This is a genomic window from Sphingobacterium humi (assembly GCF_009768885.1).
In the GTDB taxonomy this organism is placed as follows: domain Bacteria; phylum Bacteroidota; class Bacteroidia; order Sphingobacteriales; family Sphingobacteriaceae; genus Sphingobacterium; species Sphingobacterium humi.
In genome coordinates this window covers 1-57,671 of sequence record NZ_WSQA01000016.1, presented here as the reverse complement: position 1 = coordinate 57,671, position 57,671 = coordinate 1, and the positions used below count along the sequence as shown (strand labels likewise).

General features: G+C 37.1%; 48 protein-coding genes and 1 pseudogene. 21 read left to right on the top strand and 28 right to left on the bottom strand.

What is annotated here, in order from left to right:
* Positions 1 to 259: 259 nt before the first annotated feature.
* The 3 genes from GQF63_RS17585 to GQF63_RS17580 form a co-directional block, all read right to left on the bottom strand.
* Positions 260 to 1,993 carry an alkaline phosphatase family protein gene (locus GQF63_RS17585; RefSeq protein WP_212592641.1) on the bottom strand — a complete coding sequence of 578 codons (1,734 nt, stop codon included), beginning with the start codon at positions 1,991 to 1,993 and terminating at the stop codon, positions 260 to 262.
* Between the two features lie 36 nt (positions 1,994 to 2,029).
* Positions 2,030 to 2,728, bottom strand: coding sequence for an alkaline phosphatase family protein (locus tag GQF63_RS19735; protein ID WP_212592640.1), 699 nt, complete (start codon positions 2,726 to 2,728; stop codon positions 2,030 to 2,032).
* Positions 2,729 to 3,039: 311 nt separating this feature from the next.
* A complete protein-coding gene (locus GQF63_RS17580; RefSeq protein ID WP_160370558.1) occupies positions 3,040 to 4,614 on the bottom strand; it encodes an ADP-ribosylglycohydrolase family protein in 1,575 nt (524 codons plus the stop codon).
* Positions 4,615 to 5,180: 566 nt separating this feature from the next.
* On the opposite strand from GQF63_RS17580, the gene GQF63_RS17575 reads away from it, so the two are divergent.
* The gene (locus tag GQF63_RS17575) at positions 5,181 to 5,600 is read left to right on the top strand and encodes a nucleoside-diphosphate kinase (RefSeq protein ID WP_160370557.1); all 420 of its coding nucleotides are present in this window, start codon (positions 5,181 to 5,183) and stop codon (positions 5,598 to 5,600) included.
* Between the two features lie 348 nt (positions 5,601 to 5,948).
* Here GQF63_RS17575 and GQF63_RS17570 read toward each other — a convergent pair whose 3' ends face one another.
* A complete protein-coding gene (locus GQF63_RS17570) occupies positions 5,949 to 7,127 on the bottom strand; it encodes an IS110 family RNA-guided transposase (protein WP_160370556.1) in 1,179 nt (392 codons plus the stop codon).
* Positions 7,128 to 7,366: 239 nt separating this feature from the next.
* Between GQF63_RS17570 and GQF63_RS17565 the strand changes: the two genes are divergently transcribed.
* Together GQF63_RS17565 and GQF63_RS19995 are read left to right on the top strand one after the other, a co-directional pair.
* Positions 7,367 to 8,347, top strand: a complete 981-nt coding sequence (locus GQF63_RS17565) for a hypothetical protein (RefSeq protein ID WP_160370555.1) — start codon at positions 7,367 to 7,369, stop codon at positions 8,345 to 8,347.
* 474 nt (positions 8,348 to 8,821) lie between these two features.
* The gene (locus GQF63_RS19995; RefSeq protein WP_212592639.1) at positions 8,822 to 9,202 is read left to right on the top strand and encodes a transposase; all 381 of its coding nucleotides are present in this window, start codon (positions 8,822 to 8,824) and stop codon (positions 9,200 to 9,202) included.
* A 590-nt stretch (positions 9,203 to 9,792) separates the two neighbouring features.
* On the opposite strand, the gene GQF63_RS17555 is transcribed toward GQF63_RS19995, so the two are convergent.
* The 4 genes from GQF63_RS17555 to GQF63_RS17540 are packed head-to-tail and all read right to left on the bottom strand — an operon-like array spanning position 9,793 to position 17,211.
* Positions 9,793 to 10,881, bottom strand: a complete 1,089-nt coding sequence (locus GQF63_RS17555; RefSeq protein ID WP_160370553.1) for a DUF4998 domain-containing protein — start codon at positions 10,879 to 10,881, stop codon at positions 9,793 to 9,795.
* Positions 10,882 to 10,901: 20 nt separating this feature from the next.
* Positions 10,902 to 12,080: a DUF5000 domain-containing lipoprotein gene (locus tag GQF63_RS17550; RefSeq protein ID WP_160370552.1), complete on the bottom strand. Its 1,179-nt coding sequence runs from the start codon at positions 12,078 to 12,080 to the stop codon at positions 10,902 to 10,904.
* Between the two features lie 23 nt (positions 12,081 to 12,103).
* Entirely contained in the window at positions 12,104 to 13,999 is a 1,896-nt protein-coding gene (locus tag GQF63_RS17545) for a RagB/SusD family nutrient uptake outer membrane protein (RefSeq protein ID WP_212592638.1), read from the bottom strand.
* Between the two features lie 11 nt (positions 14,000 to 14,010).
* The gene (locus tag GQF63_RS17540) at positions 14,011 to 17,211 is read right to left on the bottom strand and encodes a SusC/RagA family TonB-linked outer membrane protein (protein ID WP_160370551.1); all 3,201 of its coding nucleotides are present in this window, start codon (positions 17,209 to 17,211) and stop codon (positions 14,011 to 14,013) included.
* 1,251 nt (positions 17,212 to 18,462) lie between these two features.
* On the opposite strand from GQF63_RS17540, the gene GQF63_RS17535 reads away from it, so the two are divergent.
* Together GQF63_RS17535 and GQF63_RS19990 are read left to right on the top strand one after the other, a co-directional pair.
* Complete coding sequence (locus GQF63_RS17535; protein WP_160370550.1) at positions 18,463 to 19,557, top strand: sulfatase-like hydrolase/transferase; 1,095 nt, start codon at positions 18,463 to 18,465, stop codon at positions 19,555 to 19,557.
* A gap of 119 nt (positions 19,558 to 19,676) precedes the next feature.
* Positions 19,677 to 19,796 (top strand): annotated as a pseudogene (locus tag GQF63_RS19990) (helix-turn-helix domain-containing protein); the annotation flags it as partial.
* 248 nt (positions 19,797 to 20,044) lie between these two features.
* Here the strand turns inward: GQF63_RS19990 and GQF63_RS19985 are convergent.
* Complete coding sequence (locus tag GQF63_RS19985) at positions 20,045 to 20,281, bottom strand: acyltransferase family protein (RefSeq protein WP_160370549.1); 237 nt, start codon at positions 20,279 to 20,281, stop codon at positions 20,045 to 20,047.
* Between the two features lie 159 nt (positions 20,282 to 20,440).
* Here GQF63_RS19985 and GQF63_RS17520 point away from each other — a divergent pair, with 159 nt between their 5' ends.
* From GQF63_RS17520 to tnpC, 4 genes are read left to right on the top strand one after another with little or no spacing between them, the layout of a single operon-like run.
* Entirely contained in the window at positions 20,441 to 20,821 is a 381-nt protein-coding gene (locus GQF63_RS17520) for a DUF4372 domain-containing protein (protein WP_160370548.1), read from the top strand.
* 31 nt (positions 20,822 to 20,852) lie between these two features.
* Positions 20,853 to 21,137 carry an IS66 family insertion sequence element accessory protein TnpA gene (tnpA, locus tag GQF63_RS19980; protein ID WP_425500402.1) on the top strand — a complete coding sequence of 95 codons (285 nt, stop codon included), beginning with the start codon at positions 20,853 to 20,855 and terminating at the stop codon, positions 21,135 to 21,137.
* A gap of 1 nt (position 21,138) precedes the next feature.
* Positions 21,139 to 21,477 carry an IS66 family insertion sequence element accessory protein TnpB gene (gene tnpB / locus GQF63_RS17510; RefSeq protein WP_343031050.1) on the top strand — a complete coding sequence of 113 codons (339 nt, stop codon included), beginning with the start codon at positions 21,139 to 21,141 and terminating at the stop codon, positions 21,475 to 21,477.
* Positions 21,478 to 21,526: 49 nt separating this feature from the next.
* Positions 21,527 to 23,041 carry an IS66 family transposase gene (gene tnpC / locus GQF63_RS17505; protein WP_160370545.1) on the top strand — a complete coding sequence of 505 codons (1,515 nt, stop codon included), beginning with the start codon at positions 21,527 to 21,529 and terminating at the stop codon, positions 23,039 to 23,041.
* Positions 23,042 to 23,407: 366 nt separating this feature from the next.
* Here the strand turns inward: tnpC and GQF63_RS17500 are convergent, their stop codons facing one another.
* A complete protein-coding gene (locus GQF63_RS17500) occupies positions 23,408 to 25,090 on the bottom strand; it encodes a hypothetical protein (RefSeq protein WP_212592637.1) in 1,683 nt (560 codons plus the stop codon).
* 457 nt (positions 25,091 to 25,547) lie between these two features.
* Between GQF63_RS17500 and GQF63_RS17495 the strand changes: the two genes are divergently transcribed.
* From GQF63_RS17495 to mobC, 5 genes are all read left to right on the top strand, one after another.
* Positions 25,548 to 26,054 carry an RNA polymerase sigma factor gene (locus GQF63_RS17495; protein WP_160370543.1) on the top strand — a complete coding sequence of 169 codons (507 nt, stop codon included), beginning with the start codon at positions 25,548 to 25,550 and terminating at the stop codon, positions 26,052 to 26,054.
* Positions 26,055 to 26,744: 690 nt separating this feature from the next.
* On the top strand, positions 26,745 to 27,647 hold the full coding sequence (locus tag GQF63_RS17490; RefSeq protein ID WP_160370542.1) for a toprim domain-containing protein: 903 nt from the start codon (positions 26,745 to 26,747) through the stop codon (positions 27,645 to 27,647).
* 13 nt (positions 27,648 to 27,660) lie between these two features.
* A complete protein-coding gene (locus GQF63_RS17485) occupies positions 27,661 to 28,020 on the top strand; it encodes a plasmid mobilization protein (protein ID WP_160370541.1) in 360 nt (119 codons plus the stop codon).
* Positions 27,996 to 29,117, top strand: coding sequence for a relaxase/mobilization nuclease domain-containing protein (locus GQF63_RS17480; RefSeq protein ID WP_212592636.1), 1,122 nt, complete (start codon positions 27,996 to 27,998; stop codon positions 29,115 to 29,117). The genes GQF63_RS17485 and GQF63_RS17480 overlap by 25 nt, the downstream gene beginning before the upstream one ends.
* A gap of 2 nt (positions 29,118 to 29,119) precedes the next feature.
* Positions 29,120 to 31,105, top strand: a complete 1,986-nt coding sequence (mobC, locus tag GQF63_RS17475) for a conjugal transfer protein MobC (protein ID WP_160370539.1) — start codon at positions 29,120 to 29,122, stop codon at positions 31,103 to 31,105.
* Positions 31,106 to 31,635: 530 nt separating this feature from the next.
* On the opposite strand, the gene GQF63_RS17470 is transcribed toward mobC, so the two are convergent.
* The 4 genes from GQF63_RS17470 to GQF63_RS17455 all read right to left on the bottom strand — a co-directional run bounded on the left by GQF63_RS17470 (position 31,636) and on the right by GQF63_RS17455 (position 34,596).
* Positions 31,636 to 32,895, bottom strand: coding sequence for a type II toxin-antitoxin system HipA family toxin (locus GQF63_RS17470; protein WP_160370538.1), 1,260 nt, complete (start codon positions 32,893 to 32,895; stop codon positions 31,636 to 31,638).
* A 1-nt stretch (position 32,896) separates the two neighbouring features.
* Positions 32,897 to 33,178, bottom strand: a complete 282-nt coding sequence (locus GQF63_RS17465; protein ID WP_160370537.1) for a helix-turn-helix domain-containing protein — start codon at positions 33,176 to 33,178, stop codon at positions 32,897 to 32,899.
* A gap of 435 nt (positions 33,179 to 33,613) precedes the next feature.
* Positions 33,614 to 33,766 carry a helix-turn-helix domain-containing protein gene (locus tag GQF63_RS19975; RefSeq protein WP_160370536.1) on the bottom strand — a complete coding sequence of 51 codons (153 nt, stop codon included), beginning with the start codon at positions 33,764 to 33,766 and terminating at the stop codon, positions 33,614 to 33,616.
* Between the two features lie 467 nt (positions 33,767 to 34,233).
* Positions 34,234 to 34,596 carry a hypothetical protein gene (locus GQF63_RS17455; RefSeq protein WP_160370535.1) on the bottom strand — a complete coding sequence of 121 codons (363 nt, stop codon included), beginning with the start codon at positions 34,594 to 34,596 and terminating at the stop codon, positions 34,234 to 34,236.
* A gap of 390 nt (positions 34,597 to 34,986) precedes the next feature.
* Here GQF63_RS17455 and GQF63_RS19730 point away from each other — a divergent pair, with 390 nt between their 5' ends.
* Positions 34,987 to 35,346 (top strand): hypothetical protein, encoded by a 360-nt coding sequence (locus tag GQF63_RS19730; protein WP_212592635.1) that lies wholly within the window; start codon positions 34,987 to 34,989, stop codon positions 35,344 to 35,346.
* Between the two features lie 345 nt (positions 35,347 to 35,691).
* Positions 35,692 to 35,814 carry a hypothetical protein gene (locus tag GQF63_RS19900; protein ID WP_281346850.1) on the top strand — a complete coding sequence of 41 codons (123 nt, stop codon included), beginning with the start codon at positions 35,692 to 35,694 and terminating at the stop codon, positions 35,812 to 35,814.
* A 659-nt stretch (positions 35,815 to 36,473) separates the two neighbouring features.
* Here the strand turns inward: GQF63_RS19900 and GQF63_RS17450 are convergent.
* Positions 36,474 to 36,794 (bottom strand): hypothetical protein, encoded by a 321-nt coding sequence (locus GQF63_RS17450; RefSeq protein WP_160370534.1) that lies wholly within the window; start codon positions 36,792 to 36,794, stop codon positions 36,474 to 36,476.
* A 118-nt stretch (positions 36,795 to 36,912) separates the two neighbouring features.
* Positions 36,913 to 37,101 (bottom strand): hypothetical protein, encoded by a 189-nt coding sequence (locus GQF63_RS17445; RefSeq protein ID WP_160370533.1) that lies wholly within the window; start codon positions 37,099 to 37,101, stop codon positions 36,913 to 36,915.
* 186 nt (positions 37,102 to 37,287) lie between these two features.
* Between GQF63_RS17445 and GQF63_RS17440 the strand changes: the two genes are divergently transcribed.
* The gene (locus tag GQF63_RS17440; protein ID WP_160370532.1) at positions 37,288 to 37,545 is read left to right on the top strand and encodes a hypothetical protein; all 258 of its coding nucleotides are present in this window, start codon (positions 37,288 to 37,290) and stop codon (positions 37,543 to 37,545) included.
* Positions 37,546 to 37,847: 302 nt separating this feature from the next.
* Here GQF63_RS17440 and GQF63_RS17435 read toward each other — a convergent pair whose 3' ends face one another.
* The 7 genes from GQF63_RS17435 to GQF63_RS17405 form a co-directional block, all read right to left on the bottom strand.
* Positions 37,848 to 38,039, bottom strand: a complete 192-nt coding sequence (locus GQF63_RS17435; protein WP_160370531.1) for a hypothetical protein — start codon at positions 38,037 to 38,039, stop codon at positions 37,848 to 37,850.
* 29 nt (positions 38,040 to 38,068) lie between these two features.
* Complete coding sequence (locus GQF63_RS17430; protein ID WP_160370530.1) at positions 38,069 to 38,311, bottom strand: hypothetical protein; 243 nt, start codon at positions 38,309 to 38,311, stop codon at positions 38,069 to 38,071.
* A 712-nt stretch (positions 38,312 to 39,023) separates the two neighbouring features.
* A complete protein-coding gene (locus GQF63_RS17425; protein ID WP_160370529.1) occupies positions 39,024 to 40,193 on the bottom strand; it encodes an IS4 family transposase in 1,170 nt (389 codons plus the stop codon).
* Between the two features lie 636 nt (positions 40,194 to 40,829).
* Positions 40,830 to 41,996, bottom strand: a complete 1,167-nt coding sequence (locus GQF63_RS17420) for a hypothetical protein (RefSeq protein WP_160370528.1) — start codon at positions 41,994 to 41,996, stop codon at positions 40,830 to 40,832.
* A gap of 81 nt (positions 41,997 to 42,077) precedes the next feature.
* A complete protein-coding gene (locus GQF63_RS17415; protein ID WP_160370527.1) occupies positions 42,078 to 42,824 on the bottom strand; it encodes a LytR/AlgR family response regulator transcription factor in 747 nt (248 codons plus the stop codon).
* A 19-nt stretch (positions 42,825 to 42,843) separates the two neighbouring features.
* Positions 42,844 to 43,878, bottom strand: a complete 1,035-nt coding sequence (locus tag GQF63_RS17410; RefSeq protein WP_160370526.1) for a sensor histidine kinase — start codon at positions 43,876 to 43,878, stop codon at positions 42,844 to 42,846.
* An 81-nt stretch (positions 43,879 to 43,959) separates the two neighbouring features.
* Entirely contained in the window at positions 43,960 to 45,033 is a 1,074-nt protein-coding gene (locus GQF63_RS17405; protein WP_212592634.1) for a hypothetical protein, read from the bottom strand.
* Between the two features lie 370 nt (positions 45,034 to 45,403).
* Here GQF63_RS17405 and GQF63_RS17400 point away from each other — a divergent pair, with 370 nt between their 5' ends.
* Together GQF63_RS17400 and GQF63_RS17395 are read left to right on the top strand one after the other, a co-directional pair.
* Positions 45,404 to 46,012, top strand: a complete 609-nt coding sequence (locus tag GQF63_RS17400; RefSeq protein WP_160370524.1) for a Crp/Fnr family transcriptional regulator — start codon at positions 45,404 to 45,406, stop codon at positions 46,010 to 46,012.
* Between the two features lie 304 nt (positions 46,013 to 46,316).
* Positions 46,317 to 46,679: a hypothetical protein gene (locus GQF63_RS17395; protein WP_160370523.1), complete on the top strand. Its 363-nt coding sequence runs from the start codon at positions 46,317 to 46,319 to the stop codon at positions 46,677 to 46,679.
* A gap of 73 nt (positions 46,680 to 46,752) precedes the next feature.
* On the opposite strand, the gene GQF63_RS17390 is transcribed toward GQF63_RS17395, so the two are convergent.
* From GQF63_RS17390 to GQF63_RS17380, 3 genes are read right to left on the bottom strand one after another with little or no spacing between them, the layout of a single operon-like run.
* Entirely contained in the window at positions 46,753 to 48,102 is a 1,350-nt protein-coding gene (locus GQF63_RS17390) for a RagB/SusD family nutrient uptake outer membrane protein (protein ID WP_160370522.1), read from the bottom strand.
* Positions 48,103 to 48,109: 7 nt separating this feature from the next.
* Positions 48,110 to 51,268: a SusC/RagA family TonB-linked outer membrane protein gene (locus tag GQF63_RS17385; RefSeq protein ID WP_160370521.1), complete on the bottom strand. Its 3,159-nt coding sequence runs from the start codon at positions 51,266 to 51,268 to the stop codon at positions 48,110 to 48,112.
* The gene (locus tag GQF63_RS17380) at positions 51,255 to 52,346 is read right to left on the bottom strand and encodes a TlpA family protein disulfide reductase (protein ID WP_160370520.1); all 1,092 of its coding nucleotides are present in this window, start codon (positions 52,344 to 52,346) and stop codon (positions 51,255 to 51,257) included. Before GQF63_RS17380 ends, GQF63_RS17385 begins: the two co-directional genes overlap by 14 nt.
* 400 nt (positions 52,347 to 52,746) lie before the next feature.
* Here GQF63_RS17380 and GQF63_RS17375 point away from each other — a divergent pair, with 400 nt between their 5' ends.
* A complete protein-coding gene (locus GQF63_RS17375; protein ID WP_160370519.1) occupies positions 52,747 to 53,025 on the top strand; it encodes a helix-turn-helix domain-containing protein in 279 nt (92 codons plus the stop codon).
* Here GQF63_RS17375 and GQF63_RS17370 read toward each other — a convergent pair.
* Positions 53,022 to 53,885 (bottom strand): HEPN domain-containing protein, encoded by an 864-nt coding sequence (locus GQF63_RS17370; protein ID WP_160370518.1) that lies wholly within the window; start codon positions 53,883 to 53,885, stop codon positions 53,022 to 53,024. The two genes, GQF63_RS17375 and GQF63_RS17370, sit on opposite strands and share 4 nt — an antisense overlap.
* 536 nt (positions 53,886 to 54,421) lie before the next feature.
* On the opposite strand from GQF63_RS17370, the gene GQF63_RS17365 reads away from it, so the two are divergent.
* Positions 54,422 to 55,591 carry an IS4 family transposase gene (locus tag GQF63_RS17365; RefSeq protein WP_160370517.1) on the top strand — a complete coding sequence of 390 codons (1,170 nt, stop codon included), beginning with the start codon at positions 54,422 to 54,424 and terminating at the stop codon, positions 55,589 to 55,591.
* Between the two features lie 801 nt (positions 55,592 to 56,392).
* On the opposite strand, the gene GQF63_RS17360 is transcribed toward GQF63_RS17365, so the two are convergent.
* Positions 56,393 to 56,851, bottom strand: a complete 459-nt coding sequence (locus tag GQF63_RS17360) for a JAB domain-containing protein (protein ID WP_160370516.1) — start codon at positions 56,849 to 56,851, stop codon at positions 56,393 to 56,395.
* Positions 56,852 to 57,671 lie beyond the last annotated feature (820 nt).

The following is a 57,671-nucleotide window of genomic DNA, read 5'->3' as shown; positions in this document are numbered from 1 at the left end:
CATATTGTCCACTATGTTTGTTCCGGTAACTCTTCTTTAATCTTCATCCGGAAAGCCATTATTTTTCTTATTATCTTATTCTATTCTTTCACAATTATAGCCTTGACCAACCAGGCAATTTATGATTTCATCAACATCAATATTTATGTGATTGGCCTCAACTCTAAGGACATTGTCTTCATCCTCGAGGTCAAAATTGATCTTATACAAAGGGTAAAGCTTAATAAGAAAAGTAATCGTGTTATTAGCTTCTGTAATGCTATCCCTGAATCAGACCACCCATTAATGGATCGGAAATGCTGGACTGCCCATTCTCCTGATGACCGGCATATTTAAATAAGATATGATGATCTTGAAGATCATATATTTCAAGATCATACCAATTACTTGATTTTTTAATATCCCAAGTTAGTGAGCGTCCTTTTTTAGTTTTTAAACGTGTTCCGAGTTCTTGATAAATATCCTTAACACGGTAATCATTGGCTTCCTTTGTAAGTTTAAATTCCACCATCTGATATAAACTTCGGGCGTTAAAACGCACAACCGGAATAACACTATTTTTCGCCGCTTGGAACAGACGGTAGAATCCATTTGGACCATGAACCTCTAGGGAAAACAACTCGCCAACAAAGTCTTTAATTGGCCAATTGTAGATAATCTTTTCCTTCGGTCTCACTGCAAAATTCCAAATCCGGTCGATCTCCTTACTATCACCATAACCAATTGGACATTTCACTATAAATGGTACTCCAATATCCTTCGTTGAGGCCAAATCTCCAGCAATTTCAAATATTAACTGAATGCGTGCTTTTTCTGGATCTAGCTTTAAGTTCACATCAATATCATATGGGATTGCACAGGCTGGTTTCGTGCCCTTTTCAACAAGTTCAAAACCTAAGCTCGATAAAGGAGCTTTTCTGAATCGATTGAGGGTATCATCAGAGGCTTCCTGAAACCCAGATGGTAATGCTTGTTCACGTGCCTTATAGATTCGCTTCACATGTTGATCGCGCGATACAAAATCAATTGCAGGGTGATTATTATCCTCTGCTTTGCGGAATATTGAAGTCATATTTCCACAAACCAAACGACGCCAATCACTAATATTTGTTTCTTTTACATCTTTCCCTAACTTTTTGGCAACAAAATACTCGACAAACTGAATGCTGGAGGTCAAATCAAACACCTCTGAATTGACAAAACCACCTTTACTCCATGGAGAGGCAACTACCATGGGTACTCGAAAGCCCAAGCCAATAGGAGAATCAATATTACTATCGGGTTTTGCACTACGAATCTGCTCCTGTTGTTGTGTGACAAACTCGTTGTCGGTACGCATTCCCGAAGGGACAGCACCTGTCTCGGGGCGTGTATGCAATGCGGGCACAAATGGTGGAATATGATCATAGTAACCATCATTCTCATCATAGGTTAATACAAAAATGGTTTTCTTCCATACCTCTGGGTTCTTCGTCAGAATATCGAGCGTCTCGGAAACATACCATGCACCAAACCATGGGGCACCGGGATGATCGGAAAATCGACTGGGTGCGACCAACCAAGAAACCATTGGCAGTTTATTATTATTTACGTCATTTCTAAATTGATAGAATAGATCTCCTTTTGGCACATGTACTTTATGTTCCACGCCATTCTCCAAAAATTCAATAACCTTCAATTGATGATAATGGGGATCATTGACATTAGTAGTAAAGGCTCGTCTATGTATTTCTTGCTCCTGATGACTTAAATCATTGAATTTATCTTCTGAAAAATCAACCAGATCGGCCTTTAATTCCTGCAGATATGCCAATAGCTTAGCATCTGTTTCTTTTGCTTGTTCTTTATTCTTGGCAACGATTTTTTCTAATTCTGCCACTTTATCTTTTGCATAACGCTGATAATTGGGATGGCACTTGATATGATACTGCTTATGGAATTCTAAATTATTATCTCTAAAATTTCCCAACCAATCAACTTCCTGTTGTGTCATACCTACATTTAAACCGATCTCATTCTGATAAACTTTTCATGGTATACCTGCAGCCTGCAAGCGTTCTGGAAAAGTCGTCCAACCCAATCCCTTATGTACCATATGGTGATTTTCTAAGTGCGCTGTGGAGTTTCCATCTTTTGGGTTTTCACGGACGGTTCCTGTCCAGAAATAGGATCTATTCGGGCTTGTTCCAGTAAGCGAGGAGCAAAAATGTTGGTCACATACGGTAAAGGCATCTGCAAAGGCATAATAGAACGGCAAGTCCTGTCTACCATAGTAGCCTAAAGTCAATGGCATATGTTTATAGTTTACATTTCCAGCCTTCTTTGCCTCCAGCCAACAGTTCATTTTCCCATTATTTCTTGCTCCCACCATATCCTTCCATCCATGTGGCAAGGATCCCATCCAGGTCGCCTTCGTCTTTTCTATATCTAGATGAAAGGGTGTAAAATATCGGCCCTCCTTATTTTTTTGATACCAGATTGGAATACCTTCCGATTTGAGAATACGCGGATCATTAAACCCACGAACACCTTTTAGCGCACCGAGGCTATGATCGAAAGAGCGATTTTCTTGCATTAGAAAAACAATATGCTCAGCGTCTAAGAAAGTTGTACCGGGTGCCGCCTGAATTGCTAATGCCCGTTGAATTGATTCCGGAATAAATGGAGATGCTGCCGTTGCACCAGCTAACATCCCTGCTTTCTTCAAAAATTCTCTTCTAGTATCCATATAGTTTAATAATTTAAAATCAGTATTAATACGTAGCCTATCAACAATTATGACCTTGATGATAAGAGATCTTTAGTTTAACTTATTTTTTCAGTAATTGATAAGTCCACATACCAAGAAGACATTGATCCATATTACCGGCTTTTTATGTCAACTCTTTAATCCTTTTTAGAACGTCTAACCTGCTATGCCGAAAAAAGGCTTTCGAAGGTCATCGAAATGACCTTGAAAGCATAGGGGGTTTTGGATTGATTACTAATAAAATAAAGTTGTTCTTTTAACAATCGCATAGGTCCATTTTCTCGATTTGATTAATCATGTTTATGTTCGTGGAAATTAATGCCGTCGACTGGCTGATCAGAATAAATAATCGCGTCGCTCATCCGGATATAGTATCCTTTTTTAGGATTGGTAACCACAACTTTCACATTATGCTTTCCTTTGGGCAATTGGTATTTCCAGAAGATATCGTGTTTTCTAGAGTGATAATCTGTCGGCATTTTTGTGCGTTCTACTTCTTTTCCATCGATATAAACCGCGAGTTCGAAGGTATAGTCTTCTTTGATATTAGCATTTTTCACGGCATTTCCTTTAATCACTATGCCTGTTCCTGTAAAATCAAAGGCATGCTCTGAAACCAATGATTTATTTCCAAAGAGTAGGCGTTCAATGGGATAAGTTCCTTCAAAGGCTTTTTCGTATCGAACTGCTTTCGGTTGTTGCACATTGATGACGATTTCTTTAGTGCTCACTTTACCTCCGTTTTTCTTGATCATTTGTAAGGCATGCTTGTAACCGATTTCATAAACTTTATTTAATGAAATATCCGTGTACTTAAAGTTTATATCTTCAGCTTCTTTCAAACCCATTTTCCAATATGCTGGAATTTTATCATAACCTAAGATAGTTCCTAATACCCCACCCGCATTGGAAGGATTACAGTCTGAATCTTGTCCGGCACGTGTAGAAATCTCTAAGGTTTTTGTGAAATCTCCATTTCCATACAATAATCCTAAGACGATATAGGCAGCATTGATTTTCGCATCGATATTGAACGGACCAAATGCTCCATCTGGACAGCCATGCGCTTCAGACCATTTCTTCTGAATTTCAAACCATGTTTGTTTCCAGTCATTTGGATATTGTGCATGCCATTTAATAACATCGGCAATACATTTGTAGAAATCACTCTGCTCGGGAACGGTCTTTAAAGCTTCTTTCACTACGAAGTTTACATCATCAGAGATATAAGCAATCGTATATAGTGCGCCGACATAAACACCACCATACCATCCATCGCCATAGTTCATGATATGTCCTACCTTATCCGAAATATCAGATGCTGAATTTGGCATCCCTGGATTCATTAACCCAGCGAAATCGGCTTCAATTTGATAATCAATATCATCCGCATGTGGATTATTTAACCAGTGTCCCGATTCTGGCGGCATCATACCATTTAAAATATTATAGCGTGCTGCTTGATTCGCATGCCATAAAGTGTAACCTGCATTGGCAAAGGCATTGGCAAAATCAGAAGCTGGTGCATCAATTCCATGCTTCTCGATAACATCAACAAATGTCAAGTCCATATAAACGTCATCGTAAAGCCCTGGAATTTCGATCATTGTTTTCTTAATGTAGCCATCGAACCAGGGAATTACTTTATTATCCGGCAAATACGTTCCATTATATTTAAACTCTGTGGGACCACCAAAGGTCACACCGATTACTTGGCCTGCCCAACCTCCTTTGAGTTTATCTTTTAACACATCTGGTTTAATTTTCGCTTGCTTAGGTAAACTGTTTTGCGCATATGATGATGCTGATAAACAAACAGCAAGCATGCCAAGGATGATTTTTGGAATAATAAAGTACTTCTTCATAGATTTGTTTTTGGTTACATTGCGCCACACGCCTTACAGATGGCCAGGTTAATAACATAAAATTAGTGTTTATCGAATTCAAAAAAAGACACAAAAAACATCATTAATACAATTCTACACTGCATCTTATAACAAAAAAATAAGGCTACAATCCTGACTATTAGAATATTAAAAAATAAATAATTTCAATATCCAACAACTACACGCTAAAAGGGCAAGGTTATTCTTTTACCAGTATTTTGAGATTTCAATCATTTACTCCTGGAAAGGAGGAATATTTTAGGCTAACACTATCAAATCGGGTACTCCAAATTTATCTTTTAGATGAACTTTACGATTGATAAATTTAAAGTTGTAGATGATGTGTAATGTAAAGTATTTTAAAAATACTAAAGAAAACGGAACAGCAATTATATAGCACGCAAAGTAACGTTCTTTAGGACTACCAACCTATGACCAATATCTTGACTATTTAAGATAATAAATAACCAGATATTTTCAGGTTTTATTAATATTCTTAGTGTATATTCTTAGGAAAGATTAACTTTGCGAAAAAATCAAGTACAATGTCTACAAACAAAACTTTTACAATGATAAAACCGGATGCAGTAGCAAATGGATATATCGGGGCAATTTTAAACGACATAATTAAAGACGGCTTCCAGATTAAGGCGATGAAATACATCCACTTAACAGAATCTGAAGCGGGAAGTTTTTATGCTATTCACAAGGACCGTCCTTTTTATTCTGAACTAGTTGCTTTTATGACATCAGGTCCAATCGTAGCTGCAATTCTAGAAAAGGATAATGCTGTTGAGAGTTTTAGAACTTTAATCGGGGCTACAGATCCTACTAAAGCTGCTGAAGGTACTATCCGTAGTAAGTATGCAAACTCCATTGAAGCTAATGCAGTACATGGATCAGATTCTGATGCAAATGCAGAAATTGAAGGGAATTTCTTTTTTTCGCAATTCGAGAGATTTTAATTGCTTATCATAAGACTTAAGGAAGGGCGCTCTGCCCTTTTTTTTCTGAAAGTTATTATTGTTTTTTAAATGCAATCCAATAAAATATTAGACCAGTGATTATTCAAGGGTCTATTTTTTTGTCGGGACTATTTTGTTTTTGTTTCTTATGAATGATTATTTATCGTGAAAAGAACTTGATTAATAAAAACAAGAGTATAATTTTTTCTACGAGCTCTAAAGGCATCAACTGTTGGTTCTTAACGTCTGATATCAGTTTTATTTCCGGGGAGTCTAACCACCAAAAAAAGGTCGATCTTCTATTTGTAAGACGTGTTCTTAAGGGTACTCAATTGTTTCTGTAATCTGTCAATTTTTTTTAAGTCGTCTATTTTCAAGTATTTTCTTATCCTGTGGATGCAATTGATAGGGTTCATTGTCCCTCAGGACATGATATGCTGCAATCAAGATTTTATGTGCGATGGCTATTGTTGCCTTCTTCTGACCTCTTCGTGCAGCGATTTGATGATGTTTGACCGCAAGCAATGGATTTACCTTGGATCTAGCGGCTACCCATGCTGCCTCTACGAGCGTTGTCTTGAGATACTTGTTTCCACGTATTATTTTCGAGGAGTACTTCTTTCCTGCACTTTCATTGTTACCCGGGCAAACCCCAGCCCATGAAGAAAGGTTCTGATGTGTTGCAAATTGATCCATGTCCGTACCGATTTCTGAAACGATACCCAATGCCACTCTGGAAGATACTCCTGGGATAGATTCCAGTAGTTTCAGCTCCTGGTGCATGATCCTTGCGTACTGTTCCATCTGAGCCTCTGATTGTGCTATTTGAAGATTGATATGATCGATGGATTGCAGTATTAGGTTCAACATGAAGCGGTGGTGATCTGTAATCTTACCCGTGAGAGCCTTAAGTAGCTCTGCGTGTTTCTTGACCAATGAACCCTTGGCCATACTTGCCAATAGCAAGGGATCGACCTGACCATTAGCCATGGCTCGAACCATTTCCATGGCGCTTACCCCAAATACGTCACTGACCACGCTCCGCAGTTTGATGTTGGCGGATTCAAGGATGTTCTGTAACCGATTTTTTTCTGCGGTTCGCATAGCGATGAGCTTACGTCTATGTCGGAAAAGCTCTCTGAGCTCACGGATATGTTGTGGTGGGATGAAGCTTCCCTTCAGTAGACCGGAAAGAAGCAGTTTGGTGATCCATTCGCTATCCTTCTTGTCGGTCTTCTGTCCCGGAACATTTTTGATATGCCGGGCATTGACCAGTAGGATGTGAAAATAGTCTTCCAAAACTGCGTAAACTGGTCGCCAGTAAACTCCAGTGCTCTCCATGGCAACCTGTGTAATGGAATGGGCTTGAAGCCATTCCACTAAATTGTACAGGTCATCCGTAAAAGTTAAGAAGGTTTTTGTCTCTGTGTCAAAATCACTACCTTTAATGGTAGCAACTAATGTGTCTTTGTGGACATCCAGTCCACAACCACGATCAAGAATAAAGGGTAATCCGCTGACAGCCATAGGTCTTATATTTATTGGTACTAAGATACCGTTTTGGCTAAATGCCTATTGGGACTATGAGCCCGTGACTTTCATGGCTGTTGGTGATACCCGATGTATCATGTATGTTTTTTATGTGTTTTTTTTTGTTATTGCGAATCATCGAGCCGAATGCTTTATGGATTGATAATTTCTTCATTAAAAAAACAATTTTCCGTGTATATTAGTGCTCAGGGAGGTTAAAATCAAATGTTAAAACCATGAATAAAAACCAATATTTATTAACAACTGTAATACTTCTGTTGACCATGACATGGTCATCAGTTTCGTACGCACAATTTGGCAACCTTTTGGAAAAGGCCTCAAAGGCAACTACTGCTAAAGGCGTTAAGCTGTTAGGGATTGATAAAATATTAAAGGAACCTGAGCCCATTAGCACTAATTTTTCTGATGTAGACAGAGCTAATGAAAAAATGCCAGATTTTCAATCAGAGGTTTCATTCACTTCACTAAAAACTTTATCAAAAAACAAGGATGGTAACTTCTTGCTTCAAGCGGGTAATTTTGAAATAGTTAATAAAAGCTACTGTCTAAAGGCTGGCACCTACGCTCCTTCCTCGGGGGATGGCTATATGTATGCTCCTACGCTGGGAAAGAAAAAGGATATTGTTATAGCAATTCTAAAAAATGCTGAAAACCATCCCGAGGTAAAACAAGAAGATATTCAAATGTTATTATGGACTATTATTGCACGCACAAAATTTAGCAATTATGCGGGCTCTGTCAAGGTAACGGCCTTAAAACTCCTTTCACCAAAGCAGCTTTTACAACTCGAAGGTGGAGCTTTAGGTATTTTGCCTTTGGATGTGATGCAGGAGGCAAAAAACAAACTACCCAAGGAAATACAGGCAGTTTTTGAGGCAGAAAATCAAATCAGGGAGCTTGTTTCTTCAGGAAATTACACGTTAGCAGAATTTGAGCAATATGCTATTTTAGCAGGTATGGCGCCGGTTCGACAAGATACACCAAGTGGAATATGGAGCTATCATCCTGATGGATATTATATTCGTTATTTCCCTAGTGGTTATTCTAGAACAAGAACACAGATTCATGTTCCACAAGAAACTATTGATAAATTAGCGGGAAAAGTATTATTATATGATGCTACTGATGATATTGCCTGCCCTGCCAATGTAGGGTCACAGCGGTTGGCACAAACGAATGAAGCTATCGAAAATTAACTTCAACCAAAAAGCCTTTGCGATAGGATTATCAAAGGTTCTGAAGACTACCCATTTTTTATTTCTAAGCGGGACAAACATTACTTATGACAATTTCAATATGTCAAAATATTCAAACAGGGTTTATGAAGATCATAATTCATAAGCCCCATTTTTTTGTCGCTTATTGAACCTTCAAACTATTTATTCATCCATGGTCATTCCTAATGACTTTAATCAATAACATTATTTAGTGCTGTCCAGCCCATCTAAACCGACCTATTAATATTTTATCATTCTTACTTGTAGGTCACCACTAAAAAAGCAATTTTCATGATGCTCCCAAACATAGGACATTTTTTAATGAGTAGCCTGAACAGTCGAGTCCAAACCTAGATGAAGCTAGCCTCCAGCTTCTAAGGATATAAAGCGAAATAGATATCCAATTGCTACTATGTGCTGTAGTTATGTTTGAAGCCTACAATTTTCGCAGGTGTGTACAATCAAGATCATATTCTTTCATATTACACCTTAGCGTTACTGACATTCTCCTGGAAACCAGCCACCGTAGCAGCGCTCTATAAAGAACGTTGGGAGATTGAAACCTTCTTCAAGCACCTCAAACAACGGCTTAAGGTAACCAGTTTTGTGGGAACATCTGAAAATGCAGTGTACATTCAAAAATGGACTGCACTTATCGGGATCCTGCTCTTTAAGTACATTCAGAAGAAAGCAAAGTACGACTGGAACCTCTCGAATCTGGTCAACTTTATCAGGCTGAACATATTCGTGAAAATTGATCTGTGGAAATGGGCGGATGATCCGTTCATTTCAGGAAAACCTCCCGATAAAAAAGGACAATATGTGCTCTTTTAGTAACACACATAGGATACCTTTCCAGTAATTAACCAAATTCTTCAATTGAACACAAATGGAGAAGGATTTTTTATGACAAAAAATTCATTTAGGACAGTACTGAAAAAATATAGTTCTTAATTGATATTTTTAGGGATTTTATGGGATTTGCAACCAAAATGCATAAATCTTGATTATTGAAAACCATATAACATCTAATAGTTTAACTTTAAGCTTGACCACCATGAAAAGTATAGAAGAAAAAGCCTCAAAATTAGGATTAGACAAGGGATCTTACCTGCTATTATTAGCTATTTTAGAAATAGAAGACGAAACGGAGCAAAATGCCGCATAATGACATGCGCATCCATAGAAAAACAATGCGCAGGATACGAAACTTACATCTCAAAGCTCCGTATTCTGCGCATCTACAGCCTACACTCTTTCTTTACATTTACATTCAGCCCTATTTTCTGAATAATTGACATAAAATCTGAGATTCAGCAGAATTGTTTCCTTAATTGCTCTCAGGTCACGATGTATAAATGACGTATTTGTGATAACAGGAAAGAGCGTATACTTTTATGGTAGAACGCACCTTCCTTATCTCGTTAAAATTTTGCCGTTACATCGAATTCTCCCATTACAACATAAGCTTTGGGCCCATTAATTTGTCTAACCTTAAGGTATCGAAAAGTTTTTGGTTCCGCCAATTGGTAAATTTGTTCTGCGCTACTTTGCCGATTAAAGGGATAATTTCCTAAATCCACAAAATTGATATTGTCATCGCTTCCTAAAAATTGCACTTCATTCGGACCTTCTTCATTACTTGGAGTTTGTCTCCAAAGACTAAAAGAACTTAAAGTTCGTTGGACACCAAAATCTACGGTAAAAAAATGGGGGTATACATGGGGTGAGAGTGTTCCCCATCGCGTTGCAGGATTCCCGTCTATCATTTTAGCGGGTGTATCCGTATTGTAAAAACTCGAATATCCTGCTATTTTCCATTCTTGCTTATTTAGCTTGGTTATCGTATAGGTTTCATCCGAACTAACGATTGACTCAAAGGCCGTTTCCGGCATAAAATAAGTTCTCATTTTATAGGTGCTCCCTAATTTATAATCATCTATTAAAATGGAATTAACATTTGAATCGATGGTAACTGTTTTTACTTGATCGTTCACCGATGTATATTCAATTTCAGACTTCACAAGGTCGCTAGTACTATTTACTGGAGTAAACGTAATGGAAACAGAATTATCGATGTTGACCTTTGGTGCTGCTGTCCGATTTGATAAAGAAGATTTAAACCGTTCCCCTAATACGCCGCCAGAAACCTCTACTGGCACTGAAATATGACCATCATCGTCTAAGGTTTTAATAATAAAGGTATAGAAATTTTCTTCTAAATCTTTTATGGTGCATGATACATTACTTTGGTCAATTGGCATAGGAACGTCAATAGAATCTTTATAATAGTTCCAATACACCCTAGCTTTCGTTACTTTAGGATCTGAACCTCTATTCCAATTTAGTTGTGCTTCATTTAACCCAGACTTGAAATTTGCCTCTACTACCTTTCCTGGATATACAATGCCGCTTGGAACTACGTATTCCTTGTAGGTACTATCCATTTTTTTACAAGATGTCATGGAGATAATCCACAAACAACTCCAAATTAAATATTTAATATTATTCATAATTTTCTAGTATTTAATCCTTAGAATTCTCCCCAAAATGACAGCTCCGAAATTGTAACTTGATTGGCACCGAGCATCCAAGTTTCTGTGGTTTTAAACCTTACATACCGATATGCCGGTGGTGTATCAGGCATTTCAAAATCTTCCCCATCCCGGTATCCGTAGGCTATATCTTCAGCTGTTAGCGTTCCTAAGGGCGTTCCTGAAGGTTTAAAGGAGTTAAATTTCCCTATCAAAGACCAACCTTCCCAGCTACCATCAGAAGCGGGATTATTACTCCCCCATAATTCGAAAGCTTTGACGCAGGAGTAGTTGTAGGTAAAGTTCTGTACACGCTGGTGTGCTTTCATACGACTTAATACCACAGGAATTTTTAAATCTACTGTAAACCATTGCGGCATCGGTGTATTATTCCTAGAGGCATAAATAGCAGCACTTGCGACCCCATCCCACATATTTGTTAAGGCATAGGAACCAGATAATGCGGGCTGATCTGTTGGCAATTGATACATTGCAAATGGTTTGGGAACAGATTTCTCAAACAGGGGCGTAAGGTTCTTCACCACTGCGAGTGATTTATTACCCCACCGATCACGGAGGTAAACGGAGAATTGCATATCCTTACTGGACAGTCCCCGCACGGTAAATGTTCCTGAATCTACAGCGGTATAAAAAGTTTGAAGAGGCCTTAGCACCCCTTTTCCTGCTGTATCGGCATCAATTACGATGGCTAGATTTGCTTTGAGTTGGTTTTTTATTCTTACCCGAACACCACCAAATGCCGTTTCAATGCTCAGGTCATCATAAGCCAAGGTTACCGGCGGAATTAAAGGCTTTACCTTGACGATAACGGGTTGGGAAACCTTTTCATTTCTACCTACGCTATACACCTTTACTTCATGCTCCTGGGTATTTCCAAAACCTTCAAGCTTTAAGGTATCTGAGTATATGGAAGACTTACTTTCTTTCAATACTCCGGGGGTAATTTCATAAACGGCTTTTACATAGGCTAAATTGACATCCTTATTCAATTTATATTTCAGGATTGCCCCTCCAGGGGTATTTTCCACGACGATATTTGACACTTGGGCAGGTGCTTCACCGTTAGTATCTATATAATCCATTCGAGGCTCTTCTTCACAGCTCTGAACAACTAAATAGATAAATATGCATGCAATTAATTTAACTAAATTTCTCATAACACGATTATTATACGGTACAATTACCAACCTAGGTTTTGCACCAGGTTTTTATTACTTAACAGGTTTGCGTCTCTGATTGGGAAGAAGTAATCCTTCATAGAGAATTTTTGAGCGTAAATAAGTTGTTTTTTATAGTACTCAGGCACAGTTTGCCCAAAAACATTCCACCCTTCGATAGGTCTTGATAGTTCATCAGGGGCGGTCTTCCAACGTTTTAAATCCCAGAAGCGAACGCCCTCAAAAGCCGTTTCTACTAAGGTCTCACGTCGTATGATATCCCGCATTCCGGATTGTGTAGTATATTTTTTATTTATCCCAAAATTGTCCCAAGCATCTCTTATTGTTGGTAATCCAGCGCGTTCACGAACGATATTTACAAATTGATGAACCTCTTCTGTTGGGCCCGATTGTTCATTTAAGGCCTCAGCATACATGAGGTACAGGTGTGGCAATCGAATTAATGGCCAAGGGTAATTAACTGTTGAATACCCTCCATTATTTGCTTGTGTGCTTTGATAGTGAACAAATTTTTTCACATAATAGCCGGTAATAGATCCAAAGCTTCCTTTTTTACCGTTCTTTTGTCCAAGTTTACCTTCTACATGATAAATTCCTGATGGCACTTGGTCGTTATAGTAGCCATGACCATACCATACTCCACCATCAAATCCCAGATAGGCATAAAACCGAGGTTCACGATCAAAGTTACTTTCGGCTGTTTCATAGTTCAGCTTAATTAGTAATTGGTCATCTATCCCGCCAATACGCGTGGTTGAGTTGGCTTGCCATGTTTTATCTTCATTTATCGGTAGTCCATTTTTTGTGTAAAAAATATCAACAATTTTTAAAGGCACTGCCAATTCAAATGTCACATTGGGATTATCTAAATAGGTAGTTAGGTTAGGTGTTGCCCATAGCTGTAGAGAGGATGCAACACTTTGTGTATTTGCCCAGATTATTTCTGAATTCCAACGTTCCGTGAAGGCGTTTCTCAACTTCATTTGAAGCTTCAATTGATCTGATATATTGGTAGTCGCTCCTCCTGGCATAAATTCAAAAAGCTTAATTCCTGCTTCATGGCATTGATCGATCGCCTCCTTACATGCCTGTGCCGCCAATTTCCATTTTTGGGGATCATATGTTTGATTAAACAGCTGAAGTCCATCGCGATTCTGAAGTGCTGCTTGGTCTTTATTCCCATTAAACAGGGGGCTTGCGGCCGTTAACAACACTTTAGCCTTTAGGGAGTACACAATGGGTTTCGTGATTCGGCCCATCATCCGAATTGGATCGGTTATAGTCGGTTGCAAATCATCTTTTACCTCATCCAGCAATGATATGATATAGTTAAAGCATTCATCGACAGGTTCGCGAGCTATCTGAACATCTGCAACATTGATATCCACTGGTAAATTCTCTTTGACCAAAGGTATCGGTCCATACATGCGCAGCAGGTAAAAATGGTAATATGCTTTAAGGAATTTCACCTCGGCAATCCATTCTTTCATTTCCTCTTCTGAGATGTCTTTAACCTTTCCGATGTTTTCAAGGAAAATATTACAATCCCGTAAACCTCTATATAGGCTGACCCATATTGCTTCACCAGCAGGATTTATTGTTGTTTGTCTACCGTTAGCTATATTAAACATGATATGGCTAAAGCGATAACTTCCTGATAGGTCGTTGGTCCAAATTTCATCCCCTGCTAGCATGGCTGGATCTGAGGCCATGCCTCCATCTGTAGGCATATATGAATAGCAGGTATATAGGTATTTTTCGGCCTCTGAACGCATGGCGAAAGCATGGTCAAGGGTTGGGACATTATCTGGAATAATATCCAGGTAGCGATTACATGAAGTGAGAAAGATTGTTAGCAGGGCTAACATGGCTACTCGCTTGGTATTATAAAGTTTCATTTTCAATCGATTTAAAAGGTTAAATTAAGGCCGACATTAAACACGCGTTGTAAAGGGTATCCTAATCCATTCCCGGCCATTTCGACATCCCAAAGCTTAAACTTGCTAAACAATAGCAGGTTAGATCCATTTACATAGAGGCGTAAATTTGAGGCCTTAATACGATCAATTGTTTTTTTAGGGAAGGTGTAACCGAGTTCGACCTGTTTCAATCTCAAGAAATTACCGTTTCGCATATACCAGGTACTTGTCTGACTATTATTGACATTTAAAGTATTGCTTAAGCGGGGTAATGTTGCATAGATATCTCTATTATCTTCCGACCAATAGCTATCAGCGTAAGCTTTCAAGAGCTGATTCATGAATAGTCTTCCTGATGATGACTCGGTTGAATTATAATAGTAGGATACAAAAGGCGCTGTCGCTGCGGGGTCAATCCAAAAGGACTCATTTGCAGATCCTTGAAAAAATGCAGATACGTCAACCTTTTTATAGCTGAGGGAGAATCCGAATCCATAGATAATTTCTGGGACTGTAGGATTTCCAATTGGCACCCTATCGGCTTCATTAATCTTGCCATCTCTATTGACATCTGTATATTTAATATCTCCGCCACCATAAATACCAAATTCTTGTCTTGGAGCATTTTGGGCTTCTTCGTCATCAATAAATAATCGCTCAGCGATATAACCGTAGGTTTGGTTTAACGAAGTTCCAACTCGGGATCTCCAGGCCTCAGGATATACGGGTTCTTCATACACGGAGTACTGACTTGTCGCGTAGGTGAAATTTGCCCTAACGGATGCCCATAAATCTTTTGACCAGGCCTGCTGGTAATCCAGGGACATGTCAAGTCCGCGGCCAAGTGCTTCACCAACATTAGACTTTGTTGAACTAGAGAGTCCCATTGTATTTGGGATGCTCGCTCTATTCATTAATATATTATCTCTTTTTTCGTTGAAGTATTCAACAATTAAATTGGCTTTATTAAACATGTTGAGTTCCATGGCCACATTTTGCTTTGTTGCTCGCTCCCAGGTGATATTTGGATTCGCGTACCTAGTCACCACTACGCCATTTTTTACTTCGTTAAGATCCTGTCCAAACCTTGCTGCGCGGGTTGCATCATTCATGGAGACATTGGATAAATAGAAAAACCGATCGCTGACATCGCCAATTTGATCATTTCCTACCAGCCCATAGGTATATCTGAATCTTAGCTTACTAATAATATTCCGGTAGGGTTCAAAGAACTTTTCATTGGAAACACTCCATGCTATACCTGCTGAGGGGAAAAATCCAAAGCGGTTTCTGGCATCAAAACGCTCCGAACCATTATACCCAAAATTAAACTCCGCGAAATAGCGTCTATCATAAGCATAGGTCGCTCTACCTGAAAGTCCCATATTTCGAGATGGCAAGGACTGGAGTAGGTCTCCGGCATTAGCATTCAGGCTTTCTCTAGCGGTAGCAACAAGTAGTCCGCCGACATTATGTTTTTCCTTAAATGTTCGATTATAGTTCAATGCTGACTCAAAATAAAACATAGAATTCAGGGTTTTGGGCCCTTCAGTAAACCCTAAATATTCTGTTCCATTTTGGTTCATACGATCAATTTTATAGGTGTTGGCAATAAAATCGTAGGATCCTACTTCATAATAAAAAGGATTATATGCTCTTGTATAATAAAAGTTTGACAGTCGGGTCAAATTTAGTAGTCCTCTCACCGAGAGGCCTTCAGTAATGGAGCTCAGGTCTTGCTTGAGTTCCAATTGGGCCAACATTTGCGATCTGCTTTGGTCTTTGTATCCTCTAACCAAATCAGCATATGGGTTGACATATCTATTATTAAGATCATAATTCCCGAACATAATATGTTCAACATATTGATGGTCTTCATCTACAGGATAATACGCCGGAAACAATACGGGATTAGACCGCATCACTTTGCGATATAGGTCCTGGCCACCTTCAATAGGACCTTTATAGTCATCAAAGTTTCCGCTCAAGCGTACAATTAGCTCTGTACTTTTGGTTAAATTGATATTCACATTTGCACGCAGTGAATAACTTTTTAAATCGATGTTACTATTAAAATTATTGCGTTCATCTACATTTAATATCCCATTATCCTGTGTAAAGGCACCAGCAACATAGTACCTTGCCACTCCTCCACCGCCACTTACATTCAAATTATACCTTTGGTTATTGGTATACTCTTTAAACAGCATCTTTCTCCAATCATTTGCAGGGTATACTAATGGATTCACATTGTTTTTTGTGTTTTCAATTTTCTCTTCAAGATATGGTAGGGTGGCTAGTGGATTTCTTGTGAGAGTTGCCTCGTTAGCCATTTTCATATAGGTAATTGGATCTGCAAGTTCAACATTGCTTGTAGGTGCTGACATGGAGTTCTCCGCACGCATTGATATTTTAGCTTTACCTTCTTTACCTTGTTTTGTAATTACCAGAATCACTCCATTTGCACCTCGAGCACCGTAAAGTGCCGTAGCTGTAGCGTCTTTCATTACGGAAAAAGATTCAATATCATCTGGCTGCAGCCTAGCGAGATCCGTTGTAGTGAGTTCAATACCATCGATTAGAATCAGGGGGCGGGTATTATTTCCGAATGTTGTAATCCCGCGAACAAAAAAGTCAGCATTATCCGCGCCAGGCTCTCCACTTCTTTGGTATGCGATTACTCCAGCAACGCGACCAGCTAGAGACTGTGTTAAATTGCTGGAGGGAATTTTGAGGTCTTTGGGGCTAACTGTAGTAATCGATCCAATGACACTTTCCTTTTTCTGCGTACCGAAGGCTACCACTGCAACCTCTTCCAAGGCATTTTGGGCGTCTTCAATTAGTTTGACCTGCAGAATGCTATCTGTTCCAACAATGATTTCTTTTGTAACATAACCGACAGAAGAAAAAACCAGCACTTCACTGTCGTCATTAATTTGTATTTCAAATTTACCGTCTTTATCCGATACTGCACCTCTCGTAGAGCCTTTAACTCGTATACTTACTCCTGCTACGATTTTTCCAGACTCATCATAAATAGTTCCTGTTACTATGCGTTGAATTGAATTGGCAGTCAGGGTCTTTTTAGTTTCGTTGATATTAAATACGACTCGATTTTGACCATCATCTGCATAAATTAAGGTACCCTTATACAGCAATATGTATGCGAGAAGCATAATTTTTTTTTTCATAATATAGGTAGGTTTAATAGTGTTACTTTTTATCCAATGATTTTAAAAACGGATAACACCAGCAACATCAATGCTTAATTGTTAATTTAAATAACTACGGGGAAATTAATTAAACAGCTCGGTTCGGCATTTATAACAGTCATCAAGGAAATGATATAGTCATGCACTTTCTTATTGATTACGAAAATATTTTTCTTAGGTTTAATTTAATTTAGGCGTAAACAATTGATCTTGTTTATTTCATAATTCTCCTTTCTTTTTTTTTATTAAAAATAATATTGGTTATTTCGCATTAACCAGGAAGTACGCCGACTTTCAACAATGCGTTTATATATACTAAAATAAGATTGTTACAAGTAAAAAAAAGCACTAAATTTTAACTAATCAATAATTTAAAACATCAAAAAAACTTTAAAAAAAATTATATTTCATTACATATCAACTACATATGTTTTATTTTTTTTCCAAAACCAATAAGTGCTTTTAGAAAAAAATCACATGGGGTTTCAACCTACCTCACTTCCTGGGGCACATATTACATCAATTAAAAATGATAGTTTGATTAAGATAGAGATATTCTTAATTGGGTTATTTAGAAATGTTTGCGATAAAAGTCAGTGAATTGCTTTCCTTCCAATATCAAGCTTGAAGAGAAGCATTACCATTAGAGGCAATTAGTAATTGTAAAATTTCCATGTAGGTAATCTTGGTAATGCAGAACCAAACTTAATGTAATAAGGAGGTTTCTCTAGGCTATTTATACCCACTGATGGTATATAGTTTAAGGAGATTTATGTTTTATGTATATATGTATGTATTGAAATATTTTATCAGGGAGGTACATCTTTAGTCAGAGGTAAATCTCAGGAAATATTCTGAAGTGTGTGCGGCCAATTCCGCAATAATCTAAGGAATTAACTGATTTTCAAATAATATACATAAGATGTGGGTATTCTTCTAGAAAATTTGCCCATGCTAAACAGGTTCAAGCTGATTAGTAATCCGACCAAAGTATTACCATATAATCCACAGTAATTTACTGGACAAGCAGGTAATTTCCGCATAATGAAATACATTTTTGTTTACTAAATCACTTATTGATCATATCAAATTTGCCACCCATAATACGCATAAAAAGATAACAGTTATTTTTTCAGAGGCTTGGAGAATTCAATTTAGCTGAATCCTTTTAATAAATACAGTTTCATTTCAGTACTGTCCTAAATAAATATTTTGTTCTGCTTTTTGACTATGTCTGCCCAGAGCAAGAAACCAAACATTCTGATCATTTGGGGTGATGACGTAGGGATGTGGAATATTAGTGCCTACCATCGCGGGATGATGGGTGGTAGCACACCGGATATCGACAAATTGGCGAAGAAGGGAATGATCTTTATGGATCACTACGCTCAAGCTTCCTGTACCGCTGGACGTGCGGCTTTCATTACGGGACAGTATCCCATTCGTGTAGGACTCTCCACCGTTGGCTTACCTGGCTCACCGATAGGGCTTCAGAAAGAAGATCCAACCTTAGCGAATATGCTAAAAGCTAGGGGTTATGCAACAGGACAATTTGGAAAAAACCATCTTGGTGACCTTGATAAACACTTGCCTACAGCCCATTGTTTTGATGAGTTCTTCGGTATCCTTTACCATTTAAATGCTGGAGAACACGACGAAGAGTATGACTTTCAAAAAGATTCAGAAGTTGCGAAAAACTTTGCTCAACGTGGAGTTATTCACTCATGGGCGAACGACAATGGATCTCAAAAAATTGAGGACAAAGGTTCTTTTGGAAGTGAGCGTCAAAAAAACCTGGAGTGGGAAATTCTAGCCGAATCCAAGCGTTTTATAAAGGATGCAGTTAAAGAAAATAAGCCATTCTTTGTGTGGCACAACACTACTAGAACGCACTATAGATCTAATTTGAGTGAAAAATATATGGGGAAAACTGGATATGGTATTTATGCAGATGCCATGGCTGAAATGGACGATGTTGTCGGAGAACTCATTAGTCTTGTTGAAGAATTGGGGATTGCAGATAACACCATGATTATGTTTGCGACTGATAACGGTGCTGCTTCAAACAGTTGGCCTGACGGAGGAAACCAGCCATTCAGGGGAGAGAAAGGTGTCGGAGGTTTTGAAGGAGGGTTCCGTGTTCCTGTCTTAGTTTCTTGGCCAGGTGTTATCCCTGAAGGAACAACTACAGGAGAATTTATGACCATGGAAGACTGGATGCCAACAATTATGGCACAACTTGGGGATGTGGATCTAAAGGACAAATTATTGAAAGGGTATAAAATTGGAGATTTCGGCAATATTGACCACCTGATTTCGGATTAAGCTGACCACCTGTTCCGGTGGAAATTGACCAGGTCATTTCGGATTAAACTGACCACCCCTGGAGCTAGTTACGAGCTGTATCGTTCGCCGTATTTTTGGAGTAAAAAGATCCAACAAATATGGCCAACAGCACGATCAGCATGAACAAGATAAGACAGATATTACGACTTTTTGATCAAGGGCGGAGCAAGCAGTCCATAGCGGTACAGACCGGCGTATCGCGTAACACGGCCAAGAAATACCTTTCGGCCTTTATCAGCAGCGGCTTCAGTTATGAAGAGGTGAATTTGCTGGGAGACCGGGAACTGGAAGACCTTTTCGGCAAGAGCAACGAACCTCAGCCCGATAGCCGCCTACAGGCACTTCAAAAGCGTTTTCCGCAGATGGATAAGGAACTGAAGCGGACGGGTGTTACGCGCAAAATACTGTGGGAGAGCCATTTGAAAGACCACCCCGATGGCCTGCAATACACTCAGTTCTGTTTTTATTACAACCAATGGAAAGCCCGGGTCAATCCGGTGATGCACATAGACCACAAAGCCGGCGATAAGCCACCTTGCTCAATAGATTTAGTGAAAATACTTGTAACGAAGCATCCCGATATTACAAAGAAAAAATCCACACAAATAAAACCTGCAGGCAGAAAATTGGAATATAAATGAAATATTAACACGAAAAGAATTGCAATGGCTCGCAATCCATCAATTTCAGGTTTGTATTTCATAGTAAAATATGAAGTACTAAGGTTTATTTTTAACTATTATGATATTTAACAAAAAAAATAGGAGTTAATATCAGTAGCGTCCTAAACGAGGGGAAAAATGGCGGTGGATTTATACAGCAGGGAATGCTATATTTAATTCGCCAAAATTGATCCATCGCCATGGTAAATATAAACGTATTCTCTCAGATTTTGGGACTCGTAGATCGGAACATTTTCAAAAAATTGGTTCACGAACATCAATCTGATAAACATCACAAGGGCATCAACAGTTGGACGCATTTTGTGAGCATGCTATTCTGCCATCTCTCTTCGGCAGATTCGGTTCGTGACATTTCTAATGGACTCCGCAGCACTACTGGCAACATGAACCATATGGGTATCTCCAGAACGCCGAGCAAGTCCAACCTTTCCTATATGAATGCTCATCGCGATCACGGTCTTTTCAGGGATCTGTATTATAAGCTTTTGGATCACCTATGGCAACAGCATACTCATAAAAGGCCGGAATTGCGGTATCCGGCCTATCAAGTACATATTTAAATAACGTTTTTTAGGTTCTACATTTGCTTGCATGAATTTATCAATAAGTAAACGCGAGCGGATGCTTTCCTTAGTGGATCAGTGGCGCAGAAGTGGTCAGACACGGAAGGACTTTTGTTTATCTCATGGGCTCAAGGTATGCACTTTGGGTTATTGGATCAAACGTAATGATGAACAGAATAGCGACCCTGGGTTCAAGGAAGTTCTACTGGCTCCACAGCCTTCAGGGCGTATTGAAATTGTATATCCGAATGGAGTTAAAATCAATGCCGGTGGAGATCTTAATATGATTTCCAGACTTATCCATCTTTACTAAGGTGTTTTCACTAGGATCTTCTCATCGTTTCTATCTCTATGATGGTTTCTGCGACATGCGGAAATCATTTGATGGCCTCTGTGGACTGGTCAGCTCTGCTATGAAACGGCAAGCTACCAGCGGAGAAGTGTTCGTGTTTTTGAACCGTAGCCGTACGCATATGAAGCTACTGCACTGGGAAAAAGGGGGCTTTGTGTTATACTATAAACGTTTGGAAAGCGGAACTTTTGTAGCACCCCATGTAAAAAACGGAGAGTTGTCCTGGAGTGATCTGGTACTCATGGTTGAAGGGATACAGGTTGTAAAAAGCATCCGGAAAAAGCGTTTTTCTCTGCTTTAAAAACAGCTTTTAAATAGGAATAAAGCAGCCTTTTTCGTATATTTACACTATGGAAACAGCGCTGGAAAATCTCTCAAAGGAAGACCTTATCAAGGTTATTTCCGGTCGTGATGAAATGATCCGGTCACTATCAAAAGACTCCTCATCTAAAGATGAAAAGATAGATTATCTGGAATCACAGCTTGCCATGTACAAACGCATGCAGTTCGGCCAGAAGCGCGAGCGCTTTGAAGGAGATCCCAACCAGACGATGCTTCCATTCCAGGCAGAGCCTGCAGAAGTGGAGCTGCAGCAGGAAATAATCAAGGAGAAAATCGAATATACCCGTAAACGTCCGAATCATAAAGGACGTGCAAAATTGCCCGCCCACCTACCTGTAGAGGAAATTGAGATCTACCCGGAAGGGGATCTGTCTGAAATGGTATGCATCGGTAAAGAAATTACTGATGAACTGGAGTGTGAGCCTGCCAAGTTCTACATCAAACGTTATATCCGTTATAAATACGCAGCAAAGGATGGCTCCAATGTATCCATCGCCGAACTTCCAGAACGAGTAATCGACAAAGGAATCCCGGGACCAAGCCTACTAGCCATGATCCTAGCCGATAAGTATCTCGATCATCTCCCATTATATCGTCAAAAACAACGCTTCGCCAGGGAAAAAATACAAATTCCCTCATCAACCATCGAAGGATGGACGAAACAGGCACTGGAAAAACTGGAGCCGTTATATGAACAGCTCATCTTCGACACCAAATCCAAAGGCTACCTGCAGGTTGACGAAACACCGATAAAAGTACTGGATAGCGACAAAAAAGGCGCTACCCATCAAGGCTATTATTGGGTCTACCATGCTCCGTTGGACGGAACCGTGCTGTTTGATTATAGTCCTACGCGCGGCGGTATAGCTGCTGTACCTATGTTGGGGAACTTCAAAGGATATCTGCAGACGGACGGCTATGCCGTGTACGAAAAGTATGGTAAAAAGAAAGAAGTCATACACTTGGCCTGCTGGGCACATGCGCGGCGTGAGTTTGAAAAAGCACTGGACAACGATAAAGAAAGAGCGGAAAAAGCGTTGTTAATGATCCAACAACTTTATGCATTGGAACGCAATGCAAAAGATGACGCACTTTCCGCTGAACGAATCAAGGAACTACGGCTAGAAGTATCCTTACCTATTATCAATGAAATGGGAAAATGGATCTTTGAAGAGATAAAAAATATACTACCCAAAAGTCAGATCGGTAAAGCGATGGGCTATGCTTACGCAAGATGGGATTCACTATCTGCATATTTATATGATGGAAGTCTACAGATCGATAACAATCTCATCGAAAACGCCATACGCCCTATTGCACTAGGCCGCAAGACCTACCTCTTTGCCGGAAGTCATGAGGCAGCCCAGCGTGCAGCAATGATATACTCTTTCTTTGCTATATGTAAAAAGCATGAGGTTAATCCTTTTCAGTGGCTGAAAAACACAGTGCGAAGCATATCACCCATAAACCACAAGAACCTGAAGGACCTGTACCCACAAAACTATAAACGAATTATCGCTTAATCAAACATGTAGTTTATAGGGCGGATACCCCTGCTGTATAAATCCACCGCCATTTTTTCCCTCGTTTAGGACGCTACTGATTTAATAAAAAATAATGTAAAGAAGTCGGTTAAGATGTACTAAAGCTTGATCCGAACTTTATTGAGACGTATCCCACATATATCTAAGGGTAAGGGTTCAATGATGCTTAGTCTATAGGAAGATTTGCAGTTACTTTAATTCGACTAATCAGTTAATATTAGTTACTGCTCACAAAATTATATGGTTAATAATTCCCGATATATCCAATTATTTCTATTCCTGTATGGGTGCAAAGCTATATAGTCTTTACCGATAATATATAAGTAACTATAGAACCTTTTCCCATTAATCAGGCAGTAGTTTAGGATTGGTTCCCGTACATTGAATTATGCCTTCCAGAAGGCTTTTCCATATAACTTTAAAAAATGGGTGATTTGGATTTCGATTATAGTCCACTTTGCCAATATGATATTTACCGTTGGCATCGGGGTTACTGTCATTAATAAAGAAAGTATTTGCAATAAATGAAAGTATCTTTTTCTTACCAGAGCCGGCATTGGGGGATTTTAGCATTTCAATTTTTAGATGGTTATAATCAAATGTGAATTTTCCCCAATTCTTCAAATCTGTTCCGTGCATATCAAATAATATCTTTTCAACCTTTCCGTTAATTAGGCGAAAATTAAGAAGTGGTTCTAAAATTCTGTTGAATTCCTTTACATTCATAGCAGAAAGGGACCCTTTATATGAATAAATACCCGCGGGGTTAAGCATATCGAAAGTAAATAGTGCATTCAATTTTCCTTTTCCATAAACGTCCCCCGTCAAATTTGCCGTCATATTTTTATTAGAATTCAAAACCGTCGAATCATTAGAAACATTATTGATTGTACCCTTAATATTTTTGAAATCGATTTTTCCCTCCCTAAAATATTTTTCGCTAAATTGTGCATAACTTAAATCTATTGCTTTAACTTTAGTATTTCTAATTGAAAATTTGAACGGAATTTTCATCAGCTGTTGAGCAGGCGATTGGCCAATTTTATTTACATTATCTTTTTGATAACGTTTATCTTTTGCCAGATCAAATTTTCCTCCTATCACTTGGGCACTATCGGCCTGGAATAGTCGAGTTTTGAACAGCTTATTGAAATTAACCCCTGTGATACTTGTGGAATCTATGGACAACTTTATCATAGGTTTATTTTTCATATCTTTTTTCGCAAAGGTTTGCAGACTTAGAGTTGGATCCATTTTTAAATTTGAGAGGGTCAACTTTTTGTCTTCAGAACTCAACTTCAAATTTTTTAAACTAATCAGGTAAGGAGAGTCTGCCAAATTGGTTTCAAATTCTGGAATATATAATGAAATATTTTTTGAATATAATACCCGCGTACTATCATCCCCGGAATTCTCATCTAGCAAGAATTTTTCAACTTTTATATCAAAATTTTCAACAGTTTGCATATTGGAGTTTTTATTGTTCACCTCGACAAACTTCACTCTAATTCCCTTAGCATTTAATACTCCTAATTCAATAGAGTTGAATTGTGCTTTAATCAAATTATAAGGATTGCTATCGGCCTTCCTACCATCATTATAAGGACGAGTTCTATGGGTTATTTCAGTACTTAAGGAATCAACATCAATAGCACCAATATTAATTTTTCTATAAAGTAGAATCCTCCAAAAACTGATTCCACTTATTGTAAGAGCATCCGCTTTGGCATCATATATAATATTTGGTGCTTTTTTAGCGTAATCCAACTGCCTATATATAGAACTATCATTTCGCAGATGTAATTCTTTAATTTTAATAATACCGGCGGGAATGTTTAAAGATAAATCGCTATAAGTAATGTGATATAATCCCTTTGAAGATCTTGCAATACCCTCCTTTAGTTTTTTATCTATTATTGGATTTAACAAATTGGATAAAAAAAACGAACAAATAATGACCAAAAGAATCAACGCGACAAAAATGCCACCTAAAATTTTCAAACTTTTTCGTTGATTGATTTTATCCATATTTAGGTAACAGATTTTCAAATGAATTTGTTTCATTTCAAAGGATAGGATTAATTTAAATGAATTAATCATCACTTTTTTTATAGTTAACTCTCCTTACCGTATATTTTGAATAAATTTTCCTATCGTTTATTTATTGACAAATAATTCAATTTTTCTTTTGTTCACTTTGCATCCTTTTTTTGATTATCAAAACTTTATGTTGTATTCGGTTTTTCTTTAAAGTACTTAATTACTATTATTCGTTGAATATTTTGTCTCATTTTATAATCAATGTAGCAAGTCCTTTAGATTCCCATCTTTTGGCATGCCGCTTGCTTATAATCATGTAATTACAACCATATAACTAGTAGACGAGCTTTAAGCGCGAGGCATATTGTTAGTCTAATCAATTAAATCAGTCTTTGGCCAGAGACATTTTCGAATTAATTATAGCAACAACTTAAACTTTTACAAAATGAGTAATGATTTTTTCAAAAATGAGGTGCTGGTTCATTCCACCGCCCTGATGCAGTATGCCTATAAATTTACCAAGAATGAGGAAGATGCCGAAGATTTAGTACAAAACACTTTAGTAAAGGTTTTTCGAAATCGTACTAAATTTCAAAATGGCACCAATATCTTGGGCTGGGTATATACTATTATGCGTAATACCTTTATCAATGAATGTCGCAGAAATAGTCTGCTTCAAAAATTTGCAACTCACAACAAATCCACTCAAGAGCTTGGCACCTATTCTGTTTCAAATAATGGCGAGAGAATTTTTGTAAAATCTGAGATTGAAGTAGCTCTTAACAGTTTACCTGAAAAGTATTACCAAGCGTTTATGATGTACTTTGAAGGTTATAAATATCATGAGATTGCTGAATATTTGAATATACCTGAAGGCACTGTAAAAACTAGAATTCACATGGCTAGAAAAACTTTACAAAAGAAGCTTAAAGGATATAAATACTTTAATTAAGTCTTACTTACCGTGTTATTCGGTAAAATCGTTATTGATTTTACTTAACAAACAAATCTACAGTGGGTCTAAAGCAATCTTTGGGCGTAAACTTTAAATAGATATAGGTCCCTTTCGGTCCTATATCTATTTAAGAATAACCGGTTTATTATACTTCTTTCTAAAGATTATTCTTAAGATATTTTTGAAGAAAGTTATACATAAATCAATAGCCTATTTATTTTATAATTGTGTTATTAACCTCACCCTCGGTATTGCTAAACAGTGATATCTTTACATGCCTACACGGAAAAAAGAAGAAAAAGCTCTATTCTTATTAGTTGTAGATTTACGCACATATTTAGCATTAATGTTATATTCAAAAACAGATTTTCAATCCCTATATCTAAATATCTCTTCCTCTCATCTTATTATATATAATTATTAATCCTTTGGCCTAACACTACGGATTATTGCATTTCACAAGGAATTTTCTCTTCATTTTTTTATTTGATAACTGGGTTCAATAATCAAGCAGATAAAAATTGAGAGGCAGGATACCTTAAAGGTTTAATTATTATTTATTGGTAGGACAGGTCATTCCTTTAAAATGTCCACCTCTACCCTTTTTTGACGAGGTATTCTTTGGGTGAATGTGATTATCTAATTTAGGTGGGGTCAGAAATAGCTTAAAGGTTAAAATTTGCAGGTATGGCATTTAGAAAACTTAAACTAGAACTGAACCAAGTCAAAGAAATAGACATGGTGAGTTATCTTTCTAGTATTGGCCATGAGCCAAAGATAATCCGTGGTGTGAACTTTTGGTATTTGTCACCTTTACGAAAAGAAACTAAGGCTTCATTTAAAGTTAACAGAACTTTGAACAGATGGTATGATTTTGGTTTAGGTGAAGGTGGGTCCATCATTGATTTTGCGATGCGATATAATCAATTCACTATTGGGCAGTTTTTACATTCACTTCAAGAGTCCCCTCATTATCCGCGCGCAGCTGAGCCAAAGTTGACCAGAGATTTAGAGAACCCAATTAAAATTTTAGAAAGCCGACCTCTTGGTCATGATGCGCTACTGAATTACCTTCAAGAAAGGCGTATATCGCTAAATATTGCGGATCAATATCTGAAGGAATTGCATTTTGAAATTAACAAAAAAACATATTTTGGCTTAGGATTTCCAAATAAATCAGGTGGATATGAAATTCGGAACAGCTTCATGAAATTAGGCACCTCACCTAAGGACATATCTATTTTAATTCACAATAATCAAAAAGCAGCAATTTTCGAGGGATTTATGGATTTCCTAACCTTTCGAACTCTCAACCCTGACTTAGATGAAAGCAAGCTCGATTACATCATACTCAACTCTGTTTCTTTATTTCACCGTACCCAATCCTTAGTGGATTTCCATCAAAATGTAGCCCTTTATTTTGATAACGACCAAGCGGGAAGAAGTTTGACCCAAACTGTTCTCTCTAGTGGAGAAAAGTATACAGACGAAAGCTCCCTGTACAATAATTATAAGGATCTAAATGAATGGGCCTGTTCTATTGGCCAATCTAAAAAAATATCGCAGGGGTCACTAAGAATCAAATTTTAAAAACATAAAAGTCATGAAAAAGGCTAGAAAAAAGGAAATCCGCTCTGTGAGCATCCGCATTCGGCTGACAGAAGAAGAATATTCTTCCCTGGCTGAGAAGCAGCGCTTAACTACTTGCCCGTCCTTGTCTTATTATATCCGGCAAATGATTTTCCGACGGCGCATCATAAAAACTGTCAGAAACCTATCTCAGGACTCCGTTTTGGAGGAACTTTCAAAAATCCAGCGTGAATTAGAAAGAATAGGACTTTATCGCCAAGAATTTTGGGACTTTAAAGGTCCAGAAACTGAGGTTCTAAAAAACTTATTAATAAAACTGAATGACCTTATAAAGCAATCATTGAAGCCATGTACGCACGAATTGAACAAGTAAGGCAGATGAGCTCACTCCTCCACTACAATGAAAGAAAAGTCTTGTTGGAGAAAGCAGAACTTATAGACTGCTGTAATTTTCCACTGACCTTGAGAGACCTCCATCCTTCACTTTACAAAAACTATATAAAGAGTAGAGATGCTCTTAACTTGAGTTCGCAAGTAAAAAGCCTCCATGTGATGCTATCGTTCTCTTCTAACGAAGAACTTGGTTCCTTCGAGCGCCAAAGGGCAATATCTCGTGAATATATGCACCTCATAGGTTTTGGGAAACAGCCATATCTGACCTACCGACATTTTGATACTGCTATCCCCCATCTACATATTGTTTCTACGACTATAAAAGCTAACGGCCAAAGGATAGACACTAGTAATCTATTAATTCTCCATTCTCTTCCAGCTGTAGACCTTTTGGTAAAGAAGTATCAGTTGGGCCAGTCCTCATCACGGAATGATTTGACCAAATTTGATCGAAATAGACCAAAAAAACTGCAATACGGCAGCTCATCTACAAAGCAGGGAATGGAACATGTTGTCCGATTTGCCAAGCAACAATATTGTTTTACCACTTTTGAGGAATGGAATGCTATTCTTTCATCGTATGGTCTTCGAGCCTTTCGTTTAGAGAATAAGGGTACGAACTTGCCCGGCTTACTTTATTTTCTAATTGATATACAAAAGAAAAATATAGGTACAGGCATACTGGCAAGTAGGCTTAAAACGAAACCTACATTTAAAAATCTTGAATTACTCTATAAAATGAATTCTTTCAGGGTAGTAAAGAAAAGCAGCTCCATGCGAGCTCAATTGAAACTTATATTACTCAATTCCAATTTTTCGGGAAATAAAATGAAGCAGGAGTTATGGAGAAATGGGATAAGCATCCATCCAGGAAGTGATAGTTCAAGTGATAATAATGTTATTTTCTTAGATCATGTGAATAATTGTGCAATTAGTGCATTTTCTTTGGGCCTTGAGAAAACCCATTACCACGACATTGCTCTTGCAATGCGTCAGTTAATATCGGTAGAAAGCAGAAAAGGTTCCTTTGCATTACCTGATATCAAGAAACAAAACAGCTATAGAAAACAATTTTAACTATGAACACTGGAGAAAATATCGAGGCTCTTAGGAAAATCAGTGATTTGTGCCGTGTATTAGCTTTTACTCTTTTGATTCTTCATATTCTTTTTTTACTTGAAGGGGCCTTACAATTCCGCGTTTTTGATTCTCCTTTTGTTAATAGACTTCTGCAAACCTTATTACACACTACTGTATTCCGCACCTATCACTTATCCAAGTTGATGGCTCTTGTGTTTTTGTTATTATCTTTAATAGGTACAAAAGGAAAAAAAGAGAAAAAGTTTAAAACTACTCCAGCCCTTATTTGCGGCCTTGTGGGCTTATTTCTATACTTTCTCAACTCTATAATATGGGTAATAGCTATTCCACATTTAGTACAATTCGTCACATACGCGTCAACCTGTTTTTTAGGATTTCTCCTGATCATTAGAGGCTTTGCCCATATTAGCCGTGTAATAGGCCAGAATCTTTTAGAAAAGGACATTTTTAACAGAAAGAATCAAACCTTTCCTCAACAGGAAGAGCTCCTTTCTAATGAGTACTCTATAAATTTGCCCTGCATTTATCAATTAAAAGGGAAGTACCGAAAAAGTTGGATTAATATCATTAATCCATTTCGGGCATTATTGGTATTAGGAAGTCCGGGATCCGGTAAATCCTATTTTGTAATACGGCATGTTATATCTCAGCATATAAAGAAAGGGTTCAGTATGTTTGTTTATGATTTCAAATATGACGATCTAACCCGGATCGCTTATCATCATTGGAGGATTTCTAAGCAGCAGGGAAATTCAAATAGTCGATTTTTTTGCATCAATTTCGATGACCTACGACGAACAAATCGCTGCAATCCTTTAGAACCTTCTGCAATGAGTGACATATCTGATGCCGCAGAGTCAGCAAGAACAATCCTTTTAGGATTAAATAGAGATTGGATAAAAAGGCAGGGGGACTTCTTCATCGAATCTTCGATCAATTTACTGACCGCTGTTATTTGGTATCTACGCAAATACCAGGACGGTGAGTTCTGTACGTTACCACATGTTATTGAATTGATGCAGCAAGACTATGATAAGTTATTTTCGCTCCTGCGGTCAAACAAAGAGATTGAAGTGCTTATTAATCCGTTCGTAAATGCTTACATGAACAATGTAATGGAACAACTCGAAGGGCAGGTGGCGTCAGCAAAAATTGCGCTCGCAAGGATTTCTTCGCCTCAATTATACTTTGTATTGTCTGGAAATGATTTTGACCTGGACATAAACAATCCTGAGGACCCCAAAATCGTTTGTATGGGTAATAATCCTCAAAAGATACAAATTTATGGGGCGGTTCTTTCTTTATTCGTTAATCGTCTGATCAAGCAAGTGAATCGTAAGGGTATGCAAAAATGCAGCTTAGTGTTCGACGAATTCCCTACCATTTACCTAAATAATATCGACAGTTTAATTGCCACCGCTAGGAGTAACAAGGTAGCTACTTGTTTGGGAGTCCAGGACATCAGTCAATTAAGAAAAGATTACGGCCGAGACCTAGCGGATGTTATTATGAACATCGTTGGAAACATCATTAGTGGTCAAGTTTCCGGAGAAACAGCAAGGCAATTATCGGAAAGAATTGGTAAAATCATGCAAGATAGGGAAAGCCTATCTGTTAACGATTCAGGAACTTCAGTAAGTTATTCACAGCAATTAGAAATGGCCATTCCCGCCTCAACAATTTCTGGACTTTCCTCAGGAGAATTTGTCGGAGTAGTAGCTGATGATCCGTTGACGCCTATCGAATTAAAATGTTTCAATGCTAAGATTCTCAATGATCATAGTGCCCTTCAATCAGAGGAATCCTCTTATAAACCTTTACAGATAATCAACAATATTGACGAATCCTTCATAATAGAAAACTATCTACAGATAAAAAAAGAAGTATTGGAGATCACCTTCGCTGAAATCGACCGCCTTCTCTCGGATCCTGAATTACAACACCTGGTTCTTAGGAAAGACTAATAAATAAAAATTTTCTCATATTTAATTAGTACCGGAATCGTGCCATAAATATTTTATTGAAAATTCTGTTGTTATTATTATCATAAAAGAATACCAAAAGATAAAGACAAAAGTTATCTATTTCAGAACATTCGGGAGCAGCTCATAACCATAACATGCCACTTGAGAGAAAAAGAATGGCAGTTGATTAAAGATTTTTTTTCAGGATTTCATGGACTACAACTAATGGATTATCGTACGTATGAAAAGAATAGCGAAATCTTCAAACGGCGAACTCTTTGATATTCCGAAATGATTCTTGAGAAATATACAGGAATTTCAAAAGATGGCAAGGAATTTTCTATTTCCCAAATACAGTTTACAAAGATAGTTTGAAGAAAATACCAACAGAAAAAATAGGGGTAGCTGTAATCACACATTGCGTTAAAGAAAATAAAGTTTTACTTTCTTCATTTCACTGACTATAAAAGGCGTTTGGTAGTCAGTAAACCCGAAAAAACCACTAGTTTAGCTGATAATTTCTATAAAACCTAACCTATTTCTGCTCGAAATGCAGACCTCATTAACTCTTGTTCAGCTCTTGAAATACCTATTTCTTTCGCTAAAAATTCCCAATCTTTTACAACGGTCAATACTTCAGCTATAATACTGTCCATTTGACGATCATTCAACCGAAAATATTCACCTACACTTTTTGCTAGCTCAAAATCCAAAGCATTATTGTGCATATCGATATTCAGTGCTAATCCATCCTTGTCAATAGAGGGATTGAGGTCGTAGGCTGGTGACAGCTGCCAACCTTCATCATTCAAAATAAATCCATGATTACGAAGATGGTCATCTGTATTAGATACAGCTATATAGAACGCAATCCTACGCCACAATTGAGCCAAATTTTCATCAACACGACAACCATTATCTTGAATAAATTCAACGATATCCAAGTAACTTGCTGGATTATCTTTGATTGTATATTCGTTGTTTTTTGTCATAGTCATAGCCGATGAAAAATGAATTCGATCTGTTCCGACCCTATCAAATCGTTTAGTAAAGAAAGTATGATATTGACCATTAACTTTTTCCATGCGACATTCCGCCATTTCCACACCAGCATTGATAGCTAGCTTATAGGTTAAAAACTCCCATGCAGCTTTATCTATTGTATCATTTTTTGAAGGGAACTTTGCTATCCATAATTCATTGTTTTCATCCAGAATATTAGCTTTTGGTCTAGCACCTCCTAAAGATGAACCTGGAGCAATGAGCAATTTTAACCATTTATTAATAGCTTCATTTTCATCATCGTTTTCATAATGAACGACGGCTTGCTGGAACTCACGAACCGTTGACCATGGCGGTGTTGATTTCTCCGTGTCATTATCCAAAAAATCACCATCAGGATCAAGCTTCAAACGAAAGGCCCCCATTCGGGTTTCATCATAAACACCTAAAAGAAAATCGATATCATATAAGGTTTTGGCTTTCTTTTCATTTACCTTAGCAAGTTGAACTTCTCTACGCTTCATCAATGTACGTCCCCATGTATCAGGCATACTATCCAGAAAAATACCAAAATTTTCTTTATTATTTGGGAATTGTTGTCCCGGGTAAAATTGAATATCAGGATCAATTAAGCGTTGTTCCTTTCTCTTTAACCACTCTTTATCATACACAAAACTAAAGGCTTTACGACCTTGAGCTTGATGAGCTGAAAAAACCCCTACCAATGTTGGCTGTAATAAACCTATCCAATCCGCATAGACGTATATATCTGTTTTATTTACCGCCATCTTACAACAAATCTAAATCCTGAAGTTTACGCCCGAAAACATCGTCTGCTGCTAATTTTAAAAAATCATCTTGTAGACTTAAGACACGTAATACGTTGAAATATGCTCCCATAGCCACACTTGAATCACCCTTTTCTATCAAATACAAAGTAGATCGTGCTATACCTGCGCGCTCTGCTACTTGCACAGCAGTCAAGTTACGGCGTTTACGTGCAAGTTTGATATTCTCGCCCATCTGTTCCAATATAACTTTAAACTTGGGTAATACAGGTTGCTTTCTCATTTAAATGTTCGCTATTTCAAACAAAAATAATCATTTTGTTTGAAATAACGAACAAATATAAAAAGTAAACAAACTTCTTACAAAATCCACTTTGCAATTCTTTCACGTACCAAAATCTTTAATTGTTTTTGCTTATTTGTTGTGGTGATCATATTATAAAAACCAAAGTCTACCTAAGTTTGACTACCTTAAGGAGGCTCTTCAACCATCTGAAAATCACGAGCAGGACTCACTTTAGGAATTAAATTCCGCCCGAATAGCCTGCACAAAGTTTTATTTCGTTTTGGCAGTAGCAGATGGAAAGTCAGAGTGTTGTTCTTTAACCCAATCAAACATTTGTGCAGCAGAAGAATCGTGGTATAGCTCCAGTTTTTCCCGTACAATATCTCGAAAGCGATTAAGAAGTTTTTACTTAGAAATAGGCTGTTATAGTTCTTATTGGTAACTTCGGTCGTCTTTGGATAAGAGCTTTTTTATCGTACTCCAATTCAACCCTAATTGTTCTGAAATTTTGCGTATCGAATTACCTTCTCGATACATTTTGTGAACCTCATGATAGGTCCTAAGTTTATTTAAATAATAGTTCATAATTAATTTGTCTTATTGCTACGACAAAGCTTGTTTTTTCTTCTGGAACTCTATGTTCCAAAAGATGAACTATGTATTGATTTCGTCGGCTTTCATAACCAGATTTCCGTTACAGTCAAATGCCGACAAATCCATCTTTCGTTCGTCACCGTATACTTTCTGAAATTACTCTCCCCAGTCGTTCTTGAAAACTTCCTCTTCTTTGTTGTTGCTCAACCCTCCCTGGAAAGATGAGGCACTGCGAAAATCATCGACTTTTGTAGTCGTGATTGCAGTTGCCCGTACAACGTTACCCGAGGGGAACCTTCTGAAGACATGATTCCGAACTGCGTACTCGAGTTACTACCTCCAACATTTTGGGTAGGGCTATAGGCAGATGGTACAGCAGTTTTAAGTCTAGCTCTCTCGCTCAACCCGTCTTCAAGCTGTTTGAGCTGATTTTTAAAATCTCTTATCAAGTCAGGATATCAGGCATTTATGAACGCCCTTTGTGTATGCTCTCTTAAATGCGCATTACTGCTAACCTCTAAGCTTGGAGCATCCGGCAAGGAACCTAGAGCATTTTTACAGGCTTGTAAACGTTTTTCACATGCATTGATTGCATTTTTGCGGTGATCAATTTCTGTTTTTATACGAGAATCCGTCCATTCATCGTTATGGGCTAGATTAAACGGTATACCGCCCATCGCCCTACTGTCGTCAATTAACTTTTTATATATTGCTTCTTCCGCTACGTTGAACTCTTTAATGTTCTTTTGTGCACGCACATGCACAGTAAGCAAACACATTATCCCAATGATGCCCACCATAATTTTAGCAACTTTTTTCATATTCCAATAGATTAATACCTACAAAAAAGCTAATCCAACAAAGCATGTGGATAAATACCTAGCGCTAGGTGTTTTGCCTACCTTATCAACCGGTCGCTAATATCCAAAAGGGAATCAACTACTTCATTGAAGTATTTTCATGAAAATGTTCCTTATTTCGGTACCATAGTGGATTGAGACACAAAGTGCATAAAGTCACTAAGCCTGCGAATCACAGAGATCTGATGGAGTACCCATTTATAGATGTGGTCTACACGGCGCATTCTATAATCAAAACTCACTTAATTGAACAATTTTTAGTGAGATTACATCTCTAGAGAACGATCAAGCAGTGTACCTAGTGCCAGTATAAGCCCAATGCCATAATAATCAGATTATCAACCAAGTATAATGCCAACTATATTGTATAATTATTTGCTTTTAATCGGATTCTTTCCGATTTTAATAAAACATTTCAACAATAATGGACTTTCGATTTTAGCCAAACAGTTTAATAATGCCCTGTTTACAAGACAGGTCATGCTGTATATGATTAAAGAATACAAAAGGTCGAATGACAAAATTAGTGAACTTATAAAAAATGGTAATCGGATACTATTAAAAAGAGGGCTATATATTCCCGGCAGAAATATAGATTTAACAGCACCCGAACCCTTTTTAATAGCAAATTATTTATGGGGTCAAGTTATGTATCATTTGAAACTGCTCTTTCCTATTGGAACTTTATACCTGAGCGCGTCTTTGAAATAAGTTCAGTCAAGATGAAACTTTCAAAAAAAATCAAAACGCCTGTTGGAAGGTTTACATACCGGTTTATGCCTTCACCATATTACAGCTTTGGAATAAAAAGTTTAGAAGTGGATATGGACAGTTTGCCCTTGTAGCCTCACCTGAAAAAGCATTATTTGATAAAATAATCAGCACAACAAGACTTACTCTACGAAGCATATCCCTGACATATGATTTTTTAATGGAAGACTTGCGAATGGATCCTGAAGGGCTACAAAAATTCAATATTAAGGAATTAAGCTCATGGATTCCTGATGCGCCAAAAAAAGAGAGTTTAAGAATGCTCATAAAAACCCTTAAAAAATTATGATTAAAGAATGGATTGCTCAATATGATCCCAAAAACACAGAAGATGTATATTCAGCATTAAGGGAAATTATTCAAGAAGTTGATGGTGATAGCTGTAATCAGTATATTTCAAAGATTTGATAATCAGAATAGTTTTCCAAAGCTTAAAAGCTTTTTGAAAAATTAAAACAAAGCACTGGCCTATTAATAAATGTATTGTCCATAATCTAGTTCTTTAAGTTTAACCCAAAGATACAAAACCTTTTCCAACAGATTTGAAGGGGGAGAGAGCAACCGAGAAAGGTATTGTTGTTTAACGGAAAGTAGTATATTTGGGTATGAATCTACAAGTTTTCCGCAAAATAATTATAGCTATCTCAATAATTTGTTTACTGATAGGCCTTTACAATTTGCTTTTTGTTGGTAAAAAATTTAAGGGTATATATGGATTTATTGTAACTTTTTCAGTTTTAATTAGCATAATCATATTAAATATTATTGAGAGAAGATTAAAACGAAGTTAAGTTATTAGAAGTCTAGCCATGCCGTTAGGATTTCTCGTTTTACTTTTGTATCTTCCCTTACAACAAACCAATCTACCCCCATGAATAAATTTCACCCATTCTTTATTATAGGAACAATCGGAATGATCGTTTCCGCTTTACTTCACATGTTTTTTGCACTAGTGTTATCGTTAAACACAACACACTCAACATTCACTGTGCTATATGTAGCTTTCACTGCGTTTATGTTTATCGGAGTAAGGTTATCTGCACTGAAATTGAAACGTTAACTCACTTTTAGGCTTTCTTCTTAAACTCCCCATTATACCCTTCCAGCTTCTTTAGGACCTCCTGTTGCCTTTGATTGGCTATATCGACCCATCTTGCACACAAGCGTACTGCATACATAGGGTTTACGATCTTGAATTCCTTGAAGTTGTTAACCTTGCCGTCCGATTGCACTACCTTATCCCAGTTCTCTTCAAATTCTTCCGGAGTATAGAACCTTTGGTGCCTTTCATGGAATATCCAGCAACCGTTTACCTTCGCTGTTTTAATGAGGGAAACAATGTTACTAGGCGTTTCTTTGTTTCTGGTTACCCATGCTGGTACTGACATGGAACAAAATTACTAATATTTTTAGTAAATTATATGAATAAAAAGCCCCTGGTTAGTGGGGCCTTAAATATTAATCATGTCCTTCTGTTTTTACAATCTTGTTGTAAATACCCAGAAGTCAAAATGGTGCTGCCCATTGACCGATAAAAAGTGCATCTTTATCATCTTTCCATCTAATACATTTAAGGGCTGCTGATACCCCTATTGATAAAAGCGCAGCTCCCAAAAATACCACCGAAGGTATTTTCGCTGTCTGACTCTCAATAGTCTTGCTTACTTTGTCCTCGTTTGCTGTGTCTAGTGCCATAATGAATGTTTTAAGATTGTGTATATTATTAACAAGCAGAATTTCATATTGTTCTAGCTAATCACTTATAATGGAGAATATTCATCGACCCTGATACTTATTAAGATATTTTAAAACCATAAAATTTAGAATTATTAAATGATATTATAATGGAACACAATTATCGACTTCGATTGTTTATCTTATATGAAAAAGATTCCACTAGAAACTATACTGTCAACAGCGAAAGGGTTATTGCGCGATGGAATTGAAACCAATAGGAAAAAGATTACATTTCCCGTTACAATTCAAGGACAACCTTTTTATTCTCCTGATGGGGGTAATAAAGAAATAGAAGGTGAAATGTGGACCATGTACACCGTTGATGGGAAACAATGGCTAATCAAAATTGGCGAGGAAGTTTATAATTTAGGAATATATCCTAATGTTTATTCAGGTGGGTGATATAATTACTACCTTAACAAAGTTGAAATCGTCTCATTCACGATGTAAACTACTAATTCTCAATTAGTACCCACATACTAGATGCTGGTAGGTGGAAGTCCATTTGGAAACATTTGGAAGGGATTTTTCCCGACAAACCCCGCTTTCTAGTTCGGGGTTTGTTTTTAGTTTGTCACCTCACTAAATTAAATACCAACTTATGCATAATGATATTATTAATATAATGATCATCTTTACTTTCCTTTCGCCCCCTTTAAAAACCACCCTAACACCCCCACCATTACAATAAGCAAAGCAATACCTCAACCTATCTTGCTGACGAACACCGCCCATTCATTCGACTTGCTTTCATTGCTGGTTGATGATTGATCCTGATTTCGGTGATGTTCTGCCACAATTGCCACTTGCTTATTCGTGGAATCCTGCTTTTCCTCTTTCCGTTCCTTGGGGGCATCCTTGCGCTCGGTTATCTTTTCTTTTTCCACCTTTTCCACTCGCTCCGGTTTCGTTTCTATTTCGATTGTCAGTGTTTTATTAAGTGTATCGAGAATAGCTTTGACCTGCTGGCCGGCAGAATTTCGAAGGAAGTTACCCCAGGTTTTAAATCTTCCTTTTTTGCTGTAACCTGGATCTTTGTGCCATCGCGGGTTGTTGTGGTAGTAGTTTCTTTTTCGGTGAATAAAGTGACCTTGTCGACCTCCCTTTCCTTGACCACTGCCCCACTGTCATTGTTGAGGAGCCCTGCTGTAATAATTGCTTTATTCATTTTTCCCCGATTTTGATTTTTAATGTTTTTTTATATATATTTATCTGATACTCATATAAGTATTGATATTATTGAGCCTAGCGTAGTAATAGCCGTTAGGCTCATCTTTGAGAAGCATTTTTTCTAATTATATTTATGTGCTATTTGTTAGTTTATCAAGCCCCTGCAGGAAGGGGCTTATTTGTTTCAATACTTATGTTACAGTTTCTCAATTCGATTTGTTAACTTTAATTATCAAATAATTGGTTAATGTCTAAGGGGCCTCCCGGCCAAACTTAGAATTCTGTTTTAAGCCTAGTGAGGAAGACACTAGGCTTTTCTTGTAAGGCCCTACCGTGATTGGGGCTAATCTTTATATAACATCAAATGTCACTGTCATCGTGAACTTTATAACATCCCCAATTGCTACTGTAAAGTTTTCAAGCTTGATGTAGTACTTCGTTTCGGCTGAATTCTCCGCCTGTTCTATCCCATACCAACATCATTTTAAACGGATAGTAGCCAATTGAATAGAGAAACTTAAATTCCAGTAAAAACAGCTCGAGCAATTTCTTATGAAGTTGTTATTCCTTTTAATAATTAAAATAAAGCATAAGCTTTAATCTTAATTCACATCTGTCCTAAATAAATTTAGGATGTAAAAAAAGCTGGCTTCTTCTATAAATTAGGTAAGCTTTTTCTGAAAAATTAAATTATATCCTCACTATTTTCTTTAGAAGAGTTTATACTGTCCAATTTTATCAGGAGGTTTGCCAGAAAAGAATGGATCATTTGCCCATTTCCAGAGATCAATTTTCACAAAAATATTTAATCGAATAAAGTTCACCAGATTGGATAAGTTCCATTCATATTTAGCTTTATTCTGTATGTATTTGAAGAGTAATATTCCTATTAATGCAGTCCAAATTTGGATGTAGACAGCGTTTTCTGAGGTCCCTACAAAACTGGTTACTTTTAAACGCTGTTTTAAATGTTTGAAGAAAGTTTCAATCTCCCATCTTTCCTTATATAAGTCCGCCACTGTCGATGCCTTCCAGGTAAAATTGTTTGTTAAGAACTCATATTCAGCATTATTGATGCTGTCCCAAAAACGAACTAGACGCATCTTCTTTCCTTGATAGTGTTTCTTAGCATCCCCATCAAGCTCAATGAGCTGATCCATAATGATGTTGTTTTCCTTGAGGGCTTCACTTTGAAATGATCGAACCACTGTATATTTCATGTTGCTTTTACTGCGTGTGACAAAAAAGCACTGATTGCTGTCCAAAACATTCATCCAAGCATAATCTACGTAGCCTCCATCAACAACAACCACACATCCTTTGGGAAATGAAATGGTCTTGGCTATCTTAGATTCATGGTGTTTGCCATCTGTAATATGCACAAAGCTCGGCATACAACCATCATAATCAAGTATAGTATGAAGTTTAATGGCTCCCTTAGCACTGCGGAATTTAGCCCAGTCAAATACACTCAAGCATAATGGAATAATAGTAGCATCCATGAGAAATACTTTTCGCTTGAGCCTGTTAAGCTCAGCTCGTCTAGGAGAATTTCTATTCCACAAATGTTCCAAAAGTTTGTAATAAAGGTCTCGGAATACACGATGATCACGATGTTTGTTGATGTAGGACAGATTGGACTTGCTAGGTGTTCTAGAGATACCCATATGGCTCATGTTACCTGTAGTACTACGCAGACCATTAGAAATATCGCGAACGGAATCCGCAGATGAAAGATGGCAGAAAAGCATACTCACAAAGTGTGTCCAGCTATTGATTCCTTTGTGATGCTTATCGGATTGGTACTTTTGAACCAATTTATTGAAAATGTCACGGTCTACTAGACCTAAAATCTGAGAAAATACGTTTATATTTACCATGGCGGTAGTTGAATTTTTAGCGAATTTAATATAGCAATCCCTGCTATATTAAACCACCGCCATTTTTTTCTTATTTAGGACGCTTGTGATCTTAATTTCACAATCTATTGTCTCGGCACAATAAGTAAACATCTCTATAAAACGATTAGCCTTGATTCTAGGAAATGTTTACCCAATAAAAAATACACTTATAATCCCATGCATTTGCCAAACTATTATTGCCTTCTGGTGTTTAAAAATTCCAACAGGATAGTAATACCAATTACCTCATTATTCTCTTTTTTCAGTTTCGCTTTGAGATATTCCCAATAGTTTCCTGCGCCCCAGACCGGACATCACACAACTAGGCGAGAGTTATATTATTCAAACTTAATGATTTTTTTTTAGGGAAATTCTTTGTACGGAAGCTCACAGCCTGTCCATAATCACATCGGCCAGTCTTGGTTCATCAATAAATTTGTACCCACTATTTACTGGTGGTTGAGCGGTAATCATATTGATTCATTTGTCTGGTAATGTGCACCATTATTGTCATTTTTGCTGAGCTCATCATTACCAAAAAGTTGTGTATTTTGAATTAACGATTAAAAGCATCCATCTCAAACAGCTTTTTCCTGAAAATTTTAAAATTAAGTTCTAATAATTTTTAATCTTTTCAATCATCTGGTTCAGTTTTTCTATCACCATTTTCTTATCGTTATGTTCGGGATGATAGGACTTTACTCGAACAGAAGATGGTGAGAGCGTAGTGCGATTTTCGGTAGCGATATAAGGGATCATGGTTTTATACACCATATTTAGGGAACGAGATTCTACTATTTTAACTTCATCTGCTGCGCGCAATACTATCGCTATCTGATCACCTGATAACTTACAAAGCACTTTATTGGATAAAGGTATTGGAGAAGGAGAAAATTCCCGCTTAGTTGCTACTGTAACCGATGGAGCTTCATAAAGAAATTTAATCTCCGCATTAATCCAGTTCAATAGCTGTTTCTTTACAGACAGTCCATGCTTATCATACGGAGTCTTTCTATAGGCTGGAAGCTGATCGAGTAATTTACGGAATTTCAACAGGTTTGTTAGTCGATTAGTATGATTGTTAATTTGACCTAGCTCATTATTTATTTTTTCCATAAAATAATTTGCGATTCCTTCTGAGTTGAAATTAAGATATATCACTAGTCTTTCGATTGGCAAAAATGTTCCGACTTGCTTATTCCAATCCCACTTTGCTGCTAATTTAAAAACATAGAAAAAATAATCGTAATTATGGATTCTTTTCATTGAGTTGACTTGAGGTATAGACATAGTGTAAAGACATCCATCCAATATTTGAGCAGTTATAACATGGTGGGGAATTGATTTTACAGTTTGTGCAATGTTGGCAAAAAGAGATATTAGGGCGTCCTGTAATACAGAATTTTTACATGCTGATTTGAACATAGCAAAGTTTTTAGCCATATCTTGGAGGTTATCCGTAATGAGATCTCTGATGAGGATATATTCGTTCTCTAACGTCAAAATATCCTCGGGACACTTAGGACACATCATTTTAACTTCCTGCAAATGAAATGGTGCTCTTTGACAGAAAGCCATGTACGCCTCAATTAAGTTACCTTTTCTATTTTCATCGGCACAATTATTTTTAAGTTCTTTTTTAATTAAAGAAAAGCAATTTTCCAGGATGGGTACCCTAGTTTTCATCCAGCTTAAATAGTTGTTTTGTTGGAATTTATGATGGATAAATTCTTGTACAATAACTTCTAAACAGATAAATGTTCTGAATCTTTCGAGGTTCATAATCAATAGGTTTATGGTCTTCAATACCAAATTGAAGATGGTAAGAAATGACAATCACTTATTTAGCGAAGGATCTTCTATCTATATAATATTGCTATTTAAAAAGGTCTTGAGTTCGGGATGTTTTGCCAGCTCACCGACGGGGATTAGTTTTTCAACATTATTCAACTGGATTTGGTTATGACTATACGAATGGAAATAATAAACATTAAACAGCCTCCCTTTACCACATTTAATAAACCATCGGCTAGGTAGCCTGTCCATAATAAACTCAAAAGAACTATTAGACACCAATGGATCTCTACTATTGTTTAGAAAGATACACACGCTATTTCCTGCCTTCTCTACATGGGTAATATTAATAAAACGAACGTTAGTCCTTCTATATCGGTATGGTCCTTTAATATTAAAGTATGAAGCGAAATGTTGAAGGGAGTCTTGATCATTTAACTCTGGAAATTCATTTTTCATTTGGGTATCTAACCGTAATAGCCCCGCTTTTAATCGAATCGATGAAACTGGCTTGAGTAATACATCAATGACATTCTTCTGATACCCTTGATCTTCAAATTCTGGGTAAGCCGTGTATAAGATGGTTTTAAAATTCAATTTAGGAAGCGACTCCAAAAATTCGAATCCAGACATTTCCCCTAATTGTACATCAAGTATTAATAAATCTATCGGATTGATTCGCATGTATGTAAGGGCTCTTTTTGGATTTGTAAATGTTTTCACAATCGTAACATATTCTACACCATCCATCAATTCTACTAAATGATCTATACTTGCTTGTTGATCATCGACTATTATTGCTGTCCATTGTTTCATGTTATGCTTAGTTTAATTTTCAGTATTTATAAATTACTACTTCAACAAAAAATCCCTCTGGCTTTAAGCCCCACACACACTCGAATTTTTCACCAAACACCATTTCTAGTCTTCTGGATAGATTATTTAAGCCTACTCCATGACTAGTAAATTTAGGGCTTCTTTTATTCACAGGATTTTGCACTTGTATTTTAACCAAATCCATGGTAGATTCAATGATTATTGTCACAGGATTATCGTGGTTATAGGCATCACCATGTTTAAAAACATTCATAATTAATGTCAACAAGGTTGTTGGAGGAAGCACAATTCCATTTAACTTTCCGGTAATATTCCAGGAAATAAATAAAGGTTTAGAGCTAATGCTACTTTCAATCTGAAGATATTTTTTAGCCATATTTATTTCATCCTCGAGTAATATTGTCCTTGGAGTGTCTGAGCTATTAGATTCCATAAAATATCGCATTAATAAATACATTTGGTTTATCTGTTCAGCCATATTGGGCTGTGTAGATCTTATCTGATATGCCCATGATTGAAATACATTCACGAGCATGTGAGGAGAAACCTGCTGGGCTAAACTTGCATATTCATATTCTTGCCTAAGTCTTTTCTCATCTAAACGCAATTCCATTTCAAGATTCTTTTCTTCAAGGGTTTTAAGACGCGTTCTGTATTGAAAACCTAGAACTGCCAGAAAGGTAAAGTGTCCAATTAATATGAGATAACTTTGCAGGAAAAGAATTGGATTGAAAGCTTTATTTTTGACCAGGTAATTACCATAGACTAGGCTAAGGCCGAAATGGTTTTGATTCACTGCAATTAATATTAATGCGATAATGCTATAAATAAGCAGAATCCAGCAAAGCGCTATTAAATATAGCTTTCGTGCAAAATAATTATCAAGAATATAAGAAAGCGAATAAAAAATTAATGCAAAAATGGGGATAGAAAGTAATACCGTAACAAAACTTAAATTTGGATTACCCATCCAATTGATCAAATAGAAATAAAAGGTATAAGTTATCCAAAACCCTATATGCTGTTTAATCATAGTGTTTTACGTAGGTTTATAATAATCGGCAGTGGTAAAAAAAATAACCGTAGTATCCTAATTTACTAACAATATTTTTAGCTAAAAAATTCTAGAAGATAAAATTTTATATTGCTTAGCATCAATTCGATGCCACCGGTAGGTAAATTTATCAAGCAAGAGATATTCATTCGTATCTTTCATAGGTAATATTCTATGATCCGTTTTCCAGGACTGTAAGCAAGAGCTTGGATAGTAGTACCGATGCAGGTATCTCCAGGTCTCCCATGTTTGTGGGCATTTTAACAAATCCTCTTCAAACGATGAATAGATATCCTGAATGATATTTTGGTGATTATCTTTTCCATGTTTTTTTTTCTTGCCCGTAATTTCACTTATGCTCGGGGCTTCAAGCCCACTGGGGTCAATAGATCGGTCTACAATTTTCAAGATCTTTAAGTTAAAAATCATTGCAATTCTTACAAATCCGCAACGAACCTTTATAGATCCTTGTAATAGGTCAACTTCCTGAAGTTTACTTTTTGGATCATCTATACTTCCAAAAGCTCCATCAGCAAAAACGAAAATGTGATAACCTTTCTGAAGATTCTTCTTTAATTTAAAAAATATACTAGGATCTTCTGCCTCTTGCAGGTATAAGGGCCCTGAAATGGGGAATTTTGCTAAGAGATTCTCATAGAATACTTTATACTCCTGCAAAACAGTTTTGGATACAATTAAACATACGGATATTCCACGAAGCAATAAGCGCAGGGGAAGGAATTGATAGATTCCCAAATGGAAGGACACCCACATTTTAGGGTCGCTTTGGTCCAAAGCAGGTATATCTTTTAATACTGTTTCAATACATGCCACAGGTGTCTGCGCCCTGTGCTCCGAAAAATCTTGGTAGTCCGTAAATAATTGATATTGTTTTTCTAGGTCAAAGGTTCCTAGGATGTGCTGGAAATTTGCTGACATATAAGCAAATAATTTCCAGTTTTCGGGATCAGCTTTTAAGCTCGATAATTTTGGTCTTCCCACTTTACTACTTAAATGGCTCGATCGTGACTTGAACTTATGCGGCATGAAAAATTCTAAAAATTTCACAGCGTATGTGACACTATACGCTGTGAGATCTCTAAAAAGGAAATACAATATTGCATTTCCGATCATCGGGTTGATCTTGGATAAATTTCAATCGTTCTTCACCAGATAATGGCAAATTCGATAGAATTCCTACAACTGATTCCATGTCTGTACTAGTCATAATACGTATCGAAAAGTGAATAAAAGTTCCGATCTCGCATCGGGATTACGGCTTCTGGCCATGAAGACTTCCAATCGATTGAATCAAATTTGTCCCTTAAGAATAAGAATTCAAAATGTCTGATAGGCAAAGGTGCAATTGTCTATACCAAAGGGATTTTGCTCACTTTTTAGACACATAAATGTGTTTCAATTGGAGGAAAGGGTGTTTGACAATGATTTGGAATATTTTAAAGTTTATTAATGTGATATTCGAAGGTCGAAAGTCGCTGTAATTATGGACAAGGTATATCCAAGTAATAAGGATTTCAAGTTCTTCATTGAGCATTGGAATATATCATATTTGCTAACCAGCGATAATATTTCTTGGATCCTATCGCAATGCAAAATTATTAGGACCCAGCGGAATCAAATTTTATCAGAAACCGCTGACAAGAAACATTATTTTTATTTTGTTTGTCGTGGTCTTTTGGCCCATATCTCTTATGCGCCTTTTGGAAAACGAAAAATCATCAATTTGGCTTATTCAGGGATGGCTCTTTCTTCAACGATCCATCTTTATAGCGAAAACCAAATTTCTGGTGAACTGATTGCTCTTAGATCAGGGGCAATTATCGCTATTCCCTATTCCTCCTTATTAGCTTGTCATCCAGAAGACCCTGCCATTTGTGCTTTAATTTCAAGGCTCGTTCATCAGCAGGTCCGGTTTTTACATCATTTAAGATATATCTGCTGGAGCCTCTATCCTTCCAAGCGATATAAACTCTTTATCAAGCTGCTACCGGATATCGATAGATGTACGACTCAAGTGGAGCAAGCCAATCTCCTAGGCATCTCACGTTCATGCATTCAACAGCAAAAAAGAAAACTTTTATTCCAAAAATAAAACCTCCTTATTCATCTACCCAACGTTTAGGATTTTTTTTATCGATCTAATTAAATACCGCCCTCCATCCATAAACTTTAAATTTAGGAATGAATTTTCCATAAAATGGCTTAACCTAATAGAGCAATATTCCTCAATGAAGGTTCCGACCTTTACCTATACCAATATTTTTTCGCTAACCAACCACGGCTTAAGGTTTATCAGATATTCCCTATTGCCGGGCTTATTGGTCTGCCAAATGACCCTCATAATTTATTTAACTAAAAGTTTTGCGGCAACCTTTTTATAAAAAAAGACCAGTATTATGAATTTTAGTAAAACATTTAAAAACAGCGCAATTCTGTTGGGTGTTGCTTGTTTGCTTACCGTGATGATGTTCTCCGCCTTTAGAATCAATGTTCCTAAAGCAGAGGAAAAATTGGCGACTACCACTTGGGTATATATCGGACCCGACCTTCCAAATGTAGCAAACTTTAGCAGCAGCAATTACGTTCAGAACCCAGGTTCTTTGCCTGCCACCTGTAATTTGGAGACGGATTTACCTTGTCAATTTATCGTTCCTGATACAGTCAACACTTTGGCAAAGCTGGAAAATTACCTAATTGGTATGTATGGTGATGAACCCGCCGATCTGCGAGATCATGCAAACACACAAAAAGGGTACTAGTAGCAACTCCGTTATTATGTATCTTGGATAGGGGCCGTTTGGCCCCTATTCTTTAATCATCTTCGACAAGTCTTTAATACGGGTTTTGTACCACATCACTAATATCGATTACATCTTGGGGCACAGGAAGTGCGAACTTTGGAGAGTTCGGTTCTAAGGTGTATGTTTTTCCATGAACCGTTCTACTCAAGGAGATATTTGCGCCTTCAAGGTTATACCTTTTAATATCAGCCCAGCGCAGGCCCCTAAACATCAACTCTTTTCTACGCTCTTGGAGGATAAAGTTAAGCAGTAAGTTACCATCGTTTATCTGTATTTTTTTATAGGCTCCGGTTCGGTATCTTGTGGAAAGGAGCTCATCCATAACTTGAGCAGCCTGTTGGGATTTCCCCAATCTTGCTAAACATTCTGCTCTAATCAGGTATTGTTCGTTTGTTGCAATCCCTCCAAATAGGGACATATTTCCTCGGTAGCTCCCACGGTAGGAGATTTCCTGTCCTACTGGAGAAAAAAGCAGGGTCTTTCGAAGGTCATTTTCTTCAAATAGGTTATATAATTCAGGTGTTATGCGTGCTCTTGTGTCAGAAAGAATGGTCGAGGCAGGTATGCATGTATCCATGATAACTTCAGCATTGAATATTTCGAAGGGATATCTCGCCTGAGCATCCAAGGCGTTGTAATCAAGAAGTACATTATAAATTGCTAAGGACTTTTGTGCGTTGTCAAGAGCTGCAGGATAATCTCCCATTGCTAAATAGGTTCTCGCACGCAGCCCATATGCTGCCGCACGTGAAGACCTGGTGGGAAAAGGTGACTTTTCATACAAAAGCTGAATTGCTTTATCTAGATCATTTAGTATTGCTTGATAGGTTTCCGCTGCGGAGCTTCTTACAGTGACTTCATTAAAATTACTGTTTTTTCTAAGATGTATTCCCAGATCGGTATTTGCGGTTTTGCTATTATAAGCCAAGCTGTATATAAAAGCACAATTTAACCAGCTCTTTGCGCGAAGGAAATATGCTTGACCTAGTATATTGTCGAGCTCCGGGTTTCGATTTTTTTTCCCTTCTATTCCTTCAATAACGACGTTAGCATAGTATATGGTGACTGCAGTTTGTTTCCATGCGCCGTCATTGGTAAAAGGGACATGATGACGCTCCCACGTATATTTAAGCTTCAAATCCTCCAGCGGCAAGGCATCATAAGTAGCATCACTTATGTAGTATCCATCGGCAGCAATATCACCGTCGGTGGGTTCGGCAATCAATGTTTTAGGATAATTATCCAGAATGGCCTGAAAGTCCTTTGCAGTGGTTGGTACCGCTAAAGATTTATCTGATTTTGCATCTAAAAAATCCTCACAAGAAGATAAAATTAAGAGCGCTACCATCATCCAGGTAAGGTTAAATTTATAATTTTTCATGGCTTAACTATTTATTAAGTGTAATTCTTGTTCCAATACTATAGGTAGGAGGAAGAGACATGCTACCACTGCGGTGTGTCCGCAGGTTCAATTTTTCATCATTACCGATCCAGATATCCCCAAGGTTGTCTACATTTATAAAGCATGTAATTTCATGTCCTTTTAATTTGTCCTTAGCGATTGCGTAGGCAAGGTTTATATACTGAAAGCGGACATGATCCGCGCGATGCACATGGGCCGACACACTTCTATAGAAGGGGAACATATCCAAGTTAAATGCTGGGATTTGGGTATGCATTTCATCGCCTGGAGCCTTCCAGCGTTGATCGTAACTTTCATGTAGGCCGATGTTACGTTCCGCATAATCCAAGGCTTGGGTCCTGAAGTAATATCCAAGTTTATAGGTTAGGGCAAATTCGAGCTGGATACCACGGTAAGAAAAACTATTGATTAGCCCGCCAAAATAGGTTGGCCGAGATGAACCGTGGTACTGCAAGTCTTCAACTTGGGTGTCCTTACCTGTGATTTTACGATAATCTTGACTTTCCACTCCTTTGAGATACCCAATTGGAAGCCCGTTCGTACCACTCAAACCATTCCATTTATATGAAAACACACTATTCACTGGCCTGCCTTTAATGCCGCTTACTCCTCCATTCACAAAACTTGAACCTTGTGTATTGGTAAGATAATAATCGACCACCTCATCTGAATTATGACTAAAATTCATGGAGGTGCTCCAACGGAAATTGCGCTGAATATTTTGGGTCCTAAGCTGTACGTCGATACCCTTTCCTTTAATTTCAGCCACATTCTTTATCATGCTCCCTCCTATTCCTGCAGAATAATCTACCACTGCTGTTCCCAATAAATCATCGGCTTTTTTGTGGTAGTATTCAATGGTTCCTGTGATCTTATTAGAGAGAATTGAAAAGTCAAGCCCTACATTCTGAGTTCTTACTCTTTCCCAACGCAAATCAGGGTTATTATACGAGTTAAAAATTGCGATTGGCCCTAATGTGTATGGTGAAGTCATGGTATATTGTATGGTGGTTACTGCCGAGGCATTAGGATCGGTATTTCCACTGGTACCTTGTGAAAGGCGCAATTTTAGGCGATCAATCCAGTTGATATGAAAAAATGGTTCCTTATCGACTTGCCAGCCGACACCGAAAGACCAAAATGGGCTCCACTTATTTCTGGTATTGACGCCATAAATATTTGATGCATCCTGGCGTGCACTCGCCGAGAGGGTATATCTATCTTTAAAATTATAGGCACCATTGGCAAAAAACGAGACATATCTATTATCAGTTCCTTGCATGGACTGCCTATTTGGTATAAATCGAGTATCTTGAGATACATAATCTTTGTAACTATTTATATAATCTACGCGTGTGGAAGTAAGGATATCTCCATCCACTCCATATAGTCTATTGAGCTGCCTATATGACAATGTTTTTCTCATCTCTGCACCCGCGAGCATATTTATACGATGGTTTAAGATGTTCTTATCGTAGCGCAACATTCCCCTTAGGTTTTGCACCTTCATTCTGGTATTGTCAAATTCATAAATATCTCCTTTAGGCACTGCAAATTTTAATTCATTTCCATTGCGCTGTGCGAATCCATTAACTAGATTCCTGGTGTAATAACTCTCTATACCATAATTAAGAAAATTATCATTCTGAATATCAGCGTATTGATATTGCACCTCTGTGGTTAATCCCATTGGAGAGCGGTAAACCGCTGCGAAATTCAGACGGTTTTGTCTATTTTTTGCCTCGGAATTGTTGTGCTCTACATCTTGTAGTGGTAGATATGACCAATCTAAAAGCCCGCTTCCATTTAAACCTTCGAGGTACGAACCTCTATAGTCAGGATAAAAAGGGATGTCGTTACTCCTTATATCTTTAAACGCGGTATAAGGGAAGAGTATTCCATTGCCGAGTTCACCACTTGCAGGGTAGCCCGACTTTACTTTATTAAACGAAAATTGACCATCAAAGTTAATCTCTAAATTTTTCAACGGGCTGAAGGATTGACTGGACTGAATATTCCATTGATCGGTTAATTCTTTTAATGCATTTTTTTGATCTTGAAAATTAAATGACATCCTGCTTCGATAACGCTGTCCTCCGGATTGGAGGGACAAGGTGTTTCTTTGTTCTAAAGCAGTTTGAAGGACATGCGCCCTATACTGTTCTTCAAAAGAATATCCCTGGAGTTCTTTTTTCTTTATTTCGAACTGATCATCAGTCAATGCCCCTTTCTTTTTCATGTATAGGAGGTCGACGTATGAAGAAACAGGATCAGTTCGATTAGACTGAAGGTTTGCGTTATAAAACCCTTGATCGAATAATTCTTCCTCCATTTCCATAAATGCTAGTGTACCAATCTTGTGCATATAAAGATGTGGCTTTGGCGTTACTGACAGATTACTGGTCAGGTCAATTTTAAGGTTCGATTCATATCTTCCCTTCTTACTTTGAATCACAATCACCCCATTTCCAGCTCTTGCTCCCCAGATTGATGCTGCAGCGGCATCCTTCAGTATTGTCACGCTTTCTATATCCTCTGGATTGATTGAATTTATATCACCCTCGTAAGGGAAGTTATCTAAAATAATTAGGGGACTCCGGTTTCCACGAATGGTAGATACTCCTCTAATCATCAGTCCGCCGCCTCTAGTTTGATCATCTACTAGCATGGCGCTTGTGATAGGAACCAGTCTTTCCAGGATATTGCTCTTTACCTGCTTTGACAACTGAGACTCGGTTATCAGATCGAATGAACCTGTAGCTCGTTCTTTTGGTATACGCTGGTATCCCGTAAATACTTGAACTTCCTCAATAATGTTATTTAAAGGATCTAAAAATACATCGATGTGCTTCCTTCCATCAATTTTCAGCAGTATGGATTTACTATGGTAGGAAGCATGCGATACGCGTATGCTATCTTGCTGTCCAATCAATGTTATTGTCAACTCTCCATTTTTATCGGATGTATACACTTCATCAGTTGCGAGAAAGGTAATGTTTGCTTGGGATAGTCTGGTTCCAGACTGGCTGTCTTTGATTTGTATTTTTACGGGCTGTTGAGCCTGAATAGCGAAATAAAAAAAGATCAGTATCCCAGTGAGCGTTATTTGTTTAAGGTTTCCCATGAGGCAAATCATTTTTAAGTGTTAAAATATAGGTTAGTTCATTTTTATCATTCTTGATGAATTCACCATGATATCTTGAGAATTCATTTAAATAGTTGAGAGCATATTCAAACAGGATAGCACTCTTTTCACTAGGGAGAATAATGTCTAGATTATGGTATTCCAAATCTATAGCCGAGGGAACGAATTTCACTATAAATCTACTGGATTGAAAAGTTGAGTCTTTCAATACCTGACGAGCATAGCTGCCAGCTATTACCCGGTACATACGTATTACATCAACATTTGTCAACAGTATGCGGGGAGTTTCATGCTGCGTTATTTGTGTGCCAGATGGAAGACCATGGTATGTTCCTCTTCTAAAAAGTTGAAAACTCTCAGGGTAATTCGTCCCCAGCAGCTCTTCTCGAAGGAATAATGGGACACCTCGTTTTATATCTATTTTCGTCGGTTCGGAAATCGACTTATTAACAAGATATTTCTGAATACTTTCCTCACTGATAGAGGAAGTGAAATTCACAACTTTCCCATCCTGATCGATCCATACATAATGGGGGACTAAATTATAAGGGAAATATTGCTTTAGCAGCTCATCTTGGTATACTGAATAAATTGGTTCGTTAGGCGTGAATTGTCTTTTAAAAAACGCTTCGATACTTTCAGCCTTTTCCCAACTGATGGGTATAATTGAAAATTCTCTGGAGGATTGCACGCTACGAAATTTCCTGAGGGATTTTATACAACTTGTACATGTTGTTGCCCAGAAGTCAAGAATAATAAGTTTTCCTCGGTGCGAAGATAGTTGAGACTTACTTATCCCTTTGGGATTAGAGATGACTGATAAAGGCACATTCCACAGTTCCTCAGGGAGAAACTCTCCAACATTCAGAGGTACAACTTTTTGGTGCAAAGCACCGGTCCCGATTTGGGACCAGGCTTTGACGCAACTAAATAAACTGAAACAAATAGTAAAAATTGCAAGGATAAAATTTTGTCCTATTTTGAATTTATAAGAATCAATGAGAGATGGAAATGGCAATAAATTCATAGGAATATTAAATTGAGTAAACTTTTCCATATTAAAGGTAATTGGATAGCATTAAGTAATTAGACCGTATTGTTTTAAAGTGATCTTTTTCACAGGAGAGCCCTGTTATGATAATTTTATAGCGATCTAATCTATTCTGGAGGACAGATTAGTAAGTCATAAGTATGTACAATACATACTTGTTCAGAAGTAATTAAACAAGAAAGGCAGCTCCCTTGCGCCATGGTTGGGCGTGAGAAACTACGCGACCTAAAATCAAGGGAGGCCTTCCCTGAATATTTTTTAGGAATGTATAAGTTTATAATTCGCATTCATATTGGTTCTAGGTTTCTCACGCCTAACCATATGAATGATTTACAAATATGTTAAATAAATATTAATATGCCAAATTTGGAATAATAATTAATAGATATTTAGTGTCTATTTGATTATGCCTGAACAATACATTGAGAAAGAGACACTACAAAAAATAAGAGATCGGCTTTGGGAAAGAGCAAAGTCAATTAATTTAACATTAGAAGATTTGGAGGATCGGACTGGGTTTAGTTATAGTCAAGTTTATAGAATTGTTCGTGGCAAAAACAATATTTCAGTAAGTGGACTTGTGGCAATATGTCGAGCATTAGAAATACAGCCCAACCAAATTCTCGATTTCGAAATAGAGATACCTAATTTTTTACCTCCTAGAAAGGCAAGAAAAGGTATTTAAAGTGAATTAATTTTGCTCTTAGACACTTGTACAACTAGTTTTTCAAGACTTTCAACTTTATGAATCAAAGTTTCAAGATCAATTTTTTCAATCATAAAATCAGATTTGTATCTCGCATCGATATAGCCCTTCTGAAGTATATTAAAAACTCTTTTTTCTTCATATGTTGGAGGTGAACAGAAAATGTTATTAATCTCAGGAGAAATAAATTTGGTATAGTTTCTATATTCTTTAATACTATGAGTTTTTGGTTTAAAACCAGTGAAAATTAAACCTAAACCTGCGTATAAACGTTCTACAGACTGATGTAAAAAAAATAAAACCTCATTTAATTTATAGTTTTTTTCAATTGAAGAAATATAGATTAATTTAACATAATCCAGCATCCTCACGCCACTTTCCACCCAATTTTCGTAATATAACAAAGCCTGAGCCTTTTGCTCTTCTCTGGTTAAAGATCGAGGCTTTACAAACAAAGTTTTTTTACTATCAAACAGTATAATTCCGTCTTCAATGATGGATTTGAAGAAATATTGTCCACGCTCTAAACCGTAGTTAATATGTTCTAACTCGTGTACTAATGGATTAACAGGATGTTTATACCTCCTTGTTCTGTTTTCAATTCTATTTCTAATTTCGAATTCTTTCAGCTTTAAGCCTTGCGTAACTATCAAAAAGTCATAATCACTCCGGTAACTATATGTTGCTCCATCTTCAACATACTCATCATCAACCCAATCTCCTCTTGCAAAGCTTCCAAACAATATGACTTTTTCAGGCAAAGCAATTTCCTTGATAATCTCTACAATTTCAAGAATATCTTTTTGTTTGTCAACCGGCAAATGGCTTAACTCATCCATAGCTTAAAGATACTAAAAACGTTTTATGAACTAAACCAATATCGCAAAATTAAGGATCTTCATTCCTTTGTTGAAAAGGCTATGTTTTAAAATATTAATATATACTGAGCATAAATCCGGATATTTAAATTTTAACAAAAACCAATCCTCTCTTAAGGCCAATAACGTACTATAAATTTGAAATTATCTAGTCCAATATTCGCTTAATCTAAAATTCTACTACTTTAAGTTAGTAATGAAAAGTTTATAATAATACAGATTAAACACTCTATTCAAATTCATGCTTTTGATAAAAGCATTTTAAATCAATGGTAATCCTAGAAGCCAATTTGGAATCAATTAAATCTATTTAATGGACATCAAAAGTGTGTTTGAAGATGGCTATGATATAGGTTTGAAAATTAACGTTTCAAACAATAATGATTGTCCTAAAAAGTATACAAAAGATCAGTACCGTCCTAAATAAGGGAAAAAATGGCGGTGGATTTATATAGCAGGGATTGCTATATTTAATTCGCTAAAATTACACTACCGCCATGGTAAATATAAACGTATTTTCTCAAATTTTAGGCCTCATTGACCGAGACATTTTTGGTAGACTGGTTCACCAGTACCAATCTGACAAGCATCACAAGGGCATTAATAGTTGGACGCATTTTGTGAGCATGCTTTTTTGCCATCTTTCTTCGGCAGATTCTGTTCGTGATATTACCAATGGCCTTCGAAGCACCACGGGTAATATGAGCCACATGGGCATTTCCAGAACACCTAGCAAATCCAATCTTTCCTACATGAACGCTCATCGAAGTCATGGTCTTTTCAGGGATCTTTACTATAAGCTTTTGGATCAATTGTGGAAGCGGCATCCCCGGCAAAGAGCAGAATTGAAAAGGTTAAAGCGTAAGGTATTATTAATGGATGCCACAGTTATCCCATTATGTCTGAGTGTATTTGATTGGGCGAAATTCCGTAGTGCAAAGGGTGCTGTAAAACTTCATACCATACTGGATTACGATGGCTGTATGCCTAGTTTTGTTCATATAACCGATGGAAAACAACATGAATCGAAGGTCGCCAAGACCATGTCATTTCCTAAAGGCTGTGTGCTTGTGGTAGATCGTGGCTATGTTGATTATGCCTGGATGAACGTTTTGGACAGCACCGACTGTTTCTTTGTAACCAGAGCAAAATCTAACATGAAGTATACGGTGGTTAAAACCGTCAAAAGCGAAGACCTTCTGGCTCACGGAATTATTGAGGATCAGATCATTGAGCTTGATGGGGCTGCCAATCAAAGGTATAAAGGGAAGAAGATACGTTTGGTGCGTGTTTGGGACAGCATCAAAAAAGTAGAATACGAGTTCCTGACAAACAATTTCTGTTGGAAACCAGCAACAGTTGCAGCACTTTACAAAGAGCGTTGGGAAATCGAAACGTTCTTTAAACACCTTAAACAGCGGCTTAAAGTAACCAGTTTCGTAGGTACATCTGAAAATGCTGTTTACATCCAAATATGGACTGCATTGATCGGAATACTGCTTTTTAAGTATATTCAAAAGAAAGCAAAATATGATTGGAATCTATCCAATCTGGTCAATTTTATTAGGCTTAATATATTCGTGAAAATTGACCTTTGGAAATGGGCTGACGATCCCTTTATTTCAGGAAAACCACCTGATAAAAAAGGTCAGTTTCAACTCTTTTGATAGAAAACAGAAGATACTTTTCTCAAATAAGACTCAGTTCTTCATTTATTTAACATCAAGATAGATTTTTAATACCCTAAAATTTATTTAGGACAGTACTGACAAAAGATAAAATGTTATTGAAATTTTTTTTGATTAAATCATCTTTTATTTTCTCGATATTTATTTCTAAAAACCTTCGGTTAATTTTCCTATATCTTTGAATTTATTTTTTTAAAAAAGCTTAGTTAATGCATAAATCTTGTATAAAATGAATTGTCAATAACTAATATTAAATTTTAAACTTTAACCACATGAAAAGTATAGAAGAAAAAGCATCAAAATTAGGATTAGACAAAGGCTCATACCTATTATTATTAGCAATTTTAGAAATTGAAGACGAAAACGAAAACAAAGCTGCTTAAAAGTATTAGGATAAATGGGATACAATAATGGTAATTTTAAATTCCACTAAAAAGTTTTCCTATCTTAAAAAAATAGAATTTATTGAGGTGTTTTCGAATTAAAAGGAACACCTCAATAACTTTATTCTAAACGAATCAGTTAATATATTTGACTGAATTTTTATACAAATTGTTATACTTTTTTTTCTAAAAACAACTACCTGAAGTTAGGTAAAATGAATCTTTTAATTTGATCCCAATAGCATTAACGATGCATTTCTAGATTGAGAGAAATATAGTAAATTATATATCAGCATAATTCAACCTAATTAATTCAACAGTACACCCTAGGCATTATAGGAGCAACACCAGACTAGATTAATGATTCTACTGAACATAATTAGGTTGACAATAGAGATTATAGATCACCATTGTCCCTAAAAGAATAATATCCTATGTCGGTTAGAATTATATGATCAAGGATTTGAATATCCAACAGATGACTAGCTGCTGCAATCTTCTTTGTCAACTGCCTATCTGCTTCACTTGGGATAAGATTGCCAGAGGGATGATTGTGGGCTACTGCAAAACGGGTAGAATTTGCTAATAAGGCACAGGACATCAATAGGCGAATATCGACCATAACCATATCCAAACCTCCATCAGCAATTTTGTGATAACCTACTACGTCTAGTTTGCTATTGAAATAAATGGCGTAAAAGCTCTCGCGTATGTCAATTTCATTGCTGTTCCACACTGCTCTGAATGCATTCTCCATCTTCCGTGAATTATTGACAGAAGAAAAGTGCGATACCGACAACTTGTCGTTCTTGTGATATGATAAACGGAGTTCGTGAGCGATGAATTTGTTTTGCATGGCATTTAAAATTAAAGTGAAAGAAAAAATTAATTATCGCCAAATGGGATACGAGTCAAGAGCTTGACTTGCAAAAGAAAAAAATAACTAAAATGGCGTAGCGAAGGAGGTTCTGTTCCTTAGAACGGATACCCATTTTGTTCTTTTTTTATTTGGTGTGTGGGAAAAACACGAGGGGCATGTCAAGCTGACGAAGTAACTTTGCGATCTATTAATGATTCTTCCTTTTTCGGGTATTTTGACTTGAACTAACAGAAAGAAGATCTCGGATCCTAGTTCAAAACGATCAAGTAGAATGGAATAAAGCATCCATCACGAAATAGTAGAATTCGATCTTATTATTGCTTCTTGAGAAAGTCTAAGCCACGATATGTTTTTCCTATGGATTCAACCGGCTTTGGAAATATAATATAAAAGAGATAATGGTTATTGTACTATCTATAGGTTAAAATACTAATGTTTTCCACCTTTCTTTGTGAATTATAATAATTGTGCTATCCTATTCTTGGTAGGTTAAGCATTTAGAATGTCCGAAATTCAATCACAACCTTCAAGATTTGAAATAAGATAACTTAAACTGATGTCCCCCTTATATGTTAACTTATAAATTATGAAATCTCCATATTTTTTACTCGTTTAACATTATTAAAATCAAAAGTTGTGAACTGTAATTAATAATGCAGAGTTTTTGGTAAGTAGAACCAGTACTGTCCTAAATAAATATTTTGGCATAAAAAATCCTTCTCCATTCGTGTTCAATTGAAGAATTCGGTTAATTACTGGCAAGGTATCCTATCTGTGTTACTAAATGAGCGTATAT

What these genes read in the sequence shown, in the direction of transcription:
- GQF63_RS17585 (WP_212592641.1), bottom strand. Translation starts at nt 1,993, where the DNA reads ATGACACAACAGGAAGTTGATTGGTTGGGAAATTTTAGAGATAATAAT.
- GQF63_RS19735 (WP_212592640.1), bottom strand. Translation starts at nt 2,728, where the DNA reads ATGGATACTAGAAGAGAATTTTTGAAGAAAGCAGGGATGTTAGCTGGT.
- GQF63_RS17580 (WP_160370558.1), bottom strand. Translation starts at nt 4,614, where the DNA reads ATGAAGAAGTACTTTATTATTCCAAAAATCATCCTTGGCATGCTTGCT.
- GQF63_RS17575 (WP_160370557.1), top strand. Translation starts at nt 5,181, where the DNA reads ATGTCTACAAACAAAACTTTTACAATGATAAAACCGGATGCAGTAGCA.
- GQF63_RS17570 (WP_160370556.1), bottom strand. Translation starts at nt 7,127, where the DNA reads ATGGCTGTCAGCGGATTACCCTTTATTCTTGATCGTGGTTGTGGACTG.
- GQF63_RS17565 (WP_160370555.1), top strand. Translation starts at nt 7,367, where the DNA reads ATGAATAAAAACCAATATTTATTAACAACTGTAATACTTCTGTTGACC.
- GQF63_RS17555 (WP_160370553.1), bottom strand. Translation starts at nt 10,881, where the DNA reads ATGAATAATATTAAATATTTAATTTGGAGTTGTTTGTGGATTATCTCC.
- GQF63_RS17550 (WP_160370552.1), bottom strand. Translation starts at nt 12,080, where the DNA reads ATGAGAAATTTAGTTAAATTAATTGCATGCATATTTATCTATTTAGTT.
- GQF63_RS17545 (WP_212592638.1), bottom strand. Translation starts at nt 13,999, where the DNA reads ATGAAACTTTATAATACCAAGCGAGTAGCCATGTTAGCCCTGCTAACA.
- GQF63_RS17540 (WP_160370551.1), bottom strand. Translation starts at nt 17,211, where the DNA reads ATGAAAAAAAAAATTATGCTTCTCGCATACATATTGCTGTATAAGGGT.
- GQF63_RS17535 (WP_160370550.1), top strand. Translation starts at nt 18,463, where the DNA reads ATGTCTGCCCAGAGCAAGAAACCAAACATTCTGATCATTTGGGGTGAT.
- GQF63_RS19985 (WP_160370549.1), bottom strand. Translation starts at nt 20,281, where the DNA reads ATGAAATACAAACCTGAAATTGATGGATTGCGAGCCATTGCAATTCTT.
- GQF63_RS17520 (WP_160370548.1), top strand. Translation starts at nt 20,441, where the DNA reads ATGGTAAATATAAACGTATTCTCTCAGATTTTGGGACTCGTAGATCGG.
- tnpA (WP_425500402.1), top strand. Translation starts at nt 20,853, where the DNA reads ATGAATTTATCAATAAGTAAACGCGAGCGGATGCTTTCCTTAGTGGAT.
- tnpC (WP_160370545.1), top strand. Translation starts at nt 21,527, where the DNA reads ATGGAAACAGCGCTGGAAAATCTCTCAAAGGAAGACCTTATCAAGGTT.
- GQF63_RS17500 (WP_212592637.1), bottom strand. Translation starts at nt 25,090, where the DNA reads ATGGATAAAATCAATCAACGAAAAAGTTTGAAAATTTTAGGTGGCATT.
- GQF63_RS17495 (WP_160370543.1), top strand. Translation starts at nt 25,548, where the DNA reads ATGAGTAATGATTTTTTCAAAAATGAGGTGCTGGTTCATTCCACCGCC.
- GQF63_RS17490 (WP_160370542.1), top strand. Translation starts at nt 26,745, where the DNA reads ATGGCATTTAGAAAACTTAAACTAGAACTGAACCAAGTCAAAGAAATA.
- GQF63_RS17485 (WP_160370541.1), top strand. Translation starts at nt 27,661, where the DNA reads ATGAAAAAGGCTAGAAAAAAGGAAATCCGCTCTGTGAGCATCCGCATT.
- GQF63_RS17480 (WP_212592636.1), top strand. Translation starts at nt 27,996, where the DNA reads ATGTACGCACGAATTGAACAAGTAAGGCAGATGAGCTCACTCCTCCAC.
- mobC (WP_160370539.1), top strand. Translation starts at nt 29,120, where the DNA reads ATGAACACTGGAGAAAATATCGAGGCTCTTAGGAAAATCAGTGATTTG.
- GQF63_RS17470 (WP_160370538.1), bottom strand. Translation starts at nt 32,895, where the DNA reads ATGGCGGTAAATAAAACAGATATATACGTCTATGCGGATTGGATAGGT.
- GQF63_RS17465 (WP_160370537.1), bottom strand. Translation starts at nt 33,178, where the DNA reads ATGAGAAAGCAACCTGTATTACCCAAGTTTAAAGTTATATTGGAACAG.
- GQF63_RS19975 (WP_160370536.1), bottom strand. Translation starts at nt 33,766, where the DNA reads ATGAACTATTATTTAAATAAACTTAGGACCTATCATGAGGTTCACAAA.
- GQF63_RS17455 (WP_160370535.1), bottom strand. Translation starts at nt 34,596, where the DNA reads ATGAAAAAAGTTGCTAAAATTATGGTGGGCATCATTGGGATAATGTGT.
- GQF63_RS19730 (WP_212592635.1), top strand. Translation starts at nt 34,987, where the DNA reads ATGCCAACTATATTGTATAATTATTTGCTTTTAATCGGATTCTTTCCG.
- GQF63_RS19900 (WP_281346850.1), top strand. Translation starts at nt 35,692, where the DNA reads ATGATTAAAGAATGGATTGCTCAATATGATCCCAAAAACACAGAAGAT.
- GQF63_RS17450 (WP_160370534.1), bottom strand. Translation starts at nt 36,794, where the DNA reads ATGTCAGTACCAGCATGGGTAACCAGAAACAAAGAAACGCCTAGTAAC.
- GQF63_RS17445 (WP_160370533.1), bottom strand. Translation starts at nt 37,101, where the DNA reads ATGGCACTAGACACAGCAAACGAGGACAAAGTAAGCAAGACTATTGAG.
- GQF63_RS17440 (WP_160370532.1), top strand. Translation starts at nt 37,288, where the DNA reads ATGAAAAAGATTCCACTAGAAACTATACTGTCAACAGCGAAAGGGTTA.
- GQF63_RS17430 (WP_160370530.1), bottom strand. Translation starts at nt 38,311, where the DNA reads ATGAATAAAGCAATTATTACAGCAGGGCTCCTCAACAATGACAGTGGG.
- GQF63_RS17425 (WP_160370529.1), bottom strand. Translation starts at nt 40,193, where the DNA reads ATGGTAAATATAAACGTATTTTCTCAGATTTTAGGTCTAGTAGACCGT.
- GQF63_RS17420 (WP_160370528.1), bottom strand. Translation starts at nt 41,996, where the DNA reads ATGAACCTCGAAAGATTCAGAACATTTATCTGTTTAGAAGTTATTGTA.
- GQF63_RS17415 (WP_160370527.1), bottom strand. Translation starts at nt 42,824, where the DNA reads ATGAAACAATGGACAGCAATAATAGTCGATGATCAACAAGCAAGTATA.
- GQF63_RS17410 (WP_160370526.1), bottom strand. Translation starts at nt 43,878, where the DNA reads ATGATTAAACAGCATATAGGGTTTTGGATAACTTATACCTTTTATTTC.
- GQF63_RS17405 (WP_212592634.1), bottom strand. Translation starts at nt 45,033, where the DNA reads ATGATCGGAAATGCAATATTGTATTTCCTTTTTAGAGATCTCACAGCG.
- GQF63_RS17400 (WP_160370524.1), top strand. Translation starts at nt 45,404, where the DNA reads ATGGACAAGGTATATCCAAGTAATAAGGATTTCAAGTTCTTCATTGAG.
- GQF63_RS17395 (WP_160370523.1), top strand. Translation starts at nt 46,317, where the DNA reads ATGAATTTTAGTAAAACATTTAAAAACAGCGCAATTCTGTTGGGTGTT.
- GQF63_RS17390 (WP_160370522.1), bottom strand. Translation starts at nt 48,102, where the DNA reads ATGAAAAATTATAAATTTAACCTTACCTGGATGATGGTAGCGCTCTTA.
- GQF63_RS17385 (WP_160370521.1), bottom strand. Translation starts at nt 51,268, where the DNA reads ATGGGAAACCTTAAACAAATAACGCTCACTGGGATACTGATCTTTTTT.
- GQF63_RS17380 (WP_160370520.1), bottom strand. Translation starts at nt 52,346, where the DNA reads ATGGAAAAGTTTACTCAATTTAATATTCCTATGAATTTATTGCCATTT.
- GQF63_RS17375 (WP_160370519.1), top strand. Translation starts at nt 52,747, where the DNA reads ATGCCTGAACAATACATTGAGAAAGAGACACTACAAAAAATAAGAGAT.
- GQF63_RS17370 (WP_160370518.1), bottom strand. Translation starts at nt 53,885, where the DNA reads ATGGATGAGTTAAGCCATTTGCCGGTTGACAAACAAAAAGATATTCTT.
- GQF63_RS17365 (WP_160370517.1), top strand. Translation starts at nt 54,422, where the DNA reads ATGGTAAATATAAACGTATTTTCTCAAATTTTAGGCCTCATTGACCGA.
- GQF63_RS17360 (WP_160370516.1), bottom strand. Translation starts at nt 56,851, where the DNA reads ATGCAAAACAAATTCATCGCTCACGAACTCCGTTTATCATATCACAAG.